At 67.8% G+C, this 42,305-nt stretch carries 46 protein-coding genes, 2 tRNA genes and 1 pseudogene; 21 read left to right on the top strand and 28 right to left on the bottom strand.

The genetic code is table 11. The features are described 5' to 3' along the window. Positions 1 to 405: pseudogene (locus KIP79_RS41390) on the bottom strand (hypothetical protein); the annotation flags it as partial. Between the two features lie 1,345 nt (positions 406 to 1,750). Between KIP79_RS41390 and KIP79_RS41385 the strand changes: the two are divergent. Continuing rightward, positions 1,751 to 2,770: a hypothetical protein gene (locus KIP79_RS41385; protein WP_214110507.1), complete on the top strand. Its 1,020-nt coding sequence runs from the start codon at positions 1,751 to 1,753 to the stop codon at positions 2,768 to 2,770. Positions 2,771 to 3,094: 324 nt separating this feature from the next. Here KIP79_RS41385 and KIP79_RS41380 read toward each other — a convergent pair whose 3' ends face one another. Beyond that, on the bottom strand, positions 3,095 to 3,925 hold the full coding sequence (locus KIP79_RS41380) for an SDR family oxidoreductase (protein WP_214110506.1): 831 nt from the start codon (positions 3,923 to 3,925) through the stop codon (positions 3,095 to 3,097). Between the two features lie 372 nt (positions 3,926 to 4,297). Here KIP79_RS41380 and KIP79_RS41375 point away from each other — a divergent pair, with 372 nt between their 5' ends. The 4 genes from KIP79_RS41375 to KIP79_RS41360 all read left to right on the top strand — a co-directional run bounded on the left by KIP79_RS41375 (position 4,298) and on the right by KIP79_RS41360 (position 8,892). Next, the gene (locus KIP79_RS41375; protein WP_214110505.1) at positions 4,298 to 5,164 is read left to right on the top strand and encodes a DUF6745 domain-containing protein; all 867 of its coding nucleotides are present in this window, start codon (positions 4,298 to 4,300) and stop codon (positions 5,162 to 5,164) included. 155 nt (positions 5,165 to 5,319) lie between these two features. Next, complete coding sequence (locus KIP79_RS41370) at positions 5,320 to 6,171, top strand: NAD-dependent epimerase/dehydratase family protein (protein ID WP_250214704.1); 852 nt, start codon at positions 5,320 to 5,322, stop codon at positions 6,169 to 6,171. Between the two features lie 377 nt (positions 6,172 to 6,548). Then, positions 6,549 to 7,598, top strand: coding sequence for a LacI family DNA-binding transcriptional regulator (locus KIP79_RS41365; RefSeq protein ID WP_214110504.1), 1,050 nt, complete (start codon positions 6,549 to 6,551; stop codon positions 7,596 to 7,598). A 73-nt stretch (positions 7,599 to 7,671) separates the two neighbouring features. After that, the gene (locus KIP79_RS41360) at positions 7,672 to 8,892 is read left to right on the top strand and encodes an MFS transporter (RefSeq protein ID WP_214110503.1); all 1,221 of its coding nucleotides are present in this window, start codon (positions 7,672 to 7,674) and stop codon (positions 8,890 to 8,892) included. On the opposite strand, the gene KIP79_RS41355 is transcribed toward KIP79_RS41360, so the two are convergent. Next, the gene (locus tag KIP79_RS41355) at positions 8,878 to 9,684 is read right to left on the bottom strand and encodes an inositol monophosphatase family protein (protein WP_214110502.1); all 807 of its coding nucleotides are present in this window, start codon (positions 9,682 to 9,684) and stop codon (positions 8,878 to 8,880) included. The two genes, KIP79_RS41360 and KIP79_RS41355, sit on opposite strands and share 15 nt — an antisense overlap. Positions 9,685 to 9,832: 148 nt before the next feature. Here KIP79_RS41355 and KIP79_RS41350 point away from each other — a divergent pair, with 148 nt between their 5' ends. Continuing rightward, positions 9,833 to 10,231 carry a beta/gamma crystallin-related protein gene (locus KIP79_RS41350; RefSeq protein ID WP_214110501.1) on the top strand — a complete coding sequence of 133 codons (399 nt, stop codon included), beginning with the start codon at positions 9,833 to 9,835 and terminating at the stop codon, positions 10,229 to 10,231. A 47-nt stretch (positions 10,232 to 10,278) separates the two neighbouring features. Here the strand turns inward: KIP79_RS41350 and KIP79_RS41345 are convergent, their stop codons facing one another. Genes KIP79_RS41345 through KIP79_RS41320 form a run of 6 tightly spaced genes read right to left on the bottom strand, consistent with a single transcriptional unit; the run spans position 10,279 to position 16,258 of the window. After that, a complete protein-coding gene (locus KIP79_RS41345) occupies positions 10,279 to 11,136 on the bottom strand; it encodes a phosphogluconate dehydrogenase C-terminal domain-containing protein (RefSeq protein ID WP_214110500.1) in 858 nt (285 codons plus the stop codon). Further along, positions 11,133 to 11,921, bottom strand: coding sequence for a sugar phosphate isomerase/epimerase family protein (locus KIP79_RS47925; protein ID WP_214110499.1), 789 nt, complete (start codon positions 11,919 to 11,921; stop codon positions 11,133 to 11,135). Before KIP79_RS47925 ends, KIP79_RS41345 begins: the two co-directional genes overlap by 4 nt. Next, positions 11,918 to 12,679, bottom strand: a complete 762-nt coding sequence (locus tag KIP79_RS41335; protein WP_308170173.1) for a triose-phosphate isomerase family protein — start codon at positions 12,677 to 12,679, stop codon at positions 11,918 to 11,920. The genes KIP79_RS47925 and KIP79_RS41335 overlap by 4 nt, the downstream gene beginning before the upstream one ends. Then, positions 12,676 to 13,137 carry a ribose-5-phosphate isomerase gene (locus tag KIP79_RS41330; protein ID WP_214110498.1) on the bottom strand — a complete coding sequence of 154 codons (462 nt, stop codon included), beginning with the start codon at positions 13,135 to 13,137 and terminating at the stop codon, positions 12,676 to 12,678. The genes KIP79_RS41335 and KIP79_RS41330 overlap by 4 nt, the downstream gene beginning before the upstream one ends. Beyond that, positions 13,134 to 14,879, bottom strand: coding sequence for a dihydroxyacetone kinase family protein (locus KIP79_RS41325; RefSeq protein ID WP_214110497.1), 1,746 nt, complete (start codon positions 14,877 to 14,879; stop codon positions 13,134 to 13,136). Before KIP79_RS41325 ends, KIP79_RS41330 begins: the two co-directional genes overlap by 4 nt. Positions 14,880 to 14,896: 17 nt before the next feature. Further along, entirely contained in the window at positions 14,897 to 16,258 is a 1,362-nt protein-coding gene (locus tag KIP79_RS41320) for an MFS transporter (protein WP_214110496.1), read from the bottom strand. 122 nt (positions 16,259 to 16,380) lie between these two features. Here KIP79_RS41320 and KIP79_RS41315 point away from each other — a divergent pair, with 122 nt between their 5' ends. Beyond that, complete coding sequence (locus KIP79_RS41315) at positions 16,381 to 17,115, top strand: FadR/GntR family transcriptional regulator (RefSeq protein WP_214110495.1); 735 nt, start codon at positions 16,381 to 16,383, stop codon at positions 17,113 to 17,115. An 8-nt stretch (positions 17,116 to 17,123) separates the two neighbouring features. Here KIP79_RS41315 and KIP79_RS41310 read toward each other — a convergent pair whose 3' ends face one another. Next, positions 17,124 to 17,735 (bottom strand): pyridoxamine 5'-phosphate oxidase family protein, encoded by a 612-nt coding sequence (locus tag KIP79_RS41310; protein WP_214110511.1) that lies wholly within the window; start codon positions 17,733 to 17,735, stop codon positions 17,124 to 17,126. A gap of 299 nt (positions 17,736 to 18,034) precedes the next feature. Then, positions 18,035 to 18,898: a hypothetical protein gene (locus KIP79_RS41305; protein ID WP_214110494.1), complete on the bottom strand. Its 864-nt coding sequence runs from the start codon at positions 18,896 to 18,898 to the stop codon at positions 18,035 to 18,037. A gap of 420 nt (positions 18,899 to 19,318) precedes the next feature. On the opposite strand from KIP79_RS41305, the gene KIP79_RS41300 reads away from it, so the two are divergent. Further along, positions 19,319 to 19,942 (top strand): CHAP domain-containing protein, encoded by a 624-nt coding sequence (locus tag KIP79_RS41300; protein ID WP_214110493.1) that lies wholly within the window; start codon positions 19,319 to 19,321, stop codon positions 19,940 to 19,942. Positions 19,943 to 20,685: 743 nt separating this feature from the next. On the opposite strand, the gene KIP79_RS41295 is transcribed toward KIP79_RS41300, so the two are convergent. The 4 genes from KIP79_RS41295 to KIP79_RS41280 form a co-directional block, all read right to left on the bottom strand. After that, a complete protein-coding gene (locus KIP79_RS41295; protein ID WP_214110492.1) occupies positions 20,686 to 21,645 on the bottom strand; it encodes a TIGR03943 family putative permease subunit in 960 nt (319 codons plus the stop codon). After that, positions 21,642 to 22,664, bottom strand: coding sequence for a permease (locus tag KIP79_RS41290; protein WP_372453749.1), 1,023 nt, complete (start codon positions 22,662 to 22,664; stop codon positions 21,642 to 21,644). The genes KIP79_RS41295 and KIP79_RS41290 overlap by 4 nt, the downstream gene beginning before the upstream one ends. A gap of 221 nt (positions 22,665 to 22,885) precedes the next feature. Beyond that, a complete protein-coding gene (locus tag KIP79_RS41285) occupies positions 22,886 to 23,752 on the bottom strand; it encodes an NUDIX hydrolase (protein ID WP_214110491.1) in 867 nt (288 codons plus the stop codon). 14 nt (positions 23,753 to 23,766) lie between these two features. Continuing rightward, positions 23,767 to 24,015: a hypothetical protein gene (locus tag KIP79_RS41280; RefSeq protein ID WP_214110490.1), complete on the bottom strand. Its 249-nt coding sequence runs from the start codon at positions 24,013 to 24,015 to the stop codon at positions 23,767 to 23,769. 263 nt (positions 24,016 to 24,278) lie between these two features. Here KIP79_RS41280 and KIP79_RS41275 point away from each other — a divergent pair, with 263 nt between their 5' ends. Continuing rightward, a complete protein-coding gene (locus tag KIP79_RS41275) occupies positions 24,279 to 24,677 on the top strand; it encodes a hypothetical protein (protein ID WP_214110489.1) in 399 nt (132 codons plus the stop codon). Positions 24,678 to 24,797: 120 nt separating this feature from the next. Here KIP79_RS41275 and KIP79_RS41270 read toward each other — a convergent pair whose 3' ends face one another. Beyond that, positions 24,798 to 25,544 carry a M15 family metallopeptidase gene (locus KIP79_RS41270; protein WP_214110488.1) on the bottom strand — a complete coding sequence of 249 codons (747 nt, stop codon included), beginning with the start codon at positions 25,542 to 25,544 and terminating at the stop codon, positions 24,798 to 24,800. A 470-nt stretch (positions 25,545 to 26,014) separates the two neighbouring features. Here KIP79_RS41270 and KIP79_RS41265 point away from each other — a divergent pair, with 470 nt between their 5' ends. Continuing rightward, the gene (locus KIP79_RS41265) at positions 26,015 to 27,196 is read left to right on the top strand and encodes an ATP-binding protein (RefSeq protein WP_214110487.1); all 1,182 of its coding nucleotides are present in this window, start codon (positions 26,015 to 26,017) and stop codon (positions 27,194 to 27,196) included. A gap of 114 nt (positions 27,197 to 27,310) precedes the next feature. Here the strand turns inward: KIP79_RS41265 and KIP79_RS41260 are convergent, their stop codons facing one another. Both KIP79_RS41260 and KIP79_RS41255 read right to left on the bottom strand, forming a co-directional pair. Next, the gene (locus tag KIP79_RS41260) at positions 27,311 to 28,108 is read right to left on the bottom strand and encodes a MauE/DoxX family redox-associated membrane protein (protein ID WP_214110486.1); all 798 of its coding nucleotides are present in this window, start codon (positions 28,106 to 28,108) and stop codon (positions 27,311 to 27,313) included. A gap of 22 nt (positions 28,109 to 28,130) precedes the next feature. Continuing rightward, a complete protein-coding gene (locus KIP79_RS41255; RefSeq protein WP_250214702.1) occupies positions 28,131 to 29,054 on the bottom strand; it encodes a hypothetical protein in 924 nt (307 codons plus the stop codon). 242 nt (positions 29,055 to 29,296) lie between these two features. Between KIP79_RS41255 and KIP79_RS41250 the strand changes: the two genes are divergently transcribed. After that, the gene (locus tag KIP79_RS41250; RefSeq protein WP_214110484.1) at positions 29,297 to 29,797 is read left to right on the top strand and encodes a SigE family RNA polymerase sigma factor; all 501 of its coding nucleotides are present in this window, start codon (positions 29,297 to 29,299) and stop codon (positions 29,795 to 29,797) included. Here KIP79_RS41250 and KIP79_RS41245 read toward each other — a convergent pair. Continuing rightward, a complete protein-coding gene (locus tag KIP79_RS41245; RefSeq protein ID WP_214110483.1) occupies positions 29,766 to 30,254 on the bottom strand; it encodes a MarR family winged helix-turn-helix transcriptional regulator in 489 nt (162 codons plus the stop codon). The two genes, KIP79_RS41250 and KIP79_RS41245, sit on opposite strands and share 32 nt — an antisense overlap. A 101-nt stretch (positions 30,255 to 30,355) precedes the next feature. On the opposite strand from KIP79_RS41245, the gene KIP79_RS41240 reads away from it, so the two are divergent. Then, a complete protein-coding gene (locus KIP79_RS41240; protein WP_214110482.1) occupies positions 30,356 to 30,916 on the top strand; it encodes a YceI family protein in 561 nt (186 codons plus the stop codon). A gap of 236 nt (positions 30,917 to 31,152) precedes the next feature. Then, a tRNA-Ser gene (locus tag KIP79_RS41235) sits at positions 31,153 to 31,242 on the top strand. An 84-nt stretch (positions 31,243 to 31,326) separates the two neighbouring features. On the opposite strand, the gene KIP79_RS41230 is transcribed toward KIP79_RS41235, so the two are convergent. Further along, positions 31,327 to 31,512 (bottom strand): hypothetical protein, encoded by a 186-nt coding sequence (locus KIP79_RS41230; protein WP_214110481.1) that lies wholly within the window; start codon positions 31,510 to 31,512, stop codon positions 31,327 to 31,329. Positions 31,513 to 31,546: 34 nt separating this feature from the next. Further along, positions 31,547 to 32,137 carry a tyrosine-type recombinase/integrase gene (locus KIP79_RS41225; RefSeq protein WP_214110480.1) on the bottom strand — a complete coding sequence of 197 codons (591 nt, stop codon included), beginning with the start codon at positions 32,135 to 32,137 and terminating at the stop codon, positions 31,547 to 31,549. On the opposite strand from KIP79_RS41225, the gene KIP79_RS47920 reads away from it, so the two are divergent. Together KIP79_RS47920 and KIP79_RS41215 are read left to right on the top strand one after the other, a co-directional pair. Further along, positions 32,027 to 32,359, top strand: a complete 333-nt coding sequence (locus KIP79_RS47920; RefSeq protein WP_250214701.1) for a holin — start codon at positions 32,027 to 32,029, stop codon at positions 32,357 to 32,359. The two genes, KIP79_RS41225 and KIP79_RS47920, sit on opposite strands and share 111 nt — an antisense overlap. Before the next feature lie 103 nt (positions 32,360 to 32,462). Next, positions 32,463 to 32,627: a hypothetical protein gene (locus tag KIP79_RS41215; protein ID WP_214110478.1), complete on the top strand. Its 165-nt coding sequence runs from the start codon at positions 32,463 to 32,465 to the stop codon at positions 32,625 to 32,627. A gap of 208 nt (positions 32,628 to 32,835) precedes the next feature. Here KIP79_RS41215 and KIP79_RS41210 read toward each other — a convergent pair whose 3' ends face one another. Then, positions 32,836 to 33,603 (bottom strand): hypothetical protein, encoded by a 768-nt coding sequence (locus KIP79_RS41210; protein ID WP_214110477.1) that lies wholly within the window; start codon positions 33,601 to 33,603, stop codon positions 32,836 to 32,838. Between the two features lie 103 nt (positions 33,604 to 33,706). On the opposite strand from KIP79_RS41210, the gene KIP79_RS41205 reads away from it, so the two are divergent. Together KIP79_RS41205 and KIP79_RS41200 are read left to right on the top strand one after the other, a co-directional pair. Then, positions 33,707 to 33,946 (top strand): hypothetical protein, encoded by a 240-nt coding sequence (locus tag KIP79_RS41205; RefSeq protein WP_214110476.1) that lies wholly within the window; start codon positions 33,707 to 33,709, stop codon positions 33,944 to 33,946. A gap of 348 nt (positions 33,947 to 34,294) precedes the next feature. Further along, positions 34,295 to 34,648 (top strand): hypothetical protein, encoded by a 354-nt coding sequence (locus KIP79_RS41200; RefSeq protein WP_214110475.1) that lies wholly within the window; start codon positions 34,295 to 34,297, stop codon positions 34,646 to 34,648. 79 nt (positions 34,649 to 34,727) lie between these two features. Here KIP79_RS41200 and KIP79_RS41195 read toward each other — a convergent pair whose 3' ends face one another. The 3 genes from KIP79_RS41195 to KIP79_RS41185 all read right to left on the bottom strand — a co-directional run bounded on the left by KIP79_RS41195 (position 34,728) and on the right by KIP79_RS41185 (position 36,170). Beyond that, positions 34,728 to 35,105, bottom strand: coding sequence for a hypothetical protein (locus KIP79_RS41195; RefSeq protein WP_214110474.1), 378 nt, complete (start codon positions 35,103 to 35,105; stop codon positions 34,728 to 34,730). A gap of 236 nt (positions 35,106 to 35,341) precedes the next feature. After that, the gene (locus KIP79_RS41190) at positions 35,342 to 35,818 is read right to left on the bottom strand and encodes a GNAT family N-acetyltransferase (RefSeq protein WP_214110473.1); all 477 of its coding nucleotides are present in this window, start codon (positions 35,816 to 35,818) and stop codon (positions 35,342 to 35,344) included. Positions 35,819 to 35,861: 43 nt separating this feature from the next. Further along, entirely contained in the window at positions 35,862 to 36,170 is a 309-nt protein-coding gene (locus tag KIP79_RS41185; protein WP_256447699.1) for a winged helix-turn-helix transcriptional regulator, read from the bottom strand. Between the two features lie 142 nt (positions 36,171 to 36,312). On the opposite strand from KIP79_RS41185, the gene KIP79_RS41180 reads away from it, so the two are divergent. The 3 genes from KIP79_RS41180 to asnB all read left to right on the top strand — a co-directional run bounded on the left by KIP79_RS41180 (position 36,313) and on the right by asnB (position 40,201). Continuing rightward, positions 36,313 to 36,951: an NAD(P)-dependent oxidoreductase gene (locus KIP79_RS41180; protein WP_214110472.1), complete on the top strand. Its 639-nt coding sequence runs from the start codon at positions 36,313 to 36,315 to the stop codon at positions 36,949 to 36,951. Positions 36,952 to 37,142: 191 nt separating this feature from the next. Further along, the gene (locus KIP79_RS41175; protein ID WP_214110471.1) at positions 37,143 to 37,877 is read left to right on the top strand and encodes a DUF7873 family protein; all 735 of its coding nucleotides are present in this window, start codon (positions 37,143 to 37,145) and stop codon (positions 37,875 to 37,877) included. A 476-nt stretch (positions 37,878 to 38,353) separates the two neighbouring features. Further along, complete coding sequence (gene asnB, locus KIP79_RS41170) at positions 38,354 to 40,201, top strand: asparagine synthase (glutamine-hydrolyzing) (protein WP_214110470.1); 1,848 nt, start codon at positions 38,354 to 38,356, stop codon at positions 40,199 to 40,201. On the opposite strand, the gene KIP79_RS41165 is transcribed toward asnB, so the two are convergent. Continuing rightward, the gene (locus KIP79_RS41165; protein ID WP_214110469.1) at positions 40,198 to 40,707 is read right to left on the bottom strand and encodes a sensor histidine kinase; all 510 of its coding nucleotides are present in this window, start codon (positions 40,705 to 40,707) and stop codon (positions 40,198 to 40,200) included. The genes asnB and KIP79_RS41165 overlap by 4 nt on opposite strands. Before the next feature lie 380 nt (positions 40,708 to 41,087). Here KIP79_RS41165 and KIP79_RS41160 point away from each other — a divergent pair. Continuing rightward, positions 41,088 to 41,160: transfer RNA gene (locus tag KIP79_RS41160), tRNA-Arg, on the top strand. Positions 41,161 to 41,237: 77 nt separating this feature from the next. On the opposite strand, the gene KIP79_RS41155 is transcribed toward KIP79_RS41160, so the two are convergent. After that, positions 41,238 to 41,498, bottom strand: a complete 261-nt coding sequence (locus tag KIP79_RS41155; RefSeq protein WP_308170171.1) for a tyrosine-type recombinase/integrase — start codon at positions 41,496 to 41,498, stop codon at positions 41,238 to 41,240. A 226-nt stretch (positions 41,499 to 41,724) separates the two neighbouring features. Beyond that, positions 41,725 to 42,102, bottom strand: coding sequence for a hypothetical protein (locus tag KIP79_RS41150; RefSeq protein WP_214110468.1), 378 nt, complete (start codon positions 42,100 to 42,102; stop codon positions 41,725 to 41,727). Positions 42,103 to 42,305: the final 203 nt, after the last annotated feature.

Here is a 42,305-nt window from a genome sequence, read left to right as displayed (position 1 = left end):
CTCGGAAAGTGCCTTTCGAGTTGGTGCGGACAGGACCCTCAGCAAGTCCAATCCTTCCAGCTCAAGGCACTTTTCACGTTTAACGATCGGTTCCGGCCGCTTCCCAGGCGAAAGCCCCAGGTTAGTAAGCTGTGCGATCCGCGTCGCCGCTCTCGCGTCGAAGACCCCGATACGTTGATCCCGGCTGCGGCCCCAGGAGAAAACCCAACCCCCGTTCGAGAACCGCGCCATCACCCGCATCGGGCCACGTGCCCGTGAGATTCGCACTGCGGGTACCCGTTCAGGCCCGAGTTCAATAGCAGGACTCACGCCCAGCATGTGTAGATCCCAAGCCAGCCGTACCAAGTGCAGGTACTGCTGCTGGCCCATTTCCATGGTCGAGCCATGCTCGGCCGCCGACCTCATCCGGATTCCTGAGTTCCGAGGTGCCGTTGTAGAGCGCTCCATCAAGCGCCCTCGATTCCCCGCGTCTTTGCGACGATGGACATCAGCGCAGCGCTGGCGAATAGGCTCAGGTTGAACAGGCGTGCCGACATGATCAGAGGGTTGTATAAGGGGTTCATATTGGCTCCGACGCCTTTCGTGATTACGTCGTCGAGCCTCGTACACCTCTATAGGCCTTCTACACCGTGACTGGGGACGTCTTGGGACATCTTCAAGAGATTGTGTTGCGTCCCTCTTCCCTCTCGGCGCGTGGTGCCCCCTCGTCTCTGAGAAGCCCCCAACCACCCGATGGTGTTGAGTGGCTGAGGTCATGACGATCGCTCACTTCGGTGCGCGTCGTCCATGGTTGGGGCGATCGACGCCGTGTCCCTCCTTCGTCGGGCCTCGGCACCGAGCTCGCATGGTCAGCATGGAGATCCAGTTAAGGGTTTGCTGAAGCGGCAGCCGGCGGGCGCATCGCAGGAAGGGCCTGATCTTCCCGGGATTCAGGGGAGGCGCAGGGGCGCGGGATATGCGCGGGATGATCTTGAGAAGGGGTAGCGTCGGCCTTGGTTCTGATGCAGGTCAGAGGCAAGATGAGGGCACGTTGATCAGTGGTCTTGAAAACCGCTAGGCCGGGTGACCGGTCTCGTGGGTTCGAATCCCACGCTCTCCGCTCTACCTCCTGAAACATCGTCTGACCAGTGCATACGCCTGGATCAGATGTGGGTATCGACGACGGCCAGTCGGTTCTTGAGGCACCGCCCATGTCACCGCCGTCTACCAGGCCCGGATCATCTTCGGTTCTCCGGCACCCGGTGACGGCGAGCTCAGCGAGTTCGCCTGGTTCACGCCGGACGAACTGCCCGCGCTCCCGCTCAGCAGGTTCGCCCGCGCCCTGCTCCACGTCATCGGCCGGCTCCGACAGCTCCGTCCGGCAGACCACGCCCGCAACCAGCCAGGAACGCGGTCACTTCTTACGAATATCCCCCACCGTTCCAGCCAGCAGTGCGGTTGAAACTCACGAATGACTGCGGTCAGGACTCACGAACAAAATCAGCGGCTCCGCCGCCGGGCATGGGGCTGTCAGCCGCAGTTTGTAGGCCTGTCGATGCGTTGCGCAGCGTACGAGCTGATATTGCGTCGAGCGGGATCAAGGCTCGGATCACGAATGGTACGGATTTTCCGTGTTCCATGTCGCTATACCTCTAGGTAGGCCGCCCTTGGTGTGGAAATGCTTCGGCGCCGCACCCGGATATCGATTGCGTGTGAACGTGGTCGCCTCCTGGCCTCGCCGGGTGGGCGCTGGAAAGGTGCACAGAGGGAGATGACAGGACGCAAAGCGCTGCTGGTGGGGACGCTGCCCGGAGAGACTGCTGAGGAGGCGATGCGGGAGGCTCTGGAGCGGCTCGGGCCGCACCTGCGGCAGCTTCCGGATGGAGAAACCGGCGATCGGCGGGTCTGGGTCGTTGGGCTGATCATGAGTCTGCTTGGGCATCCGGATCTGGAAGTCGCCCGCGAAGGGGACTTCTCGGACTACAAGCACCAGCGCAACTACCGCGTCCGGCGCGGGCACAAGTTACGCGGGGACAGCCTCGATTTGGGCTATCTGCGCTGGTACGAGATCAACCGCCCGGTGTTCGATAACCTCGTTGAGGGTGACCTTGCGTTCCAGGTCGGCATCCCCGGCGATTTGGACATGACGATGTTCGCGCTCGGGCCGACCCGGATCACCGGAAACCGGCAGCCCTTCCGCGAGGCCACCGTCCGTGACATTGCGGCGATCCACGCGAAGTCGCCGTCCGACGTCGTGTTCCAGTTGGAGGTTCCGGTGGAGACGGTCTTCGTGGCGAAGGCCGGTCCGCTCGGCGGCGTCGCCGCCGCCCGCCTCACCGCCGGTCTGCACCGCACCGTCCGCGACGCGCCGACCGGCACTCGCTTCGGCATCCATCTCTGCCTCGGCGACCTCGGTCACAAGGCACTCGGCCGGCTCTCCTCGACCCGTCCACTGGTACGGCTGGCCAACGCGATCGCCGACGGGTGGCCGAGCGGGCGCACGCTGGAGTACATCCACGCACCCCTCGCCGCCGGCGACGAACCGCCGGTCACCTCCGCCCACTTCTACCAGCCACTCACCGGCCTGCGGTTGCCCTCCACCACCCGGTTCGTTGCCGGTTTCCTGCACGAGAACCGAACCGTCGACGACCAGCGCCGCCTCCTCAACACGATCGAGAAGGCCGTCGGCGGCACCGTCGATGTGGCCGCATCCTGCGGCCTCGGCCGCCGCAGCGACACCGCCGCGTACGCGACCATGGACCAAGCCCGCGCTCTGTGCGAGACCGAATAACCGCAGACCATACTTTGCAGAGGACTCTTGACAGAGAACCCTCTGCAAAGTCCTGCGATATCCAGAAGGCATTCGCTTTAATGCAATCGGTGTGACGGGAGCGTTCAAAGCGCTGATGCCGGACGCATACGAATACGGCCCGGCGGAATTCGTGCGCGCTCGCGGATGGCTGGTAGATGCGACATGACGTTTGTTTCACGGATCTCGATCGTTCAGAGCGCCAGACCCGTGCTGTCGTTCTCTTCTGCCGATGAGCGGATGCGAATGAGTTGTTCGACGCACCTCGCTACAACGTCCGCTGTTGGCGCGGGTCGGCCGTCCTGGTCAGTTCGGCGTGGGCGCGAGGAACTCGCGTGCGCCTCGTAGGCGGGTGCTCAACCGCGCTTGGGTGTTGGTGCTGTCCAGCCGCACGTCGATGGGTCCGGGGAGGCCGGTGTCGACGCGTAGCCCGGTAGGAAGAGTGGCTTGGTCGAGACCGTCCCGGCGTGCGATTAGGACTCCGAGCTCGTAGCGGCTGATGGCATCCTTGCCGGCGACGTGGTGGATCCCGGAGTACGGCGACGCGGCCAGTTCGAGTAGGGCGGAGGCGAGGTCGGTGACATGCACGGGGCATCGCACGTCGTCGGTGAAGAGGGCACCGGTAACGGCACCGGCTGCCAGTGCGTGCACGTGTCTCTCGTGCTGGGAATCGCCGTCACCGATGATCAGTGAGGTCCGGGCGATGACGGCGGTCGGTGTTATGCCCTTGATCGCCGTCTCTGCGGCGGCTTTGGCGGCACCGTATGGTGTCGTGGGATCCGGGACGTGCGTCTCGTCGTAGCGGGCCGTCGTACCGGAGAAGACCGCATCACTGGACACGTGCACAAGGCGAGCTCCTACCATTGCCGCTGCGAGGGCGACGTGCATGGCGCCCTCGGCTGTGGTTGTCCAGTCAGATTGCCGGTAGGCGGCATTGACGATCACATCAGGCCGTGCTGCGAGGATTAAGGCCGTGACGTCGTCGCGGTGGCGGATATCCAGATTCTTCCAGTTAACGTCAGCGACGGCGGGAACGCGGTTGTGGAAGGTCGCCGCGACGTTAAGACCGGAGCGCCGCGCCTGACGGGTGATTTCCAATCCGAGAAAGCCGCTGCCACCCACCACGAGAAGATCCACTCGGACACGGTAAGCCTTCCGTCCGTTTCGAGCTACGCGGCCGAGCGCTGGCATTGCGCCACGGACGTATCCGCTTCTGCCGCTTAGAAGCACTGGGTGGGAGCGTCCCGCGAAGTGACGGCAGAGGCGGAGGTCGTATGACGCGTTCCTCGTCCATCAGATGTGGCCGGTGAGGTGCTCGCTCGTGCGGATGGGAGTACGTGCGCGACCTGCATGCCCGCTTCGCCGCAACCGGTCGTCTGCTGCGGAGCAGGCGGCTATCGGCGGCGGCGGTTTCGGGCCGGGATTGGTCGAGTGGTTGCGCGGACCGCGGAGTGCAGGCCATCATCGAGGCATGATCTCCAACCGAAAGGGCGGCGACGCCCTCGTGCGTTGACCGCGCCTGCGCGGCGCTACGACGCCGCTGAACTTGTGGTCGACATTCGTCGCAAGAGCGCTCACGACCGGTGGCGGGAAGCTGTCAAGATCCGACAGGAGTGGCTTGACCACGGCCTGTCCACGCAGCCAGCCGACCGGCGGACCGCCGAACACAGCCTGACCGTGATCTACGCGAGGATTTCTCGCCCAAAGCCCCGGTTCGTATGGGTCGACTCTCCGGACCAGGCCATTCCGCTTGTCGCCGGTCTGCCCACTCTCGACCAGCTCTATGGGTGGATCCGGGATCCTCACCCGCAGGGGACACCGCCACTGGCCAGCGATCTGGCCATGGTCGCGTCCCAGCTGCGCGGCGCACTCAGCGCCGGTATCTCCCACGTCGACCCTGAACTGTCCCCGGCGCGGAAGGGCAAACACAACGAGCCCTGGCCCGAACTGCCACCGCTGAAGGCACTCGACGCCGGCGTTCCACTGGGTGTCGTACTGCACCAAGGCATCCGCACCGCACTCCACCGGAGCCTCGCGCACGGATTCCGCATGCCGATGCGTACCGCGCTGGCCGGCAGCGGGCCCGTACTGGTGTGTTGGTACGGGCAACAGGATGCGGCGTGGGTCGCTTACTACGACGCCCTGCACCGGCTCGGACTGGCCTCCTACGGGCCGGACGCACTCGACCACCTCGGCCACTGGGCCGCACTGGCGCGCTCCTGCGGCTGGTGGTGGCCCAGCGAGGACGTGTGCATCGTGGTGGATCGACCCGAACAGATCCACACTGAACCAGTCCCCGGGACCTGCCACGACGAGGTCCGGCTCCGGCGCGATGGCGTCCGTTACCGCGACGGCTGGCACCCGCTACTGGCATAACCCACTGGCCGGCCGGGACGAGACCAGTTCTCTCGTCCCGGCCCCGAGGGACAACGCCGCCGGAGTGTGGCTCGAGTCAACGCCTGGTCGTGCCGAAGGTCGCGTGCACTTCGCTATCGCAGCGGACTGTGTGGACGACAGACCGTGTTCGGATCATGCGAGAACTGTCGGTGGGCGATGACACACTCGGGGGCATGACGCTGGATACGGTCGTTCTCACCGGTGCCGCCGGGCGGGTTGGGTCCGTGCTGCGGGAGCCCTTGCGGCGTGGGTTACGGCGGTTGATCTCGGTCGATCGTGTGGCGTTGACCGCGCAGGGGCCGGGCGAGGAGGTTCGGCGGGCCGAATTGTCCGGTGTCGAGGATGTGGCGTCGGTCATCGAGGGCGCCGACGCGGTCGTGCACCTGGCCGGGGTTCCGGACGAGGCACCGCTTGCCGACCTGCTGGAGGCCAACGTTCTGGGTGCCCACCATGTGCTGGAGGCGGCACGACTGGTCGGGACGCGGCGAGTGGTGCTGGCGAGCAGCAACCGGCTGACCGGGTGTTATCCGGCCACGCGCATGGTCTCGGCGGAGATGCCACCACGTCCGGATGGGCTGTACGGCGTCAGCAAGGTAGCCGTCGAGGCGTTGGGTCGTCTGTACGCCGACAAGTTCGGGCTGGAAGTGGTGTGCCTGCGTATCGGCAGTCTCGAATCTGAGCCGAGCGAGCCACGCCATCTGGCCACCTGGCTGAGCCCGCACGACTGCGCCGGGTTCTTCTGGGCCGCTCTGACCCAGCCTGTCACCTTCGCTACGGCGTACGCGGTGTCAGCCAACACCCGCAGGTTCTGGGAGCTGGACGACCACATCGACTATCGTCCCCGCGATGACGCCGAAGCTTATGTGCACCGGATCCTCAAGGCGGATGAGTATTTCGCCGATGACCGGCTTCAGGGCGGCGAGTATGCCACCGCCGACTACACCATCCGCCACGGCCTCAATTCTTGGTCGTCCAGCACGTCGTAGCAGGTTTCCGGATCCAGCTGTCGCAGGCGGCGCTGCGGATCTTTGGCCGGTCGTGGCCTCATCATCCACGCGCGTTCGCTGCTGCATGTCGGCCCTAGGCGTCTCGATCCGCGGGATCGGAAGAGTTCGTGTAGTGGCAAAGGCGCATCAGCAACTGCTCTCGATGGGGTGAGCCACGATTGGGCCGCGCCTGCCGCCGCTGGCACCTGCATAGGAGTCGTGGCGGCGGACGGAAACGGTTTCCGCTTCGGGCGGTGCATCTTCTCCGATAAGAGATCGCGTTGCGCAGCAGAAATGTAGCGCAAGGTAGTTCGGCAGTCGCGGATTGCGGCTGGCTAAGAGAGCGCTCTCGCTCATATCGTTTCGAGGACCGGCTCGTGACGCTGGTTGTTGATGATGATTGTGAGCCCGATATGTCCTACCGGAAGCCGACGATCGAGGACGTGGCGCGCGAAGCTGGTGTGTCTCGGGCCACGGCCTCTCGGGCGATGAACAACATGCCGGGCGCCTCGGGCCTCACTCGTGCTCGCGTCGCTGAAGTAGCGGCAACCCTCGGATACCGGCCCAACCAGGCAGCGCGAGCGCTGGCCTCCGGTCGTCGGATGGTTGTTGATCTTGTCGTGGTCAACTACGACCCCGACCTGTCCTGGATCGGTAGTCACCCCTACTTCAGCCGAGTCATCGCGGGAATGATGTCCGCGCTCGACGGCAGCACCGTACATCTGCAGATCCACGTGGGCCTTATGGCGGGAGCGGCAGAGCTCATCGACACGGTCGCACGGCAGGCGACGGTCGGTGCCGTTCTGGTCAACGTCCCACCGGACCTGGCGATACGTTTCCAACGCCGCTGCCCGCGGGTGGTATCGCTCAACACCCCCGCCTCATCGGTTCCTATCGTGGAGTCGGAGAACACCGCTGGGGCTTACACCGCTGTCGGCCACCTTCACCAAATCGGCTGCCGCCGGATCGCAGCGATTCACGGTCCCTCGATAAACGCGTGCGCGAGTAGCCGAAGAGCCGGTCACCTCGGTTTGATCGGGGATGCCGGTGTGCCTGACATCGCTGCGGGCGGCGGGTTTCTACGCGAGGGTGGTTACCGCGCGGCGGCCCAGTTGCTGGCACAGCATCCCGAGGTGGATGGCCTGTTCGTGTCCAGTGATCTGATGGCCGCAGGTGCAGTGCATGCGATCACGGCCACAGGCCGCCGGATCCCGGACGACATCGCTGTGGTCGGTTTTGACGACAGCATTGCCGCAGTATGCGCGAACCCTCCGCTGAGCACGATGCGGCTACCGGTCGAGGAGATGGCCGCCGCAGCTACCAAAGCACTCTTGGACGGCGATCTTCCCTCCTCGTGGCAGAAGACTTTTCCGGTCCAGCTCATCACACGGCAGAGCACTGACCCAACGGCTGCGGCCTACACCTGACACGCATCAATGTCCGCGAACCGCCCGGGAGGCGCCGAGCGGTCTGTTTTGAGGTTCCCGCCGAAAGGCCGTCATGCCCGCGATCCCCCCGCAGTCGGCACCATCGATCCCGCTCCGCGCAGCGATCCGAGCGACCTACGTCGTGTTCGCCGGCTGTGGATTCCTCCTCGCGAGCTGGGTCGCGAGGATTCCGCAACTGCGCGATCACCTGAACATGGAGCCCGCGCAGCTCGGATGGGTGCTGCTCGGTGCCGCCGCCGGTGCGCTGGTGTCCCGGCCGTTGTCGGGGCCGATCGTCGTCCGCCTCGGTCAGCGACGGACCGTCACCATCACTGGGATCCTCGCGAGTATCGGGCTTGTCATCGTCGGTCTCGGCGATCTCACCGGTCTCGCGGTGCTGGTCGCGGGGCTGCTCGTCATCGGCTTCGCCGCCGCTGCGTGGGATGTGGCGATGAACGTCCAGGGAACCGAGGTCGAGCGCGCTCTGGGGCGGTCGATCATGCCCAGGTTTCACGCCGCATTCGCTGCGGGCACCGTCGTCGCCGCGGCGCTCGGCGCCGCCATGGTCGCACTGCAGGTACCCGTGGCGGGTCATCTCACGGGCGTCGCCGTCATCGTGGCCGTTGCCGTACCGCTCGCCGCCCGCGACTATCTCCCCGACTATCGCCAGGTCGACGACCACGTGAACGGCCCGGCTCGTGGCACACTGCGCGCCTGGAGGGAACCGAGGACCATCCTCGTCGGCCTGTTCGTTCTCGCATTCGCCTTCGGCGAGGGCGCCGCCAACGACTGGATCGCGGTTGCCCTCATCGACGATCACGGCGCTGCCGAGGCCGTCGGTGCTATCGGGTTTTCGATCTTCCTGGCGGCGGTCACCGTGGTCCGGTGGTTCGGGGCACATCTGCTCGACCGCTACGGACGGGTGCTCGTCCTCCGCGTCCTCGGCGTGACCACCATCGTCGGCCTGCTGCTGTTCATCTTCGGCCCGAATCTTCCGATCGCTTTGCTCGGTGCGGTGCTGTGGGGGATGGGAACCGCTTTCGGCTACCCCGTCGGCATGAGCGCCGGCGCCGACGACCCCAGGCACGCCGCTGCCCGCGTCACCGTCATCTCCACCGTCGGCAAGCTGGCCGCATTCACCGGCCCGCCCTTGATCGGCTGGCTCGGTAACCACGTCACCGTGCTACGTGCCCTCCTGGTCGTCGTCGTGCTGCAAGGGGTGGCCCTTCTCATCGCCGGGGCCACCAAGCCTTTGCAACCGGAACCGGACGACCCGCACCTACTCGGCCGCTGATTGCAGCTGGTTGCTGATGAGTTCCAGCAACGCGGTGTGGGTTTCCCGGTCGGCAGCCACGATGAGTCCGTCCGGACCGGTGTGCGGTGGCCGGCCGTGGATGTCGGTGACCACGCAGCCGGCGGCCTGGCACAGTGCGATTCCGCTGGCGAAGTGCACGCTGTCTCGTATGTCGCCGTCGGTGACGTACGCGGCCCGCCGGCCGGCGGCGACCCAGGCCACCGCCAGGCTGGTGGAGATGACGCGCGGGCGGAAGAGTTCAGTGAATTTCGGGTCGGCAAGGAGCCGGGCGGCTCGGAAGTTCGGTTCGTTTGAGAACGGTGGGTCGAGGTTGACGTCCGCCAGGTACGAAGCGGATGACGGGGTGAGTCGTTCGTCGGCGCCGTCGCGGCGGACGTACGCATGGGCGCCGTCCGTCCAGAACACCTCGTCGGCGAACGGATCGGCCGAGGCCGCCGCCGTGACGCCGGAGCCCACGCGCAGGGCGACGTTCACCGCGACCAGCATGTTCCGTGCGGCGTAGTTCAGCGTGCCGCACAGGGGGTCCACCAGCCACATGCGCTCCGCGCCGTCCGGGCCCGTGCGTCCGCTCTCCTCGCCTGTCACGGCATCATCTGGCCGGGCAGCGCGAATGACGTCGAGGATGGTCTTCTCCGCTTCGATGTCCGCGGCAGTGGCGAAGTCCACGGCGGATTTCGCGAAACGCGCCAAGTCTTCGCCGTACATGGCGCGCACGACAGCAGCTCCTGCTTGCGCCGCCGCCAGGGCCAATTCCTCGTCCGTGATCAACATATCCGCAGGATAAACCGGACATCGCGATCCCGCCCAGCCGGAGACCTGCGCATTTTGGTCGATGCCAAATGCGGGCAAGTCATCACCAAGAGGTGATCGGCAGGCTCTTCCTCGACAAACAGATCAACCAGTTCCTCTGGGGGGAAACATGTCGAGGACCACCCGAATTCTGCTCTCCATGGCCACCGCGGTCGCCGCGACGCTGGGTGCCGCGGGTACCGCCACTCCCGCGCGCGCGGAGATCGCCGGGCTGTGGGTATACACGGACTCCTGGTTCGAGGGCTACGAAGCCGTGCACATCGTCAACGCCCCGAACCTCAGTTCGTCCTGGTCGGACAAGTACAGCTCGATTCGGAACACGGACAACGCCGCCTGGGTGCTGTACGACGACAAGTGGTACGAGGACCGGCACTTCTGCATCCGGCCCGGGGAGTCGGTGGAATACCTCGGAGCGTCGAGGTGGAAGTTCAACGACAAGACCTCGTCGGTCAGGAAGCTGCCCACCCGCAGCTGTGAGGGGTACCCGGCGTTCTACAGCATCGGGTAACCACCTTCACTGTCGGTACCAGCGATCGGTACCGACAGCAGAGGAATTCAGCGGTGGATGTGCTCCAGGTGGAGCATCTGCTTGAGGACCGCGTCCAGTTCGGCGTCGTCGAAGATGGACTTCCAGTCGTCCTTGATGAGCTTCTGGCGGCCGTAGTCCATCGCGATCAGGCAGGCGTCGGAGAACGGGTTGTCCCCGCGCAGCCCGTTGGCCAGCGCGACCTGCACGTGCCCCATCAGCATGGCGCGGGCGGCCGGTTCCGGTACGCCGACGGTGTCGACCGTCTCGCGCAGCGCGTCGTTCAGCAGCGCGCCGATCATGCAGGCCACCACCTCGACGAGGGTCGGCTCCAGGTAGGCGAGCTGCTTGACGGTCACCCAGTGGACCTCCAGGACCGGCGCGTACATGAGCCGGATGACGGTCTCGGCGACGGCCCGCGCTTCGGTGTTGGCCGACTCGAAGGCGGCCACCACGTCCTGCGGGGCGGCGATGCCGCCGAAGGTGTCGTTCAGCTCGGCCTCGGTCCTGCGCTGGAGGAACACCGAGGGGTGACAGGGGTGGGCGACCGCGTACTCGATGTCCTCGCGGCGGTAGAGGAGGTTGGCGTACGCCGCCGCCGGGTCGAGCGTGAGCAGGACCGTGCCGGGCCGGACCTTGGGCACGACGTCCGCCGAGACGGGGCCGAGCGCGATGTCGGGCACGGCCAGGATGACCACGTCGGCGTCGGCGACCGCCACGTCGGTCTCGGTGACGGTCCGGCCGGCCGCGACGGTGCGCTCCCGGCCGGCGGGGGCGTTCTCGCAGTAGTAGACGGTGTGGTCGGTGCGCTGCAGGTTGTTGGAGATCCGCATGCCCATCTTGCCGCCCGCTCCGACGACGGCGATGGTCAGCTGCTGTTCGGTCATGTGTTCCAGCTCCTCAGGGTGTTCAGGTTGGCGGCGGTCCAGCGGTTCTCCAGGGCGCACGTGCCGGGGCTGTCGCCCTGCCACGGCAACCAGTGCTCGATGACCTGGTTGATCCCGCGCCCGGCGGGGTCGACGGTGGCCATCAGGTACGCGTAGTCGAGCAGCCCCTCGCCGAGCGGGCAGCCGGTCAGCTGGAAGCCGACCCAGCCGTCCGCGCGGGTGAAGGCGAAGTCCTTGACGTGGATGTTGCGCACCCACGGCGCGGCGCGCCGGATCGTGTCGGCCGGGTGTTCCAGGGCGGCCACGCAGTTGGCCGGGTCGAGGCAGATGCCCAGGGCGGGTGAGCCGACGGCGGCCACGATGTCCACCAGCAGGGGTGTCGGCACCTGCTCGTAGGTCTCCAGGGCGAGGGTCACCCCGGCCTGCGCGTAGCCGGGCACGCTCTCCCGCAGCAGGTCGACGGCCCGGTCGCGCTCGGACGCGGGGATCATGCTGCGCACCAGGGTGACGTCCAGCGCCTTCGCCAGGTCCAGGTAGCGGGCCAGGTGGGCTGGGGTGACGCCCCGGGTGCCGAGTTCGAGGGCGACTCCGCGCCGGGCGGCGTGCCGCCGGAGGGCGGTCAGGGCGGCGCCGTCGAAGGACTCGATGAGGGGGTAGTCGCAGATCTGGAACAACCCGGCGCCGAGGTCGGCGGTGCGGTCGACCATGGCGGCCAGGTCGAGTGGCGCCGGGTTGCTCTGGTGCCACTGCCAGAAGAAGGCGTAGGTGCTCAGGCCGATCGTCACGCCAGCGCCCCCGCCTCGTCGATCACCGATTCCAGCGCGCCGGGGTCGTGCGCGAACCGGCCGAGGAACAGGCCGTCGACCGCCCCGGCGACCCGGGTCAGCAGGCCGGGACCGGCGCTGCCGCCGTAGATCACGGTGCTGCCGGCCCGTCCGTGGCGGGCCGTTACGGCCTGCCGGAGCACCGCGCAGACCGCCGTGATGTGGTCCTCGCCCGCCGGCCGCTCGGCGCCGATCGCCCAGACCGGCTCGTACGCGACGACCACCATTCCCCCGAGCCCCTGCCGGTCGGCGGCGTGCAACGCGGAGGAGAGTTGCCTTACGCACTCGGCGGCGGCGTCCGCGGCGGGCATGCGGCGGTCCTCGCCCAGGCAAAGGACCGGGACCAGGCCGTTGCGCAGCGCCGCGGCCGTCTTGGCGGCGACGGTCGACTCGTCCTCGCCGAACAGGGCGCGGCGTTCGGCGTGGCCGACCTCGACGTACCGGGCGCCGGCCTCGCGGACCATCGCGCCGCTCACCTCGCCGGTGAAGGCGCCGGAGTCGGCCGCGCTGAGGTTCTGCGCGCCGACCGCGATCGGGGTGTCCCGGAAGGCGGCGGCGGCCGGGGCGATGGCGGGAAAGGCGGGCAGCACGAACAGCCGCGCCCCGCCGCCGCGCAGCGCCGGATGGCCGCCCAGCCGGTCGGCGACCGTACGGCACCAGCGCACGGTCTGGTCGTAGCCGAAGTACATCTTCAGGCTGACCCCGATGGTCAGGGTCACGAGGCGCTCCGGTCCTCGTACGCCGTGATTCGCCCGACCTTGCCCGCCGAGGCGGAGGTGTCGTCGAACTCGTAGGTCAGCCACTCCCTGGCCAGCCGCCGGGCCAGCTCCAGCCCGATGACGCGCTGCCCGAAGGTGAGCACCTGGGCGTTGTTGCTGAGCACCGACCGTTCCACGGAGAAGCTGTCGTGCGCGGTCACCGCGCGGATCCCGGCCACCTTGTTGGCGGCGATGGCCACGCCGAGACCGGTGCCGCAGATCAGCAGGGCCCGGTCGGCGCGCCCGGTGGCGACCAGTTCGGCCGCCGCGATAGCGACGTCCGGGTAGGGCTGCTCCGGGTCGTCCGAGACGTCGAAGACCGATTCGACCCGGTCGTTCTCCTTCAGATCCGCCTTGAGCGCCTCCTTGTAGGCGAAGCCGGCGTCGTCCGCGCCGACGACGATGCGGAGCTTGCTCATGGATGTTCCACCTTCTGTTCAGTGAGTACGGCATGCACGGCCTGGGCCACGAGGCTGAGGGAGACGGCCCCCGCGTCGGGGGTGCCGAGGCTGCGTTCGGCGTGCGGGCGGGCCCGGCCCATGCGGGGCAGCAGGTTGCGGGTGTCGTTGGCGGCCTTCTCCGCGGCCTGCGCGGCGGCGCCGAAGGCGTCGGTGGGGGAAAGACCGTCGCCGATGGCCGCGTCGTACGCCTCGGCCAGCGGGATCAGCACGTCCACCAGCGTCTTGTCGCCGACCTGGGCGCCCCCGGCGGCCTGGACGGCGTTCGCGGCGGCGTGCAGGGCGCGGGCCAGCGTGGCGGCCGACGGGCGGCCGGTGTCGCCGAGGGCCTGGCCCGCCCGCCGCAGTCCGACCCCCCACAGGGCGCCGGAGGTGCCGCCGGCCCGGTCGGCCCAGGCGTCGGCGGCGGCGACCAGGACGGTTCCGGCTCCCGCCCCCCGGTCGTGGGCCTCCCGCCCGGCGGCGGCGGCCGCGCGGGCGCCCCGCCGCATGCCGATGCCGTGGTCGCCGTCCCCGGCCACCGCGTCGATCCGGCCGAGTTCGTCGGCGTGCGCGTCGATCGTGGCCTCGACGGCGGCCAGCAGCCGGACGACGGTGGCCGCGGCCCGCCACGACTCCTCGTCGGCGGTGACCCCGGTGGTTTTTTGGACCACCGGGGTCGCTTCCTCCGCCGGGGCGGCGGTTAGGGCGGGAGTCACCACGCCCCGGCGGAAGGCCGGAGTGTCGGCCGGGGCGAGCCAGAGGCGCTCCAGCTCCTCGTCCAGCCAGGCCAGGGTCAGTGAGACGCCGGCCATGTCGAAGCTCGTGCACACCTCGCCGACCTCGGGGGCGACGGCGGTGACGCCGGCCTCCGTCAGCAGCGCGCGGACGCGGCGGTAGACGACGAACAGCTCCTCCTGCGCGACCGTGCCCAGCCCGTTGAGCAGGACGGCGACCCGCCCGCCCGCGGCCTGGGCCACGTCGCCGGGCAGTTCGGCGAGCAGCCGGGAGACCAGCAGCTCGGCCAGTCCGTCGGCGGTCGGCAGCGCGGTCTCCTCGAAGCCGGGCTCGCCGTGGATGCCGAGGCCCACGGCCATCCGGCCCGCGGGCACGGTGAACAGCGGCTCGGCCGCGCCGGGCAGGGTGCAGCCGGAGAAGGCCACGCCCATGGTGCGGGTGCGGTCGTTGGCCCGGCGCGCGAGCAGGGCGACCTCGGCCAGCGGGCGCCCCTCGGCCGCGGCGGCCCCGGCGACCTTGAAGACGACCAGGTCGCCGGCGATGCCCCGGCGCCGGTCACGCTCGGAGTCGGGGGCGCTGTAGATGTCGTCGGTCACCCTGACCGTCTCCACCGCGACGCCCGCCTCGCGCAGCCGTTCCTGGGCGGCGTCGAAGTTGAGCCGGTCCCCGGCGTAGTTGCCGTAGGTCAGCAGCACGCCCGCGCCCGCGTGCACGGCCTGGGCGACCGAGACCACCTGCTGGGCGGACGGCGAGGCGAACACGTTGCCGACCACGGCGCCGTCGGCCAGGCCAGGGCCGACCAGGCCGGCGAAGGCCGGGTAGTGCCCCGATCCGCCGCCGGTCACCACGGCGACCCGCCCGGGTGGCGTGCCGTCCCTGCGCACCACTCCGCCCGGCGCCAGCCGTACCCGGTGGTCGTGGGCGGCGGCGAAGCCCTCGATCATCTCGTCGGCGAAGACCGCCGGGTCGTTGAACAAGCGGGTCATCCGTGAGCCTCCCTGCTTCAGCGGCCGACCGGCACGGGCGGGTCGTCGCTGCCGACGCGCTCCTGCCTGCCGAGCAGCACCATGAGGACGGCCGACAGCAGCATGAACGCGCCGACCATGAAGAACGCCACCTTGTAGTCGCCGCCGTTGAGGTCGGCCAGCCACCCGGTGACATAGGGAGCCGCGAAGCCCGCGACGTTGCCCATGGTGTTGATCAGGGCGATGCCGGCCGCGGCGGCGGCCCCGGTCAGGAACTGGGTGGGCACCGTCCAGAAGTTGGGCAGCGCGGCGAAGATCGAACAGGCGGTGACCGTGAGGACCAGCACGGTCGCCGTGGGGGAGCCGGCGAACAGGGCGAGCGGGATGCTGACGGCCCCCAGTACGGCCGGGATGGCGATGTGCCCGGTGTGCACCCCGTGCCGGGTGGCGTGCCGCGTCGCCAGGAACAGCGCCAGCGCGGCGGGCAGGTACGGGATCGCGGTGATCAGGCCCTTCTGCACCAGGCCGAAGGTGACGCCGAACTGCTCCTGGAAGCCGGAGATGATGGTCGGCAGGAAGAAGGCCAGGGCGTACAGGCCGTACACGAACCCGAAGTAGATCAACGACAGGGTCCAGACCCGGCCGCTGCCGAAGGCGGCGCGCAGCGCGCCCGCGCCGTGCCTGGTCCGGCCGCTGGTCTTGCCGGCGTTCTCGGCGGCCAGCTCCGCGGTCAGCCACTCCTTCTCGTCGGGGGTCAGCCAGCGGGCCTGCTGCGGCGAGTCGACCAGGTAGAACCAGGCGATCACGCCGACGACCACGGCGGGCAGGCCGACGCCGAAGAACATGAAGCGCCAGCCGTCGAGCCCGAAGAACAGGCCGTCGTGGCTGATCAGCCAGCCGGCGAGGGGCGCGCCGAGCACCGTGGTCAGCGGCTGGGAGAGGTAGAACAGGCCGAGCACCCGGCTGCGGTAGCGTGCGGGCACCCAGAGGCTGAGGAAGAGGATCGCGCCGGGGAAGAACCCGGCCTCGGCCACGCCCAGCAGGAACCGCAGGGCGGACAGCTGCACGTACGACTGCACCCAGGTGAACAGCACGGCCACGATGCCCCAGGTCACCATGATCCGGGCCAGCCACTTGCGGGCGCCGAACCGGTGCAGGGCCATGTTGCTCGGCACTTCGAGCAGAATGTAGCCGAGGAAGAAGATGCCGGAGGCGAACCCGAACTGGGCCGCCGTCAGGCCCAGACCCTCACTCATCCCGTTCGGCCCCGCGAAGCCGATCGCGGTGCGGTCCAGGTAGTTGATGAAGAACATCAACGCGACGAACGGGACGAGCCGCAGGGTGACCTTGCGGATCGCGGACCTCTCAACTGCGCCCGCGGTGCGGGCCATCGACGTCATGGCTGTGGCATCTCCTTATCACGGCCCCCCGCAATGAACTGGTAACCCCATCGTCATGAGAATTGGTCTACCAGTCAACCGGTTGACCAATTTTTTGGTCGACCGGTTGCTAGGATTAAGCCATGGGCAACCCATCGGAGGGTCTGAGCGCCGCGCTCGGCGGCACCATCAAGAGCTCCACCGCCATGGCCGAGGTCACGCGGCGGTTGCTGGACTACATCGCCAGCGGAGCCGTCCCCGAAGGCGCCAGGCTCCCCCCAGAGCGCCAGCTCGCGACCCTCATGGGCGTCGGCCGTTCGGCTGTACGGGAGGCGCTCGCCGCCCTGGAAATCCTCGGCATTGTCACGGTACGCGCCGGCTCCGGCACCTACCTCAGCGGCAGCACCTCAGAGTTGCTGCCCCAAACCCTGTCGTGGGGCATCCTGCTGCGCTCAGAGAAGACCCGCGAGCTCATCGAGGTCCGCCACGGCCTGGAGACCCAGGCCGCCCGGCTGGCGGCGGTCCACGCCACCGAGGCGTCCCTGCGGGTGCTGGCCGGCCACACCGAGACGATGGAACAGAGCATCGACGACTTCCACCGGTTCGTGACGGCGGACATGCTCTTCCACCAGGAACTCGCCGCCGCGGCCGACAACGTGCTGCTGCGCGACATCCTGCAGAGTGTGCGGTCGCTGATCCGGGTGTGGGTGGAGCGCGCGCTCAGCGACAGCGACCACGCGAAGCTCACGCTGGCCGAGCACCGGGCGATCCTGGTCGGCATCGAGGCCCGCGACCCGGAGGTGGCGGCCGAGGCGATGAACCGCCACATGCGTAGCGCGGCGGCCCGGTTGCTGCCGACCCTGGACGGTGAGGCCTGACCCCTTCCCTATCGGGCGAACGCGTTGCGCAGGTGGCTCGGAACAGGGAGGTCGGCAGGGAGGAGAGGGTCGGGAATCGGCTCCCCCCAGGTGGTGACCAGGGGGGCGATCCCGGCCCAGAGGCCCAGTTCCGCGTCGGGGCCGTCCCCGTCGTCCGGCGGTCCCGTACGAATCTTGACGGAAGCCTCGTCGAGGGAGAGCGCCAGCAGGCTGGTGGCGGCCAGTTCCTTGCGGGTGGGACGCCGTACGTAGTCCCACTGTCCGGGCGCGCACTGCTCGGTCACCACCCGGAGCCCGGTCAGCTTCTCCTCGTCCGAGGTGACCAGCCGGGGGACGCCGTAGATCATGGCGCATCGGTAGTTGACGCTGTGCTCGAAGACCGAACGTGCGAGCACCAGCCCGTCCACATGGGTGACCGTCACGCAGACCGTCTGCGCCGGCGCTGCGACCAGGCTCCGGCTGGCGACCGATCCGTGCAGGTAGAGCGTGTCCGCAGTGGCCCCGTACACGGTCGGCACCACCATGACCGTGCCGTCCACCACCGCTCCGAGGTGGCAGACGAACCCTGCGGCCAGTACGGCGTCGAGGTCGGCGCGCTCGGACCGCTCCCGCTCCTTCATGCGCCGCAACCGTGTGCGATCGCTGGCCCCCAGCTGAGATGTCACGAAATACCCTCTTTCGGTGGATTCCGATCAGCCGTGGCCAGGATAGGGGTCAAGCCGGTCACCTCGCCCGACCCGGGGAGCCGATTCGCGTGCTTTCGCCCGGCCACCCAGAGGATTCGTCGGCGGCACCGCGCGGCGGGACGGCCTCGGCCTACGCCGTCAGGGCCGCGGCGAGCGATATGCCGTGGTGCTCCCCCTGAACACAGAACCAGGACGCGGCCATGGGCCACGTCCTGGTTGATGAGGCTTGAGCGTCAGGTGCCCTGGAAGGTCTGGGTGATCTGCCGCAGCGCGGAGGCGTGCTCCTGCGCCTTCGACTCCAGCGTCCAGGTGATCACCTGGTGGTAGTTGTCGGCCCCTTCGACCAGCGTCACCCAGTACGCCACCTTCACCCCGGAGGCGGTGCCGTGGATCTCGTACTCCAGCGCGGACGCCTGCCCGACCCGGATGCGCCGGGGAGAGGAGACCTTCGGGTCGCTCAGGTTGTTCGACATCTGGTCGATGATGATCTTCGCGTACCCGGCGAGATCCAGGTTGAAGTCGGCCTGCGGCTCGGTCAGCACCACCAGGTACTGCTCGTCGCCCGGATTGCCGAGCTGGATCTCGGCCTCGTCGTTGAGCTTCAGCGTGCGCCAGCTGTCCGGCACGGTCACCTGGCTGGAGTTGTCGGCCGCCTTGACGACCTGGCCCTCGGCCACCGGCTGGTCGGTGGCGTTCTCGGTGTTGTCCGTGGTCTCCTCGGTGGCGGCTTCGGAGCTCTCGGAGGTCGGGCTGGACGCCGTGCCACCGCCGGTCTCGCTGTCGGAGCTAACGATCACCGACACGATGACCACCGCGGCGACCACGACCACCGCGACCGCGGCCACCACCCAGCCGGTCAGCGACTTGCGCTTGGGCGGGATGGGCGGCTGTGACCCCCACTGGTTCGGATAGGCGCCCTGCGGATATCCGCCCTGACCTTGGGGTCCGCTCTGACCTTGGGGGTTGTACCCACTGCCAGGGTATCCGCCGCCTTGCGGATAGCCGCCGGGCTGAGGCTGGGGCTGGTACCCACCCGGCTGCTGCCAGGGACCCTCGTTCGGGCCCGGCTGGCCCTGGGGCTGTTGGGGAGGCCACATGAAGGGTGCCCGTCCTTTGCCGGAGTTGCGCCCGGGATGTCCGAGCATGACGTATTGATGAGCATAGAGCCTGTTGAGGTATCCCACTGAGCAGAATTACTGTCACCGTGCGACTCTTGTGACCACTGGGGCTTGGGAGCGCGACTCTTCGCCTTTACCGGGCAAATGGTAAAGATGTGCATCAGGCGTTTGACCTGCGTTTAAACCCGGATACATTGGAGGAGGCGTCGGGATTAATGCCCGGCCCAAGAAGCCGCAAGGTTCGCGCCAGCCGCCGCTCGGTGGGCCGGTAAAGCGAACGCCGACCCACCGTCTAACGCAGGCGACTCCGGGCTGACCGTCCCGCGGCGCGGTCCTTGCGAAGCTTTCGCGGCTCCTGGCCGCCCGCGGAGCCTTCTGAGCCGGAGCCCTTGGGATCCTATGACGAGCTACAGCGACGCCCTTCTTGAGATGGCCGGCTCCCAGCTGGGCTACTCGGAAGTGAACGGCGCCTCCAAGTACGGCGAATGGTTCGGTGAGAACGTCGCCAAGGAGGCCGGATACAAGAACGCCGCCTGGTGTGACATGTTCGTCTCCTGGGCCGCTCACCAGACCGGGCAGGCTGACGTCGTCGGCCAGTTCGCCTGGACGCCTGCTCATGCCCGGTGGTTCGAGAAGCAGGGGGCCTGGGGGACCACCCCCAAGCCGGGCGCCGTCGTCTTCTTCGACTGGGGCGGCTCCAAGAACATCAGCGCCATCGACCATGTCGGGCTGGTCAAGTCGGTCATCAGTCCCACCACGATCACGACGATCGAGGGCAACATCTCCAACGCGGTGGTGACCAGGACCCGTGATCAGGACACCATCGTCGGGTATGGCTATCCGGACAAGGTTCGCGAGATCCAGCAGAAGGCCGAGGCGGCCGCCCAGCCGGTCTCCGCGCCTTTCGGCCCTCCGCCCGAGCCCGTCTCCATCGGTGCCGTGCTGCTGCCGCTGGCCCTCATCGCCGTACATATGAAGCGGAGCGGCTACCTGACGAAGCTCCTGGCCCGGATACGCGGCTAGAACCCGTTTTTTCCGCACATGGCGTTTCGTTGCAGGTCAGCCCCTATCGCCGATCCGGCACCGGCGGTAATCGGAGCTGATCAAGCGTGTTGACGTACGGAAAACGGGGCCCCCAGCGGGTGGAATCCGCCGGTGGGCTAGTGGGGCGTCTCCGAACCTTGACCCGGATTCGGTCGAGGGGCGGGGGCCGCGAATTGCCGGGTCAAGGTTGCGTGACGGGCCACTAGACCTCGCTCGTCGGCGCGCTCCTGCAGGGTCACCAGGTGGCCACGCTCGGGCGGCGGCCTCGGCGGCCTTGAGCCCGGCAGGGCCGCCGCCCACCACCACGACGCGGCGGGGACGCGGGGCCGGTTCCGGCGGGTCCCACTCGGCCTCCCGCCCTTGCGGGGCGGATCCTGCGCGGTGGGCTTGCCCCCCGGAGGGATCGATCCCTCCTGCCCTTGCGGGATGGATCCTGCGCGGTGGGCTTGCCCCCCGGAGGGATCCTGCGGCCAGGGTCCTCCGCGGCTTAGACCTAGCCGGTTGAACCCTCCACCGGTTAGACCCCCGGAACCGGGGCGGACGTCGAGGTCCCCCTGCTGGACGTCCGTCCCGGTTTCTACAACTGCCCGATGTCCACGGTTGGTTCTGCCCGCTGCCCGGTGTTCACGGTTGGTTCTGCCCGCTACCTCGGTGTCTACGGTTGGTTCTGACCGCTACCCCGGTGCCCACGGCTGTTCTGACCGCTACCCCGGTGTCTACGGCTACTCGTACGGCTCGACCGGTGCCGGGATCTCCTCCACCGAACTCGCTGTCAACTCAGGGGCGATCGTGCCGTTCGGGAGGTCGTCGGATTTGGGCTGAATCCAGGTGCCGGTGACCTCCACCCAGGTCTCCGCCGGAGGTCTGGTCGCGCCGAGCACGGCCACCTTCAGCGGGATGCCGTCGGCGGCGCAGCAGGCGATCTGGATCCGGGCCACGTACCAGCGGTCCTTCTTCTTCGACGGGACCACGAAACCCGTGAGCCGCACCTGCTTCCCGGCGAGAGAATGGTTCGAATCCCCCCAGGCGCGCCCGATGAACTCGCCCAGCGGCATGCTGGTGACCTGGTCGGCGGCGAGCGGCTGGTACGCGTCGAGCGCCGCCTCCGGCGGCCGGGCCGGGGCCTCCTCCGACCGGGCCGCGAACGCGCCCAGCGCGGGCGGCGCGATCAGGAAGATGGCGAACACCGGCAAACAGAGCAGCCACGCCACCCGCGGCATGTGCCCATGCCCATGCCCGTGCCCGTCCTCCCCATGCCCATGAGCGCCCCGCCCGTGCTCACGCCCGTCCTGCCCGTGCTCGAGGGTGCCCAACTCGCGCTCACGCCTGTCTTGCCCGTGCCCGTGGGTGTCCTCCCCGTGCTCACGCCCGTCCTGCTCGCGCCCACGGGTGTCCAACTCGAGCTCACGCCTGTCTTGCCCGTGGGTGTCCAACTCGCGCCCGTGGCTGTCTTGTCCGTGCTCACGGGTGTCGTGCCCGTCCTCAGGCACGGGCCGAGCGGCCCCCCGCCACTCCTGAACCAGCCCGGCCAGGCCGAGCGCCAGCACGACGACCCCGGCCGCCACCAGGAACGGCCGGAACCCCGGCTTCACGTAGTTCAGATACGTGGTGGAGAGCAGGCTGATCCGCAGCACCGCCCCGCCGAGCAACACCAGGATCATGCTCTGGGTCAGCCGGTTCACAACAACACCGCTCCCACTCCCACACTGACCAGCACGGCCAGCCCGAACGTCAACGGAACGAACCGGGCCGCGAACCGCCGTCCGAAGGTCCCGGCCTGCAAGGCGATCAGTTTGAGGTCCACCATCGGCCCCACCACGAGGAACGCCAGCCGCGCCGTGGGGGAGAAGGCGGTGAGCGAGGCGGCCACGAACGCGTCCGCCTCCGAGCAGATGGACAGGAGCACCGCCAGCAGCGCCAGCGCCAGCACCGACAGCCACGTGGACCCGGCCACCGCGTCCAGCCAGGAGCGCGGCACCAGCACGTTCAGGGTGGCCGCCGTCAGGCCGCCCACCACGAGGAAGCCGCCCGCGTGCAGGAAGTCGTGCTGCGCCGCGTCCCGGAAGTTCACCCACTTGGACTCGGCGTTCGCCGTACGCGAGGGAATCCTGAGCCATTCGGTGCGCCCGAACCGCAGCCAGACCCAGCCCACGATCACCGCCACCAGCAGCGAGGCCGCGAACCTGGCGACGGCCATCATCGGCTGCCCGGGAAAGGCCACCACAGTGGCCACGATCACCACTGGGTTGATCGCCGGCGAGGACAGCAGGAACGCCAGCGCGGCGGCCGGAGCCACGCCCCGGGACATCAGCCCCGAGGCCACCGGAACGGCCGCGCACTCACAGCCGGGCAGCACCGCGCCCGCCATCCCCGCCACGGGAACAGCGGCGGCGGGACGCCGGGGCAGCGCCCGGGTCCAGAACGAGGGCGGCACGAACGCAGTGATCGCCGCGGAGAGCAGCACCCCGAACACCAGGAACGGCAGGGCCTGCACACAGATCGCCACAAAGATGGTGGCCCAGGTCTGCAGCGCCGGAGCCGTCAGGTACGGCGAGAGCACGAACCGCCCGATCACCAGCAAGCCGATGACCACGGCGAACATCCAGGGAGCCACAGGCGCCACCGCGGACCTGCGACCCCACTCGGCAGGGGGAAGTTCGGCCGACCCGTGGAGGGTCGCTCGGTCAGCCATGCCGTCCATCGTGGCAGATGATCCGGGAACCCCAGGACAGTCCCGAGTCAGTCGAACGCTGGTACCGATGCGCGTGGAACTTCGCGACCCCCAGGACAGTCCCGAGTCAGTCAAGCGCCGGTACGGATGTCATGTCAGCCCAACTTCGCGCCCCCCGGGGACCGTCCGAGTCAGCCGAGCGCCGGGGCCGATGTCATGTCAGCCCGTACCACTTCGCGACCTCAGGACCGTCAGAGCTGATCTAGCAGCCAGCCGGGCCCGGTGACCAGCGCACCCAGTGAGGTCACCCGCTCCCGTAGCGCCCGGTCCGCGGTGACCACCAGCACCCGCTCCCAGGGCCGGCCCCCGGCGACCACTTCGACGATCGTGTCGTCGCCGCTGCCGGGAGCCTTGATCACCGTCAGCCGGGTGTCTTCCGGGGGTGTGGCGGACCGGGCCGCGCCCTCCAGGACGGCGATCATGCGGGGGAACCGGAGCGTCAGCTCGGGCAGGCCCTCGATCTGGCGGCGCAACCCACGCTCGGCCAGTGCGTCCAAATCGGCGAGGAGCCGGGTGGCGGCGCCCGCGCGATCCCGCCACCACCCGTGCTCGGCCCGAGCCCCGATGATGTTGGCGATGTCCAGCACGATGACCACGGGGCTGAGCGTCGGCCGTACCGAGGGCCAGGTCTCGGCGAAGCCGGGATGGAGCTTGCGCCGCCCCATCCGGTCGGCGAGCACCCAGCGCATGGCCGCGCTCTCGCCGTTGGCGGGCGTGGCCGACAGCAGCTCCGGCGCCTCGGCGATCACGGTGTGGAACGACCAGCCGCCATGGTCGTCCAGGTAGACGCCCCGCACCTGGAGGAGCTCGCCGACCAGCGTGACCTCCTCGCGGGCCTCGCGCAGCGCTCCCGCGATCGCGTCCTCGTGGCTGTCCCTGGCGCCGCCCGGCAGCCCCCAGGTGCCGCCGTGATGGCTCCACCAGGACCGTTTCTGCATCAGCACATACGGACCCTCGGGGGTGTGGTGGACGGCGAGCAGACCGGCCGCGCCGTGCACCCCCCAGTGTTGATGCCCCCGGTCGCACCGGGCCCAGCCGTCACCGTCCTTCGCCGCCATGGCTCAAGTGTGGCTCACCAGGCCTCCAGAGGAACCTTCATCCCCTGCTCGAACAGGATGACCCCGTCCTCGACGCGGACCACCACGATCTGGGTCGCCAGGCCGACGGCCTGTACGCCCTCGGCCGCCTCGTGGGCGAACTCCGCGAAGTGATACCGGTCGACGCTCGTGAAATCGGGCGCCGGACGGGTGCAGCGCACCTCGTACCGGTCCACGGGCCAGATCGCCGGCAGGGGGCTCGAACGGAGCCACTGTTGCATCATTTTCTCCTGTCGCGCCGCGTCATCCTTGACCACGGTCGCCGGATGAGGGTGACCGTGTCGGAGCCCCTACCGCTAGGTTGTGACGCGGCCGATGACTGATCGTTATGTACTGGTAAGCCATCCTTCCGGATCTGTCCTCATCCTCCGGTTAACGTATGGTCCCTCACCGCGATCTGCCATGTTAAGCAGGAGCCGGCTGTCCATAGCACGACATTCCTCGCCCGCCCCACCTAGCGTCGGGGCGGGCGTTAGGGTGATTTTTCATGAATCGACTCGTTCCAGCACTCGCTGTTGCCGTTTTTGCTCTCTCGGCCTGTTCCGGCACCGACGCCGAGAGCACCGCCGATCCCGGTGCCGCGTCGGCCCCGGGCCAGGCCGCTGCGGCGAGCCCGGCGGAGTCGGCCATCACGATCGCCGCCGCACCCGAGCTGTCCGACGAGCAGAAGCAGGAATTCCTCACCGCGCTCAAGGACATCGACGCGGCCCTGGCCGCCAACGAGACCCAGGCCCTCGCCGTGGGCACCCAGGTCTGCGAGAAGATCCTCGCCTCGCCCGACGACCCCATGACCTTCTCCCAGTTCGCGGCCGACCAGCTGGCCATCCCGGTGACCAAGGCCGAGGGCTTTGTGGCCGCGGTCAGCACCTGGTGCGTTCCCGAGTGACGTTGGACTTCGCAGTCCTGGTTCACCCCTGAATGACGTCCCCTTGACGGCCCCGTCCCGCCGCTCGGCCCCTCCCGCGCGAGCGGCGGCGCGCTTTCCCTGGAATTTCCCGGTACGGCGTCAGCGGCCGCTCTTGCTGAAGTGCTGGTAGTCCTTGATGCCGGACCAGTCGCCGCCCCAGCCCCAGCCGATGTCCGCGAACGCGCGGACCACCCGGTCTCCCGCGTTGATGACGCCGGGCTTCTTCAGCGGGCGCTTCACGTAGGCGTCGGCGTTGCGGTGGGCGTTGGAGCCGTCCGCCTCCACGTACGGATTCTCCAGCGGGTTGAGATCGACCGCGTAGCCGTAGGCGTGCTGGGACCAGTGGGTGGAGCCGGTGGCGGCTCGGCAGTTGAAGGCGGAGGTGTTGTCGGCGTCGATGGAGGCGTAGTCGTCGCCCTTGTAGACGTCCACGGGCTTCATCTGGCGGATGGGGTAGCGGTAGTCGTACAGGCGGTGGAAGACCGAGGCGACGGGCTCGGCCACGGAGGCGTTGAGCACCATCTGGCCGGTGTGCGGCTTCTGGTCGAAGCCCCAGTAGGTCATGGTCACCATGCGGAGGTCGTCCAGGCCGACGGGGCAGCCCTCCCGCCAGGAGTGGCGAACCTGGTCCCGGGTCACCTTGGTGATCTTCGAGGTGAACGGGGGCGGATTCTCGGACGGCGAGGGCGCCGGAGTCGCCGAGGGTGTTGCGGCGATTACTTCGGTCGCCGAGATCTGGCTGGCCGCTGGGGATTCCTGGAGTGCCTCGGATCCCCGCACCGCCCCGCACGCGCCGGTGCCGAGCAGCGCCGCGGCCAGCAGGAGAGCTGACGTGCGCCTTGACATGGCTCCGAGGGTACCCACGGCGTTCGGGTGGGTCCGGGGAACGGGCGAAGGGCGCCAAGCCCGGTGGAATCGGGGAATCGGGGCGGTCGCCGGGCCCCTCGTACCGCGAATCTTGATCGTTCTGTGGGGGGATTTTTGCCGGGGCTTGGTTCCCGAATCCCCTGCCGGGTCGGGCTATATACCGACATCGAGGGGCCGTAAATGATCTTTGTGCGAGCTTTTCCCGGGAAACGCTCGCGCACATGTTCGATCCCGCGCTACAGTCTTCGGCATCGGATCGAACATGGGTTCGTACCGGCGCCCTCCGGCGACCGGCGACCCGAACGCCCAGGTGAGGAGGGCCCATGGCACTGCTGGCGGCGCCGCTCCCGGCCACCCGAGGCCAGGGCCTTCACCGATCCGCGACACGCCGTAGCGTTCTCTACGGAAATCTACGGCGCTCGCTATATCCGGTCATAAAGTCCGACAGCGTGGACCCTGTGCGCAACCCCTACGCCCCCGGAGCCGGCCAGCGTCCCCCGGAACTCGCCGGCCGCGATCGTGAGCTCCAGCAGTTCGAGGTCGTGCTCGAACGGGTGGCCCGCGGCCGCCCGGAGCGGAGCATGGTGGTGACCGGCCTGCGCGGCGTGGGCAAGACCGTGCTGCTGAACACCTTCAAGTCGATGGCCATGCAGCGGCTCTGGGGCACGGGCAAGATCGAGGCCCGCCCGGACCAGTCGATCCGGCGCCCGGTCGCCGCCGCGCTGCACATGGCCATCCGCGAGCTGGCCCCCCGCCACCGCGGCCCGGAGCGCATCGACGACTTCCTCGGCGTACTCAAGGCGTTCGCCATGCGCGACCCGGCCGCCGCCAAGGGCACCTCGCACTGGTCGCCCGGCATCGACGTGCCCGCTCGCCGGGGCCGCGCCGACTCCGGCGACCTGGAGATCGACCTCACCGAGTTGTTCGTCGACGCGGCCAGCGTGGCCACCGACCTCGGGGTCGGCATCGCCCTGTTCATCGACGAGATGCAGGACGTGCCGGCGCCGGACGTCTCGGCCCTCTGCGCCGCCTGTCACGAGCTCTCCCAGACGGGAGGGCGCCTGATCGTGGTCGGCGCCGGGCTGCCCCACCTGCCCTCGGTGCTGTCGGCCAGCAAGAGCTACTCCGAGCGCCTGTTCCGGTACGCGCGCATCGACAAGCTGGACCGGGAGGCCGCCGACCTGGCGCTGATCGCCCCCGCCGCCGAGGAGGGCGTCGCCTTCACTCCGGAGGCGCTGGACGCTCTCTACGAGGCGGCCGACGGCTACCCCTACTTCGTCCAGGCGTACGGCAAGGTGGCCTGGGACCTGGCGCCGCGCAGCCCGATCACCGCCGACGACATCAAGGTGTCGGCCCCGGAGGCCGAGGAGGAACTGGCCGTCGGCTTCTTCGGCAGCCGGTACGAGCGGGCCACCCCCGCGGAACGCGACTACATGCACGCGATGGCGCAACTCGGGGACGATCCCGTGCCCACCGCCGAGGTGGCCGAGGCGCTCGGCCGCAAACCGTCCAGCCTGTCCCCGGCGCGCGACAGCCTCATCAAGAAGGGGCTGATCTACAGCGCGGAGCGGGGGCTGATCGCCTTCACCGTCCCCCACTTCGGGAGGTTCCTCCGTGCCCAGCCGGTCTGACCCGGCCTGCTGAGGTCCCATTGACCTCTCTACGGCTTTCTAGCGGGGAAGCTAGAGAGCCGTAGAGAGCCGAATGCCGCGCGCCTCGATTCGGGAATCTAGGCCTGTCTAGGCTCAGGCCGATACAGGGATAGATTCCCGCAGAGGCGCCCGCTGCCCGTCCGCGCCGACCACCGCCGTGCGGACGGGCGGCCGGCGGCCACTGAGATAGACCGCGAAGACGACGTCCGACCCGTCCGTGCCCTCGAACGTGAAGAACCGCCAGCACAACTCCCGCCAGGTGTCGGTCGGCTGGTCGGAGCGGAGCAGCTCGTAGTGGGCGCGCCAGGCCGCGCTGGACCGCAGCCGCGCGAAGGCCCGCTCGGCGGCGAACGGCCGCTGCTCGCAGGGGGCGCGGTAGCGGAGCCGCGCCATCGACTCCTCGATCTCGGGGGAGAGGACCAGCAGCAGCGCGACCCCACCGGCCAGCCAGATCGGTGACGGCCAGGACAACCCGGCCTCGCCGTACCGGGCCACCATGACCGACATGCCGGTCAGCAGCACCGTACGCCCGATCGCCCGCCGTCCCACCGGTCGCGCGCTGACCTCGCCGAAACAGCCGCAGCCCACGTCGGGACGGCGTCGCCGCAGGTCCCAGAGCACGTACGTGGCGACCGCGAAGAAGGTCACCGTCATCCAGCGGGGCACGGGGTGATCGACCAGGACCAGCCCGGCGGCCAGCCCGAACTCGGCCACCGCGCAGAAGATCAACGCGGGCGCCCGGAACCGCTCCGGGGCGAGCACCGCAGGGCCGAGCCGCCCGAGCGCGCCGGGTTCGGCGTCGGTGCCCACCGTGGCCAGCTTGGCCACCCCGCCGAGCGTGAGAATCAGGACCAGAATCGGCTGCGCCGCCACGGCGATCGTCTGGTTCACCGGGCACCCTCCTTCGGACCGGTCATGTCACTCCCATCCGCGCGTTGAAGCAGCCCTTGGTCAGGTCGCCGCCGAGTTCGACGTACGAGATCGCCGAGAGTTCCAGGATCCGGCCGCGCGGCGAGGTGCCGCACTCCACGCACCGGTCGCAGAACCGCCCGGCCACACACCCGCAGGCCACGATCGGCACCTCCGTTCCCAGCCCGGTGCAGGCGTTCCGCACGTGCGCCACGGACCCCAGCGCCAGGTACGGCAGGCCGGCGCAGGAGATGCCGGAATCATCGCAGCCGGTGTCGGACCGCTCCAACATCGGATACGCCGCCCCTCGGTCGGTGAAATCGGACCAGACGGCCGTACCGGAAATCGTCGCCTGCGACCCGCCGTACGTGGGGGACGGCGGCGGCACGGCGGTGGCCCGGTAGGGCGGTTGCGAGGTGGCCGGCAGCTGGGCGAGCGCCGTGCCGTCCTCGACCAGGCCGATGGCGTCGAAGAGGTAGCCGGGTTCGAGCCGCGGGTACCGTACCCGGATGCGTCCTGACGAGCGGTAGGGGATGACGACCGAGCGGCGGCCGCGGTGCGGGCCGCAGTCGAGCTGGACGGCCAGGTCGGTGCGGCCGGTGACGGCCAGGATGATCCCGGTCAGCCGGGTGATGTCCGACCAGATGCGGTCCACCACCTTGCCGGAGCGGGTCCGGATGATCACGCGCGAGCCGATCGGCACGTCGGCGACGGCGACGTTGCCGCCCCGCCACGCGGTCGCCCACGGCGCGATGACCAGCCGCTCCTCCGCGGCCTCGTCGGTCTCGATGATGATCAGATGGGGGCTGATGTCGAGCACCACGCCGCTGACCGCGCTCAGCGTCCCGCCGTCGCCGGTATCCGTCCGCGCCGGCTCGCCGTCCCTGCCGAGTACGGCTGCCGCCAGCGCCCGCCTACGCTCATGCATCGCCACACCCATCAGCCTCACATGATGTCTCGCCTGATAGGGGCATAATTCCGGCGTCGGGGGGTGTGGGGTAGCAAGAATTCCCCCTCGTGGTGGAATCCGTTGCCCCCAGGTCGGGGCAAACCCGACCCTATCCGGCACTGGCCTCCTGTCAGCGGGCTTACCCGATCTTTGCGGGCGGCGGGCGGAAACCAGGATCCCGGTTCAGCCGGACGGCGGCCTCCGGCTGGGATTCTGAACGCATGATCGCAAGCCACGAGGAGTTCCGCGCGTACGTGGTGACGCGTGGGGCGGCGCTCCTGCGCGTGGCGAACCAGCTGACCGGCAACCCGGCCGACGCCGAGGACCTGCTCCAGGCGGCGCTGGCCAAGACGTACCAGGCCTGGGACCGCATCCAGGATCGCGCCGCGCTGGACGGGTACGTACGGCGGGCGATGGTCAATATCAACATCTCGTGGTGGCGGCGGCGGAAGCTGGAGGAGTACCCGGCCGACGAGCTGCCCGAGCTCGCCTTCTACCAGGACCCCGGCCACCGCTACGACGAGCTGGAGCACGCGCTGAGCCGGCTACCTGTACGCCAGCGCACCGCGATCGTGCTGCGCTACTACGAGGACATGACGGAGCCCGAGATCGCCAAGGCGCTGGGGATCAGCGTCGGGACCGTGAAGAGCACGGTCTCCCGGGGCATCGCGAAACTCCGCGGCGAGCTGGTCATCCCCGGGCAGCGTCGACTCTTGACGTGACTCCGGCGGTCGCGCAGGGCCGTACCACGTCGCGGATGAGGCGGAGCGTGTCGAGGAATTCGGCCAGTCGGTCCGGGGGGACCAATCCGGTGAACCAGACCTCGATCTCCTCCAGATGCCGGGGGATCACCTGCCGCAGACGCGCGGTGCCCGCCTCGGTGATCACGGCGTAGGAGGCGCGCCGGTCGGTGGCGCAGGCCTGGCGGGTCACCAGGCCCTCGCGTTCGAGCCGGTCGACCACGCGGGTGATGCCGCTGGTGGACAGGGAGGTCTGCGCGGCGAGATCGCTCATGCGCAGGCTCTGCTGGGGGGAACGGGCCAGCCGGATGAGGGTTTCGAAGTCGACGTCGGACAACCCCGCCTCGGCGAACACGGCGCTGGTCTTGTCCGCCAGGCCGGTGTAGACCTCGGCGAACAACCCCATCGCCGTCAGTCGGGGATCGTCAAAAAGCTCCATGGGCACGAGTGTACGCGACGGTAGTTGACGCGGGGAATATTCCTCCTGTAGACAGTTGTTGGCGCAATCATCCGCAAGTCAACGAACCCCTGGAGACAGCTATGAGCACCCGTGAGTGGCAGGGCCTGACCATTCCGGCGGCCGGCGAGTTCAACCTGGACATCGCCCACACGCGCGTCGGCTTCGTCGCGAAACACATGATGGTGAGCAAGGTCCGCGGCCAGTTCAACGAGTTCTCCGGCAAGATCGTAATCGGTGAGAACCCGCTGGACTCCAGTGTGGAAGTGGCGATCAAGGCGGAGAGCATCACCACCGGTGTCAACGACCGCGACAACCACCTCCGTAGCGACGACTTCCTCTCCGCCGAGAAGTTCCCGGAGATCACCTTCCGGAGCACCGGCGTCCGCGACTTCCAGGGCGATGAGTTCACCCTGGTCGGCGACCTCACCGTGCGCGACGTCACCCAGCAGGTCACGCTCAAGGCCGAGTTCACCGGTGCGACCACCAGCCTGCAGGGCCAGGAGATCTTCGGTTTCGCGGCCGAGACCGAGCTCGACCGCGAGGCCTTTGGACTGACCTGGAACGTGGCCCTGGAGACGGGCGGCGTCCTGGTCGGCAAGAAGATCAAAATCGAAATCGAGGGCGAGGCCGTCCGGGCCTGACTCTTGCCTGGGTGATCCCCTTGCGCACAACTCTTTTCCACAGGCTGTGGATAAGAGTTGTGCGCATTGGTTGCTGGGGGTGATGGGGGCCGGGCTTGATGTCGTTCGGGGGAACCCCCGCCCTGTGCGAAGGGTGGCCTCGGTGGCAGCCGGGGCGTGGGTGGGAGGGCCACGGCAATCCGCTTTGCCGCCTTGGGCGATCGCCGGTACGCTGTCCAGAGCCACATCGGCTACCGGGAGGTTTCGCCTAGTCCGGTCTATGGCGCCGCACTGCTAATGCGGTTTGGGCCTTAAGCCCATCCGGGGTTCAAATCCCCGAACCTCCGCAGTTCAAAGGCCCTCTCCCTACCAGGGAGCAGGGCCTTCTTGATCTCCAAATGAAGATCAAACCCCCAAGGTGAGGCCGAACGTCACGAGAACAGTTTTCTCCGCGGGATGAGCCTTTCCCGGCGCTTCCGCTGGCCCCACTCGATGAGGAGCGCCACGTTCTCTGGGCCGAGCGAGACCACGCGAGTGGAGTTTTCCGACTTCAGGCTCTCATCTTTCTCCTCATCGTCCTCAGGCTCCGACTCCCAAAGGGTCAGCGTGCCGGCCACCAGGTCGAGGTCAGCTTCGCCGGCCTGGCAGATCTCAGCTCGGCGCTTGCCGCCAGATGAAAGAGGGGAACAGCCGTTCCCCGCGCTCGGCGGCGGTGTCCAGGAACGGGCCGCACTGTGCGGGGGTCCACACCATCACCTTCCTCGGGATCTTGCCTGTGGCCTTCCAACGCGCCACCCGGGCGTCTGTCCAGCCGATCGGCCGGATCCGCTTCGGCTTAGGTAACTCGATGTGCTTGGTCGGATCGTGCGTGATCAGCGTGTGCTTGCGGGCCGTGCTGAACGCTGAGGACAGGATGGCGTGGATCTTTCTGAGCCGGGCCTCAGTCAACGGCTTCTGCCTTTTCAGTCCAGGCCTCTCGCCCTCTTCCAGATGGACCTTGGGGGCGAGCGCGCGCGCCGCCAGCAGGCGGCGGAGCAGCTCGGACGGCTTCCCTTCCAGCGGCCGGTTGATCTGCCGGATCGCGGCATACAGCTCGGTCAGGTGCTTCTCCCGCACTGCGATCAACTTCATATGGCCGAGGCCCGGCTTACCGTAAAGTCGGATCACCTCCTCGTAATCCGCCAGCGTGCTGGCCTTGAGCCTCTGCTTGCCCTTCAGCCACGTGTCGAAGAACTCGTTCACTTTCAGGTTCGGGTCGGGGATGGGCAGGCCCCGTGTCGTTCGGCGCTCGCGGTGATCACCGCCAACGGGGTGGGCTGGACTGACCTGGACTCGGCGGCGATTGGTGGTATCGCTGGGGTGGCTGCTCTGGCGAGTCTGCTGAAGTTGCTGGTCGCGGGCACGACCGGTGACCCGCAGACGGCCGGGTTCACCACCAGCGCCGGGGTGCACACCGGCCGGTAGATCGTCGTGCCGGGAACCTGAGAGCCCGGCACGACTGGGTGGCCTCGGGAGCGCGGGCCCGGGGCCACCCCTCGAATCGCGCGTGCAGGGGTACGTTGCTCTCATGGCTGGACATGACGAATCCTCATCTGCGCCCCTAGAGAACCTGTTCGGAGAGCTTGTGGAACTGGTTGAGGTGGTCGCCGATGCTGCCTGGCCGATCTTTGAGCGTGTGCTCTACGGCGTGAAGGATGTGGTGGACGGCATGCAAGACGAGTCAGACAAATAGCTACTACTCAGGCGAAGGACAGCGGGTAGCCCGGGTTTCGGATCAGCCACTTTTCTTGGCCGGTTCAATACCGTTGTCGCGGGCGAGCTTGTGAGTTCATTGTGAGACCACGATCACTTACGCCCGGAACTCCAGAGCCGCTGGCGACCTGCGGGATGCGTAACGCCCGCCTCCCGGTGCCCCGGGGCGGGCGGTCGTCGCGTATGGCCTACAGGTTGCCGTACCCGTGGCACTCCGTGCAGGGCCGGATCCGGGACAGCGCCGTTTCAACGTCCCAGCGGTGCCCAGCCGGGCACTGCCACATCGGCCACTCGCCCGCGATCGGCTCACCGAACTCCCGGCACTCGGGGCATTGCGGGTGGTCGGCGCGGCGGCGGGCGTAGCCGAGCGCCTCGTGCAGTTCCCGGACCACCTCCCCATGCAGGTGCGCCAGCGCGGCGCCGACGCGGACGGGCACGGTGCCGAACTGGCTGGCAATGTCCGGCGACAGGACGGTGACGAACTGCCCGTTAACGTAGTCCTCCCACCGTTTCCCGCCGAGGACGCGGCGCGGGTTCTTGTGCTGGAAGCGGTAGGTGTCCGGCAGAGTCTGACCGGTCACAGCACGGGCCAGCGCCCGGTAGCCCACAATCTGACCACTGGTGGAGCGGACCGGACGGTCCGGGTAGACGACGTCGGCGCGGCCGGTGGTGCGCTCGGCCGTGGCACGGGACACGATGCACGTCACCCCGGGGCGGGGGTCCGGTAGGCCGGTGACCTCCCCGGACCCGACCTCCGTCAGAGGGACGTGTACGACTTCGCCGCCCGGGGTGTGGAAGGCGATGGACCCGGCGGGCTGCCGGGTCTCCGCGTGGCGGGCCATCGGTCCGGCGACCTCCCAGACCGCGAGGACGCCCACGCTGGGGTCCTGGACGACGTCCGAGGTGTCCGCGCTGTAGAGGGTGAGGGGGTGCGGGGTCAGGTTGATGACGTGCATGGTCTCTCCTCGGGGAGTTCAGGCCCCAGATGGGTCACATACCGGACCAATGGGCGTCAGAGTAGAGCGTGCCGGGGCTTGTGCATCGGAGCTAGGAGCGACGATGACGGTTCGTATCGGCGGGAGCCAGTGCACCATCTGCAAGCATTTCCGCACCCCGATCCTCACCGACTCCCCAGTCGGCACCTGCGCCGCCTTCCCGAAGAGGATTGCCGCCAAGATCCTCAACGACCGGTTCGATCATCGCAACGCCTACCCCGGCGACCATGGAGTGCGCTGGGAGCCGGACGAACCCGGCGACCGCCATCCGGTCGAGGTGTTGGCCGAGATCCTCGACGGCTGAGTCCGTGGACGATGCGGCAGGACTGCCCTGTCACTGCCCTGGTGCTGCCGTTTCCACAGCGGCGCGGTCGATCCGCTGCCGGGAACGGCTCACCCGCTGGTGGACCGTGGACAGCTTGACCCCTGTCGCCCGCAATGCTGCCTCTGCTGGCGCCGTCAGCGACCAGCCGGCGCGCGATCTAGCCCACTCAGCGATCGAACCGGCCGTGACGAGCACGACCCGCCGATGATCCCGAGGACGCCCCCCACCTGTTTGTTGCTCATGAGCATCTGCCAGAAGCAGTCGAGCAGGGCTGGGGAGGCACTTGGAGCGCAGCACAGTCCTGGCAAGCGGAAGTATGGTGCCGCGGTGGATCTCAGCAGGTACCGCGGTTTCTTCCTGTACTCAGTCGTTGTCGATGCCGGTCCCTCTACGAACACGGCGAAGATCACTCTGACGAGCGGCGCCGAGGACGTCGTGTTGGTAGAGCTGTCTCACGTGGTTCAGATGGCTATGGACGGCCCAGTCGAAGGGGATGACTTAGTCGACGAGATCATCGTTTGCGAGCTGCCGAAGACCGGGCCCTGGCCAGCTGACGCTCACCACCTTCTCCACCATCACAACAACGAAGCCGATCTCCTTTGGCTGAAGATAATCGGCCCCCGAGAGATAGGGGTCGTCGCGAGGACAATCAAGGTGGGGCCGACTTCCACACGAACATGAATCCGCCTCACTGCGGTGGGGCCCATGCTCGCGCGTAGGTGGGTCCGAAAGACGCTGTTGAAGTCAGGCAACCGTCCGCTCACTCGGGTTCGGGTGTGCTGCGCGGTCGGCTGCTCTTACGTGGGCGGCCACCACTGACGCCGCGGCCAGGCCGGGTCGCGATCACGCGCGCGAGGGTGGCCCGCTTGATGAGGGCCACGCCGCAGACCTCCATCCAGCCCGGCGGCCTGACCACGGCGCGGTCATGCCGGACGGTCGCATAGGTGACGCCGAGCTCCTCGGCGGCGTCCTGCTCGTCGAGCAGATCGGCCGGATGCGGGTCGGCGGTGGCAGTCGTGGCGGGTGGCGTCCGGCCGGCGGCCACGGCCTCCACGTGGGCGCGGTCGAACAGCAGCGTCTTGCGCCCGGGGTTGAGTGGTTGCAGGGCGTAGGCCGCGTCGCAGCCCTTGTTGCCCACGTCTTGTAGCTGATGCCCAGGATCTCGGCGGCTCCCCGCCCGTCTACCGCGTCCCTGCCGCCCCTCGGCCAGCGCCAGACCCAACTAATCCTGCCTCGGCCTGCTGGTGATCCCCCCTGGCGGTCGCAGCCGCAAGAGCCCAGGCCAGGAGGTAAGGACGAACCACCGCCCAGGCGTCCGTACGGATGCGTCAACGACGCCGAATAGCGGCGAGGATCGGTGACCTCGTCATTCTGCTAGGTGCTCTTGACGGCCGGTAAGGAATCGAGCCTCAGCATGATGTGCTGGTCATCACCATGGACCACCGTCCCGATGCGCTGAAAGCCGCATTTCTCAAGCAACCGAACCGAGCCCGTGTTCCCTTCATACGGGTCGGCATACAGAGGCCGATTGACCTCTTTATCCAGAAACATTGTGAGAGCTCGGGTACCGACACCCCGTCCCCAGAATTTCCACCCAAACCAGTACCCGACAAAGCGTCGATCCTGCTCCCACCAGGCCACAATATTCCCAGCTATTTCACCCCCAATAATCACGGCCTGCACGAACACCGTCGAATCGCCAAGGATCTTCGTAGTCCAGTGGGTCATGAAGGCATCCCGCTCACGCGCTCGAAACCGTGATCGCCGGGTCGCCTCCGGATCCTGTTCCTGCTCGTAGAACGTCGGAAGATCGCCCTCCACCACGTCCCGGAGCCAGACCTCATCGCTCATCGCGCCAGTCTGGCAGACCCGACCGACACTTCCGCGGCCACCTTCAGCCCGCCCACGACTCCCGAGCATCAAGCAACTGCTCCCAATGCTCCTCAGCCCACGCGCACATAACCGCCAGAGGCCCAAGCAGACTCCGACCCAACGCACTCAACTCATATTCAACCCGCGGAGTCGCCGAGTCAGCCACGTGCCGCAGCACCAGCCCATCCCGCTCAAGCGCACGCAGAGACTGAGTAAGAACCTTCGGCGTAATCCCCCGCAGAGCAACACGCAGTTCAGAAAACCTACGCGGCCCGCCCTCAAGACAGCGAATAATCATCGCCGCCCATTTGTCCCCGATCCGAAACGGCATCAGATCCGACGGACAGATCTCATCGAACATATCCGAGCGAAGAGGCTCTCTCACGCTTTCACCGTAACCGGTATCCCCGAGGTAACCACACCCCTGGCTAACGTCCGAGCCCAGCAGCCGACCACGCGCAACGGGAGTACCCATGGCAAAGATCATCATCTTCGGCGCCGGCGGTCGAGCCGGCCGAGCGATCGTCCAGGAGGCCCGCCGCCGAGGCCACGAGGTCACCGCAGCCGTCCGCAACCCCGCCAATCACGCCGATCTCGCCACCGAAGGCGTACACGTGACCACCGCGGACGTCACTGACCCAGCCTCGATCGCCGCCCTGGCCCCCGGCCACACCGCCGCCGTCAGCACGGTCTACGACCCGGCCACCGGCCCTGAAACGTTCTTCGCCAACACCGCCCAGGCCCTCATCGAAGCCCTCCCCAAAGCAGGCGTTCCCCGCCTCCTGGTCGTCGGCCTGGCCTCGATCCTGCCCACCGAATCCGGCGAACTCCTGATGGACACCCCGGACTATCCCCAGGAATACCGCACCTTCTACCTCGGCCACGCCGCCGGAACGACCACCCTGCACACAGCCACACCGTCCCTCGACTGGCTGGTGCTCAGCCCGTCCGGCGACTTCGCCTACAACGCCCCGCGAACCGGCACCTACCGCGTCGCCCCGGCTGCAGCCGACAGCCGCATCTCCCACCCCGACTTCGCGATAGCCGTACTGGACGAAATCGACACCCCAACCCACCACCACACCCACATCGGCGTCGAAACCCTCCCATAACGCATGGACCACTTAGGCCGAAAAATCCATGCCAAGTGGTCCTGCCCAGGACGAACCCCGAAAAATACTCTCTATCCCGGTCACCGGAAGCACCGCACGAACCCGCGTGCCCGAACACCACCAAGTACCGATATTTCGTGCCATCGAATATTGAGGTGTGTCATGGCGCCCACAACCGTTACGGTCATGCCGTGACGAAGCTCAACCAGATCCTCGCGGTGGAGAAAGGCGTCAAATCAGACGTCCAGCGCAAGGTCAACGACGCGAACAACCTGATCCAGAAGGCGCCCCTGCTGTCCGGCATCTCCCGGACGTACCAGCCCATCGACGACGAAGGCGAGCAACTCCCCGCCGAGTCCACCCGGGTGCAGGTGCAGGCCGAGCAGGTGCTGGTGGACATCGCGACGGCGATGACCCGGCTGTTCGACGTCACCGCCACCAAGGATGTCGCCAACTGCTCCGCCAAGGCGGACGTGAAGATCGACGGCGACGTGCTGGTCCCGGACGTGCCCGTCACGTACCTGCTCTTCCTGGAGAAGCAGCTGTCCGAACTGCACACGTTCGTCTCCCGGCTGCCCACGCTGGACCCGTCCGAGACCTGGTCCCGGGACGAGAACACCGACTCCTGGCGCACCGAACCGGTCAAAACCACGCGGACCAAGAAGGTGCCGCGCAACCACGTGCTGGCCGCGGCCACCGACAAACACCCGGCCCAGGTGCAGGTGTACAACGAGGACGTGGTCGTCGGCTACTGGACCAAAATCGGTTTCTCCGGCGCGCTTCCGCAGCGCCGGGTGAACGAGCTGCTCGTCCGCATCGTCAGGCTCCAGGAGGCTGTCAAGTACGCGCGGGAGGAGGCCAACGGCACCGAAATCACCGACCAGCGCGTCGGTGAGACGCTGTTCGCCTACCTGCTCGCACCGTGAACTCCCGCCCCTTCGGGGGCGGGTGCGCGAGGAGCGCAAGCTGAAAATGAGGCTCGAAGCTGAAATGCGGTGTCAGTGCGGGTTCGAATCCCGTCTCCGGCCCCCACCGCGCCGGAGTAGCCCAAGCAGGAAGAGGCGGCCGCTGAAACTCAGATTCTCGCTCCAGGCTCAGCATTCGCCGTCCGACGCCCGGGCAACCGAATGCCGAAGGGCATGTTGAGGGTGCGGGTTCGAGTCCCGCGGGGTGCTCCACCTGCGCCCCTAGCTCAATGGAAGAGCGCAACATAATGATGACTGACCGGCATTCTTAAACGCTCGGCCGTCCCATATGACGGCAACCAGACCCCCGGGGCCAGGGCATGCCCCGGGGGTCGCCGTGTTGTTAAACACTCACTCTGACCGAGGTCAAGCTTATTTGATCAGGGCATATCGATTTCCGCCTCCGGTGTTACCGCTACTGATTGGAGGATCGAGACATGTGCGGAATTACCGGGTGGGTGGACTATAAACGCGACCTGACCCAGACCAGGGAGATCGCGTGGGGGATGACGGACACGATGGCCTGCCGGGGACCCGACGACGAGGGCCTCTGGACGCAGCCGCACGCCGCCCTCGGCCACCGCCGGCTCGCCATCATCGACCTCCTCGGCGGCCGGCAGCCGATGATCGCCGAAGAGGACGGCCAGGAGCTCGCCGTTCTCACCTACAGCGGCGAGGTCTACAACTTCCAGGAACTCCGCCGCGAGCTCACCGCACACGGCCACCGCTTTCGTACCCAAAGCGACACCGAGGTCGTCCTACACGCCTACCTCGAATGGGGCGAAGACCTCGCCGACCACCTCAATGGCATGTACGCCTTCGCGATCTGGGACACCCGACGCGAGGAACTCCTCCTGGTACGCGACCGAATGGGCATCAAGCCCCTCTACTACTACCCAACCCTCCACGGAGTCCTCTTCGGCTCCGAACCCAAAGCCATCCTGGCCAACCCCCTAGCTGAACGCGTGGTCGACGCCGACGGCCTCCGCGAGCTGTTCGCGTTCGTCAAAACCCCCGAACACGCCATCTTCAAAGGCATGTACGAAGTACGCCCCGGCCAACTCGTCAAGGTAAGCCGCCAGGGCATCACCAAACGGCGCTACTGGAAATTGTGCTCCTACGAGCACACCGACGACATCCCCACCACGGTGGCCACCGTACGCGACCTGCTCAACGACATCATCGCCCGCCAGTTGATCAGCGACGTCCCCCTCTGCACCCTGCTCTCCGGCGGCCTGGACTCCAGTTCGGTCACCGCGCTCGCCGCCAAGGACCTGCGCGAGAGCGGCCTGGGCAAGGTCCGCTCCTTCGCCGTCGACTTCGTCGGCTACACGGAGAACTTCAAGCCCGATTCCGCCAGGTCCACCCCCGACGCCCCCTACGTCCACGACCTGGTCCAGCACGTCGACTCCGACCACACCGACATCGTGCTGGACTCGGTGGACCTGATGGACCCGGCCGTACGCGCGACCGTGCTACGCGCCCGCGACCTGCCGATCGGCATGGGCGACATGGACACCTCGCTCTACCTGCTGTTCCGGGCCATCCGCAGGCACTCCACGGTGGCCCTGTCCGGCGAGTCGGCCGACGAGGTCTTCGGCGGCTACAACTGGTTCCATGATCCGGTAGCGGTGAACGCCGACACCTTCCCGTGGCTGGCGATCAGCGACATCAGCGGCCAGGCCAACCTGGACCTGATCGACCAGGACGTCCTCCGCATGCTCGACATCCCGAAATATCGGGCCGACAGCTACCACCAGGCGCTCGCCGAGGTCCCCCACCTCCCCGGCGAGACCGGCCACGAACGCCGCATGCGCGAGATCAGCTACCTGAATCTGACCCGCTTCGTCCAGATGCTCCTGGACCGCAAGGACCGCATGAGCATGGCCGTCGGCCTTGAGGTCCGCGTCCCGTTCTGTGACCACAGGTTGGTGCAGTACGTCTTCAACGCGCCGTGGGCGATGAAGACGTTCGACGGCCGCGAGAAGAGCCTGCTGCGCGCCGCCTGCGCGGACGTACTTCCCGAATCCGTCCTGCAACGGGTGAAGAGCCCATACCCGTCGACTCAGGACCCCGGCTACGAAATGGCGTTGCGGGAGGCCGTACGCGACCTGCTACGGGACGACGACCTGTCTAGCCGGCAGATCATCAACCCGGTCCAGGCCCGGGCGTTGTCCCGCCGGGTGATCGACGACCGGAGCGCGCAGGAGACCCGGGGCCCGCTGGAGCGCATGCTCCAACTCGACGCCTGGCTCCGCGAGTACCAGGTCAAGCTCGACATCTAAGACGGTTCCAACACAATCGGGAAATTTGCGCTTACGCGCCACCCGTCTCCGTACGGCCGGGACTTGACGCTCCCCCCGAGCGGGGTGGCGCGTGCGCGCATCCGCTTGGCCCCGGAGTACCGCGTGGGCCTGCTCCCGATGGGAGTGTCCACATCAATCACGAGCGCGTTCGCCCGGTACGCGATGGTCACCGTAGCGGTGGAAACGCCATGCTCGATGGCGTTCATCAGAGCTTCCTGAATGATCCGATACCCCGCCAGATCGACCTCAGCGGGCAGCTTCGCCGGCGCCCCCGACACATGAAGCCGAGCCGCCACCCCCGCCTGCCGCGCCCGCTCCACCAGGATCGCCATATCCGCCAGCCGCCGTCCATCCGCGCCCAGCGTGCCCTCCACCCGCTCCGTCACCCACCGCTCGTTAAGGTCCTCCGCTCGCCGCCGATACACAGTCCGCACCACCACCAACACAACCAGCAGGACCCCGGCCGCGACGATCACCATGTTCATCAGCACCCGTCCCCATCAGCCGAAATACAGGCAGATATCCCCTTCCTAACCCCAACCCCCCAGAGCCACGCCCATCCCTCACGAACTTTGACCCTCTTTGCCCCTTTTCAACCACCCAGACCACCGCCCCCACCCACCCCGCAGGCCAGACGAGCTCTCAGTCATCGACAGGAGCACCGGCGAACCAACGACGATGGGGCAGCGGGTTGAGGGCGTGTTCCATACGACGCGGTCGAACATCGCTACAGAGTCGGCCCGGCCGCGCCGCCGGGGCCCGGCACCCGCAGGCCCCACCCCCTCCTTAATTGGCGCTACCAGCACCAGCGAACTGGTACAGTTGACCCGTTGCTACCGGCCCCCAGGGCCACCGCAACAAGCCAGCGGCCGTAGCTCAATGGATAGAGCATCTGACTACGGATCAGAAGGTTAGGGGTTCGAGTCCTCTCGGCCGCGCCCAACTCAAGGGCCCATTGCGATCATCGCGATGGGCCTTTTTGATCTTCATACAGCTGTGAAATACAGCAACGGGGTCAGTCGCCATCAAGGCTCTGGTTGAGCCGGTCGAGGGCCTTGCGGGTCTCTGGGCTGGGGATCTGGGTGTAGACGTCCATGGTCATCGAGATCTGTGAGTGGCGGAGGATGCGCATCGCGACCCTGGGATGCACGTCCAGCGCGGCCAGGAGTGAGGCGCAGGTGTGCCGGGTGTCGTGGACGCGGATTCGAGGAACGCCCGCCTTCCGGCAATGTGCTTCGAATGCGCGATTGAGGTTGCGCGGTTGGCCGCCTGTCACAGTTGTCGGTTGATCAGCAGGTGATGGGGAGTTCCCGAGCGAGGGCCCCGCGCGAAGGCCCGGAGATCGACAGATCAGACGTTATTGGCGCCAGGGCTAGGATCGGGGAGTTCGCCCGTGCGAAGTAGCACGAGGTCCTCATCTTCCCATTCAGCGCGGTCCCTGGCCGGCGGCAGCTCAACCCCGGCAAGTCCGGTGGGAGCAGAGAACTGCCGTTGAAGCTGCTCTACGAGCCGTTCAGCCTGTTGCAGCGTTTCCGATAGATCGTCTGGAACGTCGACGCTGAGGCCGAGAACGGCAGCCCCGTCGCGTGTGACCGTGATGATGGCCTGATACCGAAGCGCAACCGATCAAGGGCCTTGTTGTCCGCGCCGTTCGCAATGCCCAGGACATAAACCTGTTCGAAGGCGTGGAACTGCTCATCACCGGGGTCGTCCACGTTGACGTAGCAGTCGATGAATTGTCCGAAGACTTCGGGGCTACGCTCTGAGATCCACACGTAGATATCGAGACAAGGCGGCACGGGCCTAGCGTAGATCTCTGTAGTTTTGTTCGCCAGTTCCTGCCGCAGTGGATCGAGAAGGCCATCTTCCACGACTTCCATCAGGGGAGACCTTGCTAACGCCGATGCTAACAACAGCCATGGACATCGTTGGAATCTCGGAAGCCGGATACCGCCTCTGAGAGTGCGTTCCGCGAGTTGATGCCCCTTTTGTCGGTTGGGTTGGGTTAGGTCGGCTAGTCGGAGACCCGCCGGTCGGGCTATGGGCGCGGCTGGGTGAACAATCCCGGCTCGGTCTCGACGAG

It is taken from the genome of Acrocarpospora catenulata, assembly GCF_018476525.1.
Taxonomy (GTDB): Bacteria; Actinomycetota; Actinomycetes; order Streptosporangiales; family Streptosporangiaceae; genus Acrocarpospora; species Acrocarpospora catenulata.
Note: the sequence above shows the minus strand (reverse complement) of the source record. Positions and strands in the feature narration are given on the sequence as shown.

Bases quoted from the DNA above. Each gene is read 5' to 3' on its own strand.
- KIP79_RS41385 (WP_214110507.1), top strand. From the start codon at position 1,751: ATGACAGGACGCAAAGCGCTGCTGGTGGGGACGCTGCCCGGAGAGACT.
- KIP79_RS41370 (WP_250214704.1), top strand. From the start codon at position 5,320: ATGCGAGAACTGTCGGTGGGCGATGACACACTCGGGGGCATGACGCTG.
- KIP79_RS41360 (WP_214110503.1), top strand. From the start codon at position 7,672: ATGCCCGCGATCCCCCCGCAGTCGGCACCATCGATCCCGCTCCGCGCA.
- KIP79_RS41355 (WP_214110502.1), bottom strand. From the start codon at position 9,684: ATGTTGATCACGGACGAGGAATTGGCCCTGGCGGCGGCGCAAGCAGGA.
- KIP79_RS41350 (WP_214110501.1), top strand. From the start codon at position 9,833: ATGTCGAGGACCACCCGAATTCTGCTCTCCATGGCCACCGCGGTCGCC.
- KIP79_RS41345 (WP_214110500.1), bottom strand. From the start codon at position 11,136: ATGACCGAACAGCAGCTGACCATCGCCGTCGTCGGAGCGGGCGGCAAG.
- KIP79_RS41330 (WP_214110498.1), bottom strand. From the start codon at position 13,137: ATGAGCAAGCTCCGCATCGTCGTCGGCGCGGACGACGCCGGCTTCGCC.
- KIP79_RS41325 (WP_214110497.1), bottom strand. From the start codon at position 14,879: ATGACCCGCTTGTTCAACGACCCGGCGGTCTTCGCCGACGAGATGATC.
- KIP79_RS41320 (WP_214110496.1), bottom strand. From the start codon at position 16,258: ATGACGTCGATGGCCCGCACCGCGGGCGCAGTTGAGAGGTCCGCGATC.
- KIP79_RS41315 (WP_214110495.1), top strand. From the start codon at position 16,381: ATGGGCAACCCATCGGAGGGTCTGAGCGCCGCGCTCGGCGGCACCATC.
- KIP79_RS41310 (WP_214110511.1), bottom strand. From the start codon at position 17,735: ATGAAGGAGCGGGAGCGGTCCGAGCGCGCCGACCTCGACGCCGTACTG.
- KIP79_RS41305 (WP_214110494.1), bottom strand. From the start codon at position 18,898: ATGTGGCCTCCCCAACAGCCCCAGGGCCAGCCGGGCCCGAACGAGGGT.
- KIP79_RS41300 (WP_214110493.1), top strand. From the start codon at position 19,319: ATGACGAGCTACAGCGACGCCCTTCTTGAGATGGCCGGCTCCCAGCTG.
- KIP79_RS41290 (WP_372453749.1), bottom strand. From the start codon at position 22,664: ATGGACGGCATGGCTGACCGAGCGACCCTCCACGGGTCGGCCGAACTT.
- KIP79_RS41285 (WP_214110491.1), bottom strand. From the start codon at position 23,752: ATGGCGGCGAAGGACGGTGACGGCTGGGCCCGGTGCGACCGGGGGCAT.
- KIP79_RS41280 (WP_214110490.1), bottom strand. From the start codon at position 24,015: ATGATGCAACAGTGGCTCCGTTCGAGCCCCCTGCCGGCGATCTGGCCC.
- KIP79_RS41275 (WP_214110489.1), top strand. From the start codon at position 24,279: ATGAATCGACTCGTTCCAGCACTCGCTGTTGCCGTTTTTGCTCTCTCG.
- KIP79_RS41270 (WP_214110488.1), bottom strand. From the start codon at position 25,544: ATGTCAAGGCGCACGTCAGCTCTCCTGCTGGCCGCGGCGCTGCTCGGC.
- KIP79_RS41255 (WP_250214702.1), bottom strand. From the start codon at position 29,054: ATGCATGAGCGTAGGCGGGCGCTGGCGGCAGCCGTACTCGGCAGGGAC.
- KIP79_RS41250 (WP_214110484.1), top strand. From the start codon at position 29,297: ATGATCGCAAGCCACGAGGAGTTCCGCGCGTACGTGGTGACGCGTGGG.
- KIP79_RS41245 (WP_214110483.1), bottom strand. From the start codon at position 30,254: ATGGAGCTTTTTGACGATCCCCGACTGACGGCGATGGGGTTGTTCGCC.
- KIP79_RS41240 (WP_214110482.1), top strand. From the start codon at position 30,356: ATGAGCACCCGTGAGTGGCAGGGCCTGACCATTCCGGCGGCCGGCGAG.
- KIP79_RS47920 (WP_250214701.1), top strand. From the start codon at position 32,027: ATGGCCGAGGCCCGGCTTACCGTAAAGTCGGATCACCTCCTCGTAATC.
- KIP79_RS41215 (WP_214110478.1), top strand. From the start codon at position 32,463: ATGGCTGGACATGACGAATCCTCATCTGCGCCCCTAGAGAACCTGTTC.
- KIP79_RS41210 (WP_214110477.1), bottom strand. From the start codon at position 33,603: ATGCACGTCATCAACCTGACCCCGCACCCCCTCACCCTCTACAGCGCG.
- KIP79_RS41205 (WP_214110476.1), top strand. From the start codon at position 33,707: ATGACGGTTCGTATCGGCGGGAGCCAGTGCACCATCTGCAAGCATTTC.
- KIP79_RS41190 (WP_214110473.1), bottom strand. From the start codon at position 35,818: ATGAGCGATGAGGTCTGGCTCCGGGACGTGGTGGAGGGCGATCTTCCG.
- KIP79_RS41185 (WP_256447699.1), bottom strand. From the start codon at position 36,170: ATGCCGTTTCGGATCGGGGACAAATGGGCGGCGATGATTATTCGCTGT.
- KIP79_RS41180 (WP_214110472.1), top strand. From the start codon at position 36,313: ATGGCAAAGATCATCATCTTCGGCGCCGGCGGTCGAGCCGGCCGAGCG.
- asnB (WP_214110470.1), top strand. From the start codon at position 38,354: ATGTGCGGAATTACCGGGTGGGTGGACTATAAACGCGACCTGACCCAG.
- KIP79_RS41165 (WP_214110469.1), bottom strand. From the start codon at position 40,707: ATGAACATGGTGATCGTCGCGGCCGGGGTCCTGCTGGTTGTGTTGGTG.
- KIP79_RS41150 (WP_214110468.1), bottom strand. From the start codon at position 42,102: ATGGAAGTCGTGGAAGATGGCCTTCTCGATCCACTGCGGCAGGAACTG.